We start from the raw sequence: 55379 nt of genomic DNA, 5'->3' as shown, positions 1-55379 counted from the left end.
GGGGCGAATTATAGACCTCTGGAATCTGCCGTCAACCGTTAATTTCGCTTTTCTTTCAAATCAGCAAAAACGCTTTCTATATATAGACGCGCCCTCATCCAATGCGCAGTATATTGCCCACTACCACAACAATACTGTATTTTTGCCTTGGATGCTGCCGCGCAATGAATGATCAACCTCGCTCCCTTGCTTCCACATTGTTTCCGGTTTGCCTGCTCATGATAGCCATGGCGTCCATCCAGTCGGGCGCTTCTCTGGCCAAAAGCATGTTCCCCATTATCGGCGCACAAGGAACAACCACTCTTCGCTTGATCTTTGCCAGCGTGATCATGCTGCTGATACTGCGCCCATGGCGTGCAAAGCTGACCTCCAAGTCTCTTCGTACCGTCATCGTCTACGGAATGGCATTGGGTGGAATGAACTTCCTCTTTTATATGTCGCTGCGCACAGTGCCGCTGGGCATCGCCGTTGCGCTGGAATTCACCGGCCCTCTGGCTGTAGCTATATATGCCTCTCGCCGCGCCATCGATTTTGTATGGATTGCGCTTGCTGCGGCCGGCTTGCTTCTATTGATACCTACCGGGGCAACCACTGCCGGCATTGATCTGGTCGGAGCGGGTTATGCGCTGGGCGCCGGAGTGTGCTGGGCGCTGTACATTCTGTTCGGGCAAAAGGCCGGCGCCGACAACGGGGTGACGACGGCAGCCCTCGGCGTGATGATCGCCGCGCTGTTCGTGGCGCCGATCGGCATTGTTCATGCCGGCGCTGCGCTGCTTACACCATCGCTGATTCCGATCGCTATCGGCGTCGCCATTCTGTCCACCGCCCTTCCCTATACCCTGGAGATGGTCGCCCTGACGCGTATGCCCGCGCGCACCTTCGGCACGCTCATGAGTATCGAACCGGCCTTCGGAGCACTATCAGGTCTGCTTTTTCTCCAGGAATACCTTTCATTGTCACAATGGCTGGCCATCCTGTGCATTATTCTGGCGTCAGTGGGCGCAACCATGACCATGGGCAGCGGAGCAAAGCCTGCTGTCGCTGCCGACTGAAGCGTAATAGAAAGTGGGGTCTGGTAATTGGCGCTCATTTAGGCCATGTTTAGCTTCGTAACCCATCGCCAGGCATGGATTTTTTTGCAAAGGACGGCACAACGCTGCAAACGCGAGCGAATACAGGCAGACCCGAGCACCAGACTCGTGGCCGCTATTAAGGATGGTAATGAAACGAATTTTGCTATTGATCGCCCTGCTGGCGATCGCGAGTTGCGCAGCGACCTCGGAAACCCAGGTCAAACGCGGCAAGAAGGGGCTGCACATCAACTGTTCCGGACTTTCATCCTCATGGGACAAGTGCTACACCAGCGCCGCCAACTCCTGCGCCCCCAAGGGTTACAAGGTGATCGCCAAATCCGGGGACACCGTCGAAGAACCTGGCGATTATCCGTTCGGCTTGAACCCCGCCGGTTATACCAGCCGCAGCATGATCGTCATCTGCAAATAACTACTCGGCTCGCGGCAAAGCGAGCTGACGTGTAATTTCCTCGTGACTCGAGCGCAACACCGTACGCTGCACGTCTGGTGTTGCCAGCATCCGCGCGACCACCAATGCGCCCACGCATTGCGACAGCACCGACCAGGCCAGACTCTCGCTTTCCAGTATCTCGGCCCAGCCCCGCTGAAGACGGCAGATCCAGTTTTCAGCCTGCTCACGCACCTGTACATCGGCACGGGCAATCTCCGCGCCCAATGTCGGCAGCGCGCAACCGGCCTCGGGTTGCTCGACGTGGGCCATGCTCAGGTACTGCTTCAGACAACGCTCCAGCCGCTGCCGATCTGCACCGCCCTGGCCACCAAGGCGCTCAAGACTTTCACTCAACTCTCGCTCGACGATGGCAGCGAACAACGCATCCTTGGATGAAAAGTGGCTGTAGAACGCGGCGCCACTCAAACCGATGGCTTTCATCAGGCCATCCACGCCCACCGTGGAAAACCCCGATTTCTTTGCCGACAGCGCGCTGCTTTGCAGCAATCGTTCGCGGGTTTCCGATTTGTGTCCGGCCGAATAACGCATGTCATCTCCTGAAGTAGATCGCCTTGACGCTGCCCGAATCCTAGCATAACGTTCGTTAACTAAACGATCGTTAACCCAAAGGGATTCACCCATGAATAACAAGAAGGTCGTGTTGGTTGTCGGGGCCGGTGATGCCACGGGCGGGGACATTGCCAAGCGCTTTGCCAGTGAGGGATTTATAGCCTGTGTGACCCGGCGCAGCGCCGACAAATTGCAGCCTCTGGTTGACGCAATCATCGCTGATGGCGGTGAGGCCCATGGTTTTGCCTGCGATGCGCGCAAGGAAGATGACGTCATCGCCTTGATCGAAGACATCGAAACCCGCGTCGGCCCGATCGAGGCCTTTGTCTTCAACATCGGCGCCAACGTGCCCTGCAGCATTCTCGAAGAAACCGCGCGCAAATATTTCAAGATCTGGGAGATGGCCTGCTTCTCCGGTTTTCTCAATGCCCGTGAAGTGGCCAAGCGCATGGTCACTCGGCAGCGCGGCACGATTCTATTCACTGGTGCCACGGCCGGGCTGCGCGGTGCTTCTGGATTTGCCGCTTTCGCTGGAGCCAAACATGGCATCCGCGCACTGGCGCAAAGCATGGCGAGAGAGTTGGGGCCGATGAACATTCATGTCGCCCACGTCGTAGTTGATGGTGCGATCGATACCGACTTCATCCGCAACAGCTTTCCCGAGAAATATGCGACCAAGGATCAGGACGGCATTCTCGATCCAGAGCACATCGCCGAAAACTATTGGTATCTGCACAGTCAGCCACGGGATGCCTGGACCTTTGAGCTGGACCTGCGCCCATGGAACGAACGCTGGTAAGCCCTCCCCCCCTCATTACAACAATAAGAGAGCGATTTGATCATGACGAAAACCGTGGAATTCTATTTCGACCTCGGCAGCCCCACCACCTATCTGGCGCACACCCAGCTAGCGAAAATCTGCGCCGATACCCAGAGCGAACTGATCTACATCCCGATGCTGTTGGGTGGCGTGTTCAAAGCCACCGGCAACGCTTCGCCGGCAATGATTCCGGCCAAGGGCCGCTACATGTTTCAGGACCTCGATCGCTTCGCCAAACGCTACGGCGTACAGCTCAGATTCAATCCGCACTTTCCAATCAACACGCTGATATTGATGCGTGCCGTCACTGGCATGCAGATGCGCCAGCCGCAGCGTTTCGCCGAATTCGTCGATTGCCTGTTCAGGGCGCTTTGGGTTGAAGGCCGTAACCTCAACGATCCGCAAGCCATTGCCGCCGTGTTGACTGAAAACGGCTTCGACCCCCAAGAGATAATGGCGCTGACCAATGATGAATCAGTAAAAGCCGCACTCAAGGAAAACACCGAAGCCGCCATCAAGCGCGGCGTTTTCGGTGCCCCAAGCATGTTCATTGGCGATCAGTTGTTCTTCGGTCAGGATCGACTCGACTTCCTGGAAGAGGCATTGCGCCCGGATTGAAGCCGAGACCCAAGGCACCGCGAGCGGCGCCTTGGGTAAATCGATCAAATGGCCACGGTGCGCTCGTTCAGCCAGCTCAGCGCCGCGCCATCCAGCAACGGGCTCAGACGCTCGCGTACTTCACTGTGATAAGCATTGAGCCACTGCTTTTCTTCCTGAGTCAGCAGGTCAGCAATCAGGCAGCGAGTATCGATCGGGCACAGCGTCAGGGTTTCGAACTTGAGGAAGTCGCCGAATTCGCTGCTGCCGGCCTCGCGATTCATCGCCAGGTTCTCGATGCGCACGCCCCAGCGGCCCGGGCGATAAGTGCCGGGTTCGATCGAGGTAATCATCCCCGGCTGCATCGCCGTCTGCGGTGCCGGTGCCGCTTGATAAGCGATCACTTGCGGACCTTCGTGAACGTTGAGGAAATAGCCAACGCCATGACCGGTGCCGTGACCGTAGTCGACGTTGTCAGCCCAGATCGGCGCACGAGCGATGGCGTCGAGCAGCGGCGACAGGATGCCTTTCGGGAATCGTGCCCGCGACAGCGCAATCACGCCTTTCAACACGCGCGTGCAGTCCTGTTTCTGCTCCTGCGTCGGCGTACCCACCGGGACCATGCGCGTGATGTCTGTGGTACCGCCAAGGTATTGGCCACCGGAGTCGATGAGCAACAGACCATCACCCTCGATCACCGCATGCTCTTCTTCGGTAGCGTGATAGTGCGGCATCGCGCCATTGGCGTTGAATGCGGCAATGGTGTTGAAGCTCAGCGAAACATAATCGGGGCGACGTTCACGGGCAGCGGTAAGTTTCTCGTCGATGGTCAGTTCGGTGATGCGCTCGCGCCCCCATGCCGATTCCAGCCAGGCAAAGAATTCGCACAACGCCGCGCCATCCTGCTCCATGGCTTTACGGATGTGCTGAGCGTCGGCCTCGCTTTTCTGCGATTTGGCCAGCGTGGTCGGGTTGAGGCCCTCGACCAGTTTCACGCCACTGTCCAGATGATCCAGCAAACCTGTGGTCACTCGTGCCGGGTCGACCAGCAGGCTCTCGCCACTCGGCACCGCACGTAATGCATCGGCCACTTCGCTGTAGTCACGCAGCGTCACGCCATTCTGCTCGAGCACGGCGCGCAGATCGGCATCGACCTTGCTCAGCGCCACGAACAGCGTGGCTTGCTGCTGATTGATCAAGGCGAACGAAACAAACACCGGGTTGAACGAGACGTCACCACCGCGCAGGTTGAACAGCCAGGCAATGTCATCCAGGGTGGCGATGAAATGCCAGTCAGCACCGCGCTCTTGCAAGGTTTCGCGCAGTTTCGCCAGTTTCTCGCCACGGCTGACGGTCGCTTGCGGCGGCAGATGCTGATAGATCGGCGCGTTCGGCAGGCTCGGGCGATCACGCCAGACTTCCTCCAACAGGTCGGTATCGGTGCGCAGGCGAGCGCCGCGTACTTCAAGTTTGCTGCTCAGCGTGCGCGCCGAAGCCACCGCCATTACCGCGCCATCCACCGCAACCACGCCGCCCTCGGGGGTATGCTCGGCCAGCCAGTCCAGCGGGCTCGGTTGCCCCGGTTGCAGCTTGACCAGTTCGATGCCGCTGCCGTTGAGCTCTTTCGTCGCCTGTTCCCAGTAACGACTGTCGGCCCACACGCCGGCGAAATCCGCAGTGACGATCAGCGTACCGACCGAACCGTGGAAACCCGACAGCCATTGCCGGCCCTGCCAGTAACCCGGCAGGTATTCCGAAAGATGCGGGTCGGCGGAAGGCACCAGCAGCGCATGGATGCCTTCGCGGCGCATCAGTTCACGGGTATGCGCCAGGCGCTGAGGCACCGATCCTTCGGTCAAGGTGTGGGAACTCATCATGTCTCCTGCTAATCGCGTCATCGTAATTGTTCGTAGCCTTCGCGGCCATGGAAAGCATCTGCTGTTTAGAGCCCTGCCGCCCAGAATGCCGGGGCACTGGCACAGGCGGTGGTGATCAGGTCAACGGCCTTGTCGACATCCTCGACGGTGGTAAACCGCCCGAGGCTCAAGCGAATGGTGCGCCCCGCCAGCCGCGCATCGTGTCCGAGCGCGAGCAGCACGTGGGACGGCGCATTACTTGCGGAATTACACGCCGACGTCGCGGAAAACGCGATCGAATGGCTCAATGCGGCGCTGTTGAACTCGCCCTCGCTGAAGGTCAGGCTCAGGGTGTGCGGAATACGTTGCGAGGCACTGCCATTAAGGCGCACGCCGGGCAACTTCAAAAGCTGTTCGAGCAAGCGTTCGCGCAAAGCGATGATGGATTTTTTCTCTTCATCGAATGCGTCGGCGGCCAAAGCGAAAGCAGCGCCCATCCCGGCAATCTGATGAGTCGCCAGGGTTCCGGAGCGCAGGCCACCTTCATGACCGCCGCCGTGGATCTGTGCCTGCAAGCGTTGCTGCGCCTGCGGGCCGACATACAAGGCGCCGATGCCCTTGGGGCCGTAGAGTTTGTGTGCGGAAAACGACATCAGATCCACCGGCCAGCGGCTCAGCTCGATCGCGACTTTGCCCGCGCCTTGCGCCGCATCAACATGAAACAACGCCTGCCGACTGCCCACCACTTCGCCAATCGCCTCGACATCGTTGACCGTGCCCAACTCGTTGTTGACCAGCATCAGCGAGACCAGAAAGGTGTCGTCACGCATCGCTTCGCTGACCGCTTGCGGCGTGATCAAGCCTTGGGCGTCCGGCACCAGATAGGTCACGGCAATGCCCGAGTCCTGCAATTGCCGCGCGGTGTCGAGAATGGCCTTGTGTTCGATCTTACTGGTAATGATATGGCCGCCGGGAATGCCACGGGCCTGAGCGACGCCTTTGAGGGCGAGGTTGTTGGATTCGGTGGCCCCGGAGGTCCAGACAATCTGCTCAGGCTGCGCGCCGACCAGATCGGCAACTTGCCGGCGCGCCTGCTCGACCGTCTGCCGGGCCTGCTGGCCGAAAGCGTGGGAGCTGGACGCCGGGTTACCAAAGTTACCGTGAAAACCCAGACATTCGATCATCACCTGGATGACCCGCTCGTCCACCGGGGTGGTGGCGGCGTAATCGAAATACAACGGACGTGTGTTCATAAAGGACTCGCAGAGCGTGTTCCGGGATCAGGAGGCTCGTGTCTGCAAACGACAATGCACAGCCTCGTGAGCTGTGCATGGGTTCGAGAGCGTCATCAATACCTGATCGGATGCCGTTAAAGAAGTAGGGCTTCATTTAAAAGTGCGTAGGAACGCTCCTGAAACCGAGCTTAACAGGCATCGGGCCGGCGATTGAAGCAATGCGTCAGTGAAAGCTTTCCAGAAGTAACGGATACAGCGAGATCACCAACAGCGCCGCCATGCCCCAATTGAACACGCGCAACCAGCGCGGATCTTTCAGCACATTGCGCAACAGCGTGCCGCACGCCGCCCACAGGCCGACACTGGGCAGATTGATGATGGCGAACACCGCCGCGATGATCACGACGTTATAGAAGTAACCCTGCATCGGCGTGTACGTGCTGATGGCACCGATGGCCATGATCCACGCCTTGGGATTGACCCATTGGAACGCCGCGGCGCCCAGATAGCTGATCGGTTTCGCCTCGCCGTGGGCACTGTCGCCGACCGGGCCGGAGTGGGCGATTTTCCACGCCAGATACAACAAATACGCCGCGCCGACATAACGCAGCACCGTATACAGAATCGGATAGGCCTGAAACACGGCGCCAAGGCCGAAGCCCACCGCTACCACCAACAGGAAGAAGCCGCAGCTGATGCCGAGCATGTGCGGAATGGTGCGGTTGAAACCGAAATTCACTCCGGACGCCAGCAACATGGTGTTGTTCGGCCCCGGTGTGATAGAGGTGACAAGGGCAAACAGGGCAAAGCCCAACAGCAGATCAAGCGAGAGGTTCATCGAGGCAGTCCATCCAGGGTCATTCAGCTGTTGACCCTATCCCACACGGCCCGGCAAACCCACGGACAGTTAGGGAAAACTTCAAGCAGTACAGTTTGCTTTCAGCTTGGACGACCGTGCAGCTGTATGGCACGTTCGGCGCTCATCTCACCCTGTTGGTCGAAGCCGAAAGTCTTCTGCGGCTGGCCGAGCAATTGGGCTTTTTTCGCGTGGTATTCGTCGAACGACAAGCCGCTGCGGTTCAGCGCTTCCAGCGCCAGTTCGCGGGATTCTTCAGCGGTGTATGGGCGCAGCTCTGGCGAAACATGGCCGGCACAACCGGCGAGTACGGAAACAGCGAGCATCAGCGAAACAGTCAGTAAACGGTTCATGGGAGCGTCCTGGCGAGCAATGTGGGGTCGATGGAGAAAGGCTACGCCCGGGCACGCTCGCGCAGAAATCAACGCTCTCAATAGTGGCTATCAGCTTTGCGCTAATACTGGCTGACCGGCAAACGGCAGTGCAGCGCGTCGTCGTGGCTGCGGGCAATGCTGCTGTGCACCTGGAACGAATTGAAGGTCACGGTTTTCGCCCGATGGGTGCGGATCAATTGCCAGAAATCCTCCTCGCCGCTTTCGAAACTGCGAAACGCCGCCTCCCCCGCTTCGCGGCTCTGCCATTGCAAAAAGCTCAGCACGCGGCGGCCGTCGTCGCTGGCCTGCACGCTGGCGCTGAGAAACCCGTCGTAACGCTGGGCCAGCCCCTCGGTCTGCGTGGCCAACGCCGAGACCAGCGCCGCTTGCTGACGGGGTTCGATTTCGAATTCGATCAATTGGGTAAAGCTGCGATTGCTCATGGAAAGCCCCCACTTATGTTGAAGCGAGCCTTGCGACCCGAAGAGCTGCAGGGTAAAACCTCTAGTTAAGTCAAGGTCAAGAGTATTTTCCGCATGATCAGCAAGGAGCGGGTGCACAAGCCTCTCACCGTGGGCGAGGTTGCGGCGCGCAGTGGCGTCGCGGTCACCGCGCTGCATTTTTATGAAGCCAAAGGTTTGATCAAGAGTGAGCGCAATGCCGGCAACCAGCGCCGCTATCCGCGCGCCGTCCTGCGCCGGGTGGCGTTGATCAAAGTCGCGCAACGGCTGGGGATACCGCTGGCGGAAATCGGCGAAGCGCTGAAGATCCTGCCGCAGGATCGCGCGCCGTCGGCGGCGGACTGGAAAATGCTGTCTGAACAATGGCAGCGCGAGCTCGATGAACGGATCAGGCAACTTACGCTGATGCGCGATCAGCTCACCGGGTGCATCGGCTGCGGCTGTCTGTCCATGGAGGCGTGTCCGTTACGCAATAAAGGCGACATGCTCGGTGACCGAGGGCCAGGCCCGCACTTTCGCGATGAGTGATGATTGCTGCTCGTCGGCGGAAAATCTGTGCAGTAAGGACGGTTCTATAGTGATTGCTCCGGGTAAATCCGGTGTAACCACATCTGTTGAAAACAAAAACAGGGAGAACGTCATGAGCGTCAAACCCATTCCCGAGGGGTATCACAGCATTACCCCGTATCTCGGCATCCAACAGGCTGCCGAGGCCATCGAGTTCTACAAGAAAGCCTTCAACGCCAGCGAAGTGATGCGCCTGACCATGCCCGACGGCACCATCGGCCATGCCGAGCTGCGCATTGGCGACAGCGCGATCATGCTTGGCACGCCTTGCGATCAGGGGCCGCTGAGCAATCCGCAGCAGGCAGTGTCGATCGGCTTGCACCTGTATGTCACCGATGTCGACCAAGCCTTTCAACAGGCGCTGGATGCAGGGGCGCAAAGCGTCTCCGAGATCAAAGACCAGTTTTACGGTGATCGCAGCGGCACGCTGAGAGATCCGTTCGGCCATCTGTGGTTTCTCGCCACGCACAAGGAGGATCTGAGCGAAGAGCAGATTCGCCAGCGTGCGATGGAGATGTTCAGCCAACGCTGAGGGCTTTTTGCTTGGGATCAACCGGCAAAAAGGCACTGCCGATGTAATTGCGAAACATTTACTTTCATATCCGCTTTCGGGATTTTCTTCGCTCATCCGTCTTATAGGAATGCAGGCCGTTCGCGTAGGCAAAAGCCACGAACGGCCTCCCGGGGAGTTCCGTGCTGCGAAGCCCGTAGCCCGGCCCCTTCCACCGCAATCAAGACGCGCAATCATGTCGAAGAAATCCCGTTCCAAACTGTGGTTCCTGGTGCATAGCTGGCTGGCGTTGCCGATCTGGTTCTTTGTATTGATCGTCTGTGTCACCGGCACGCTGGCAGTGGTCAGCCAGGAGATTGTCTGGCTGGCCAACCCGCAAATGCGCGCCAGTCAGCCGTCGGACGATGCGCCGCGACTTAGCTACGACCAGATTCTCGCCGCGATCAAACAAGCCGAGCCGCAAACCCTCGTGCAGAGCATCAATCGTCCGGACGAGTCGCACTTTGCCCTCGATGTCGAAGTCAGCTACCCCGACGGGCGCTCGTTGACGGTCTACGTCAATCCGTACACCGGGGTCATTCAGGGCACCGCGCCGGCCTTCGATTTCAAGGCGTTCACCCGCGCCCTGCATGGCTGGTGGCTGGTGCCGTTCACCAATGGCTACAGCTGGGGCTGGTATCTGGTGTCGCTGCTCGGCGTGCCGATGCTGGTGTCGCTGATTACCGGGCTGGTGGTGTACAAGCGCTTCTGGAAAGGTTTCCTGCGCCCTACACTGCGCGTGCGCCACGGCGCGCGGATTTTCTGGGGCGACTTTCATCGCCTGTGCGGCATCTGGTCAATCTGGTTCATCGCGGTGATTTCCATCACCGGCATCTGGTTCCTGATCAAGGCGATCCTGTTCGATAACCAGATTTCCATTTCCAGCGAACCGATCATTCCGGCGATGTCCCGCGAAAGTGTGCCGATCTCGGCCGCCGGCACCCCGCCGCCGCGTATCAGCCTGGATCGCGCCATCGAAATCGCCCAGCAGAAGATTCCGGGCCTGGAAGCCAGCTACGTCAACCTGCCGGGCAATGCCTACTCGCACATGAGCGTCAGCGGCCGTGGCTGGTATCCGCTGATGTATCAGACCGCGACTCTCAACCCGTACAACGGCGAAATGGCCTCCTCACGGTTGCTGTCCGATCGGTCCTCGCTGGAATTCGTCACCGAATCCATGCGCCCGCTGCACACCGGCGACTTCGGCGGCATCTGGATCAAATTGATCTGGTTCTTCTTCGGTCTGTTGCTGAGCATGATGATTCTCAGCGGCCTGCTGATCTGGACCAAGCGCACCGCCTTGGCCACCGCCAATGCGCTGAAACGCGAGGACAAGAAAAACCGCGTCACCGCTCAACCGGCGCTGCGCCGTGAACCTTCGGAGGCGAGCCTGTGAACAAAGCCATCTCGGTCACACCGCCCTCGCGCCTGTCGCGTTTCTGGCACAAGTGGCGTTTCCACATCAATGTCCTGCTGTTGCTGATCCCGCTGGGCTTCATGCCGAAATACTTTGCCGATGCTTCGCTGTTTCGCGGCGACAGTGGCCTGGGCCAGCGTGAAATAGGCACCGTTGAGGTTGGCCCGTGGAGCCTGCGCCTGGCCGAACTGCGTGACGAGGCGCCGCACCTGAGCGGTCCGGCCGGCTATATGAAGGATTTCACTGCCGCCGTTTGTGATACCTGCGTCGAACAGGTCAAGGCTACTTACCTGCGCATCGGCAAGCCGCGCAGTCTGCGCGCCGCTGGCACGATCTTCTTCGGTACGCCTTATCGCATGGGCACGCAAATGCCGATCCCGGCAAAGACCAAACCTGACGCCGAGCTGTGGATCACCATGGAAGGCTGGGACGGCAGCATGCACCAGGCAGCGATTCCCCTGAGCCAAGCCTCCCCCGCTACGGTTGCGTGGCTGAACAAACAAGGAGCCAAACCATGACTCGCTCACCCCTTCAGACCCGTTTGCTCGCCAGCGCCGCGCTGCTGCTGAGCGCCGGTTTCAGCGCCAGCGCCCTGGCGCACAACCCGATGTGCGAATGCAAAGCCATCGATGCCGAACAGATCAAATGCACCGGCGGTTTTTCCGACGGCAGCGGCGCGCCGGGGGTGACCCTCGACGTGATCGGCTACGACGAAACCATTCTGGTGCCGGGCAAATTGGGTGATGACTCGACGCTGACGTTCAAGAAACCCGGCAGCGAGTTCTATGTGCTATTCGATGCCGGCCCAGGCCACGTTGTGGAAATCGACCAGGCGGATATCGAAGCCCCATGAGTAGCCCGACGACGCAAGTGGTACGCCCGGCCGGCGCCGGTCATGAAACCCTCAATGTGCTGCTGTTGTGCCTGCTGATCCTCGCGGTCGCCGGATCGGTGGTGGCGTGGCGCGGGGTTTCCCATGAACCGGAGCCGGTCGCGAGCAACCAGTACGACGCCCGCCGCGATCTCAGCGCCGCCGAGCAAGGCATTTATGCCGACCTGCGCGTGACCCTCGACGAAATCCGCTTGTTGCGCGAAGAGCAAAAAGCCCTGCCGACGCCACAAATGCTCGCCGACGAAGGCTTTGCGCCGTTCGCGCAGGACGCCAGTTCGGTCAGCCGTGGCGGTCACGCATGGCAGATGCTCGCCGAACGCGCCTATTTCGGCCGTAGTGCGACGCCTGATGTCGCCGGTTCATTTCTGATGCGTGTCGGCACTGACGCCAACGCGGCGCCGGACATCTGGCTCAAGCGCAGCGCCGATCCCGCGCCTGCTGAAGATCTGTCTGACGCCGCGCTGTCCGCCGCTGGCTGGAAACAGATCGTCGCGCAATTCGATGCCGGGGTTACCCGCGAACATCGCCATTGATTCCTCGCCTTTATCCGAGAGAAGACTGCTTGCCCATGTCCATTTCATCTCCTCGCCGTCCCTTGTTACGCCTGTTTCTGCTTGGCCTGTGCGCCTGCCTGCTGAGCCCGTTGGCCAGCGCCGAGCAAGGCAAACGCCTGCGTATCGGCATCACTCTGCATCCGTATTACAGCTACGTCGCCAACATCGTCGGCGACAAGGCCGAAGTGGTGCCGCTGATTCCTGCGGGCTTCAATCCGCACGCCTACGAACCGCGCGCCGAAGACATCAAGCGCATCAGCGGACTGGACGTGATCGTGCTCAACGGCGTCGGTCATGACGACTTCGCCGACCGGATGATCGCCGCCAGCGAAACACCCAACGTCAAAACCATCGAAGCCAACGAGAACGTGCCATTGCTGGCGGCCACCGGTGTCGCTGCGCGCGGCGCCGGCAAAGTGGTCAATCCGCACACGTTCCTGTCGATCAGCGCCTCCATCGCCCAAGTCAACAATATCGCCCGCGAGCTGGGCAAGATCGATCCGGACAACGCCAAGATCTACACGCAAAACGCGCGCGCCTATGGCAAACGCCTGCGGCAGATGCGCGCCGACGCTTTGGCCAAACTGACCCAGGCACCGAACGCCGAACTGCGCGTGGCCACAGTGCATGCGGCTTACGACTATCTTTTGCGCGAATTCGGTCTGGAAGTGACGGCCGTGGTCGAGCCGGCCCACGGCATCGAGCCAAGCCCGAGTCAGCTGAAAAAGACCATCGACCAGTTGCGTGAACTCGACGTCAAAGTGATCTTCTCGGAGATGGATTTCCCCTCCAGCTACGTCGACACCATTCAGCGCGAATCCGGGGTGAAGCTGTACCCGCTGTCGCACATTTCCTACGGCGAATACACCGCCGACAAGTACGAAAAGGAAATGACCGGCAACCTCAACACCGTGGTTCGGGCGATTCAGGAGTCGGGGGCATGACGTCGAAAGAAACCCTGATCCCTGACAGCACCAATAACCCGGTGGGAGCGAGCCTGCTCGCGAAGGCGCCGGATCAGCCAACATCTTCGTTAAATGACACATCGCATTCGCGAGCAGGCTCGCTCCCACAGGGAAAAAACGGGCCGGCGCTGGAGTTTGCGGATATCAGCCTGACCTTGGGGCGCACGACGATTCTCGACAAGGTCAGCTTTCAGGTGCAGCCCGGCAGCGTGCATGCGCTGGTCGGCCCCAACGGCGGTGGCAAGAGTTCGCTGATCAAGACCCTGCTCGGGCAGATGCCGCATCAGGGCCAGCTCAGCCTGCACTGGCCCGGCGAGCCCGGCACCATTGGTTACGTCCCGCAGGCGCTGGAGTTCGATCGCGGCTTGCCGATGACCGTCGACGATTTCATGGCCGCCATGTGTCAACGCCGTCCGGCCTTTCTCGGTTTGAGCAAACACTACGCCGGCGCCATCGGCGAGGCACTGGAGCGCGTCGGCATGCAGGACAAGCGCAAGCGGCGCATGGGCGCGCTGTCCGGCGGCGAGCGGCAGCGGGTGCTGCTCGCGCAGGGTTTGATTCCGGCGCCGCAACTGCTGGTGCTCGACGAGCCGATGTCGGCCCTCGATGAGGCCGGGATCCAGGTGTTCGAACGCCTGCTGACTGACTGGCGCGCGGCGGGCATCACGGTGTTGTGGATCGAACATGACCTGGAAGCGGTAGGTCGGCTGGCCGATCGGGTTACCGGTCTCAACCGCCGCGTGCTGTTCGATGCCACACCGCAACAGGCGCTGACTCCGGAACGTCTGCTGACGCTGTTTTCCACCCATCCACGGAGCGCGGTCTGATGAGCTACGAAGCCTTTCGTTTGATGGTCCAGGGTTGGGCATCGTCAGGTTATCTGCCCGAGGCGCTGGCCTACGGCTTTGTCGTCAACGCCCTGCTCGCCGGCCTGCTGATCGGCCCGGTGCTGGGCGGGCTCGGCACGCTGGTGGTGGTCAAGCGCTTCGCGTTCTTTTCCGAAGCAGTCGGCCATGCCGCGTTGACCGGTGTCGCCATCGGCATCCTGCTCGGCGAACCCTACACCGGCCCGTACGGCAGCCTGTTCGGTTACTGCTTGCTGTTCGGCATCCTGCTCAATTACCTGCGCAACCGCACCGGACTGGCACCGGATACGCTGATCGGCGTGTTTCTCTCGGTGTCACTGGCACTGGGCGCGAGCCTGCTGCTGATTCTCGCCGGCAAGATCAACGTGCACATTCTGGAAAACGTGCTGTTCGGTTCGGTATTGACCGTCAACGGCAATGATCTGGCGGTGCTGGCCATCGTCGGTTCGCTGGTCATGGCCCTCGCCCTGCCGCTGTACAACCGCATCATGCTCGCCAGTTTCAATCCGCAACTGGCGGCGGTGCGTGGCGTAGCGGTGAAGACCCTGGATTACCTGTTCGTGATCCTGGTGACCTTGATCACCGTCGCGGCAGTGAAGGTGATTGGCGCGATTCTGGTCGGTGCCTTGCTGGTGATTCCTGCGGCAGCGGCGCGCTTGCTCAGTCAGTCACTGAAAGGGTTTTTCTGGTGCTCGGTGCTGATCGCTACCGTCAGCACCCTGTGCGGGATTCTTGCGCCAATCGTGTTCGACCTGCCGATCCCGTCCGGCGCTGCGATCATTCTGGTCGCCGGCATCGCTTTCGCCCTCGCCGCCATTGCGCGCGGCGTCGTCCCCAGCCTGAAAGGGAACCTTGGATAAATGGCTTTTTCATTGCGTAACCTGACTCTGGCCATGGCCCTGTGTGGCGTGGTCTGCACTCCGTTGATGGCGGCTGAAACTGCGAAACCGTTACGCGTTCTGGCCTCGTTACCGATCACCTATGGATTGGGCGAAGCATTGCTCAAGGGTACCGACGTCAAACTTGAACGTGCGGCGCCGGCCAACCTGCCCGGCAGCCGCCAGACCGCGTATTTCACCGGCCGTGGCGCTCCGGCGCTGAGCAAACTGGCCACCGACGCGGACGCGGTAATCGGTCTGCGTTCGCTGTGGGCCGATGATCCGCTGTACCCGATCGCGCGCCGTAGCAACATCCGTATCGTCGAAGTCGACGCTGCGCGCCCGGTCGACGGCGCCCTGCCCGGCATCGCCGTGCAGCCGGGCCTGCAGGTTGATGGCCTGAACAGTCAGCCATGGCTGGCGAGCAACAACATGGGGCGCATGGCCGATGTGATGGCCGCAGACCTGGTGCGCCTGGCACCGAGCGCCAAGCCTGCAATCGAAGCCAACCTGGCGGCGTTGAAACAGCGTTTGCTGAAACTCAGCGCGGACACCGAAGCGCGTCTGGCCGAAGCGGACAACCTGAGCGTGATGAGCCTGAGCGATCACTTCGGCTATCTGATTGGCAGCCTCAACCTTGAACTGGCCGGACAGGATGCGCGTCCCGATGCCGATTGGACCCCAGAGGAGTTGAAGAAGCTGACAGCGACGCTCAAGGACAATGACGTGGCGGTGGTGCTGCACCATCGCCAGCCCGCGGAGCCGGTGAAAGCGGCGATTGCCGGATCCGGCAGCCGCCTGGTGGTGTTGAGTACCGATGCGGCGGATCCGCTGGCGGAGCTGGAGGGGAATGTGGATTTGTTGCTCAAGGGGTTGAGCGGAGCGTAGTTTTAGTAAGTCCGCGTTATCGTTCTTCGCGAGCAGGCTCGCTCCCACAGGGGATCGCATTTCAATTGTGGGAGCGAGCCTGCTCGCGAAGAGGCCCGCACCCACAACGTCACTCTCCAGACATGAAAAAACCCGCTGACCATCACTGGTCCAGCGGGTTTCTTTTGCCCGGTCGCTTATTGCGCCGCGACTTGCGCATCCATCTTCTGGCGCAGGCTCAATGGGCGCATGTCGGTCCAGACTTCTTCGATATAGGCCAGGCATTCCTTTTTCAGGCCGCTCTTGCCCACGGTGCGCCAGCCTTGCGGCACAGCTTTGTAATCGGGCCAGATCGAATATTGCTCTTCGTGGTTGACCACGACCTGAAAGAGGATGTCCTCGCGGTCGAATACTGACGTCATGCTGGTTCTCCATCGTTGTAAGGGCGGCTGCACAAAGAATGCAGCCGGGTATGTAGAAAGAACGTTCGCCGCGCGGAAAAATTTACAGCGCGGTGGTGGCAGCGGCCAATGCGCGACCGAAGATCTCGGCCACCCGGTCGATTTCCGCGGCAGTGATCACCAGCGGCGGCAGGAAGCGCACCACTGCGCCATGGCGACCGCCCAGCTCCAGAATCAGGCCACGCTTGAGGCATTCACGCTGGACCAGCGGCGCCAGACGCGCAAACGCTGGCGGATGACCGAGCGCGTCGGGCGCGCCGTTCGGGTCGACCAGTTCAACGCCGAGCATCAGGCCACGCCCACGAATATCGCCCAGCTGCGGGAAGTCGCGTTGCAGGATGTGCAGATGCTCGCTGAGTCGATCACCCATGGCGGCTGCGTGCTCGCAAACCTTGTGCTCCACCAGATAGCGCATCACCGCTGAACCGGCGGCCATGGCCATCTGATTGCCGCGGAACGTGCCGGCATGGGCGCCCGGTTGCCAAGTGTCGAGCCAGTCGCGGTACACCACCACCGCCAACGGCAGGCTGCCACCGATAGCTTTGGACAGTACAACCACATCCGGAACGATATCCGCGTGTTCAAAGGCAAACATCTTGCCGGTACGGGCGAAACCGCTCTGGATCTCATCAACGATCAACGCCACACCGGCCTTCTCGGTAATCCGGCGCAAGCCGCGCAACCACTCGATGTCCGCCGGTATCACGCCGCCCTCGCCCTGCACCGCCTCGACAATGACCGCCGCCGGCAATTGCACCCCGGCCTCGGGATCGTTGAGCAGGCTTTCCAGATAACTCAGATTGGCGTTGACGCCCGCTGCGCCGCCGAGACCGAACGGGCAGCGGTAGTCGTAGGGAAAGGGCATGAACTGCACGCCGTTGCTGAGCAAGGCACCCAGTGGTTTTTTCGGCCCCAGGCTGCCCATCAGGCTCAACGCCCCCTGACTCATGCCGTGGTAACCGCCGGAAAATGACAGCACGGTGCTGCGCCCGGTTGCGGTGCGCACCAGTTTCAGCGCTGCTTCCACGGCGTCGGTGCCGGTCGGGCCGCAGAACTGGATCTTCGCTTGCGCCGCCAGCTCTGTCGGCAGCAGCCCGAACAGGTCCTGGACGAATTGATCCTTGACCGGCGTAGTCAGGTCGAGGGTGTGCAGCGGCAACTCATCGGCCAGCACTTGCTGGATCGCCTCGATCACCACCGGGTGGTTATGCCCCAGCGCCAGCGTGCCGGCTCCAGCCAGGCAGTCGATGAATGTACGTCCTTCAACATCCTCGACATACAAGCCCTTGGCACGCTTGAGCGCCAAGGGAATACGCCGAGGGTAACTGCGCGCGTTGGACTCCTGCCGGCTCTGCCGCGCCAACAACGGTGATTCGTTGAATTCGAACAACGTTTCCGCCGGCGCCGAGGCGACCCGGGCCGACGACGCTTCGATAAGACTGGTGGCGACTGACATCTCTCGACCCCTCAATTCGCTATGGATAGTGACCAGAACAGCACACCGACAGGTGCGCGTTCCGGTCGCGGGGCGCACTTGCAGGTTTTCCTGTTCTGGAAACGCTTCAGCGCGGTTCGGATTTACACCCTTGATCGAGTTGTCCGGCCGGTGAGGACAAAGGTTTGCGCAGCGGCACGGTTTGCAAGCCGTTGGAAAGACCGGGTGGCGCTGCCTGTTGGTAACCCAGGTGCCGATAGAACCCCTCGGCGGTGCGGGTGCTGTTGAGGTGAGCATTGCGCACACCGCGAACCCGCAACCAGCCTTCGACATTCTGCATCAGCGCCCGGCCGACGCCTCGGCGGAAGGATTCCGGCTGGACGTAACACAGCAGGATTTCGCCACTGACCCGGGCCATGCCGACACCGACCGGTTTGTCATCAAGCAAAGCGACGCAGAGATAGAAATGTGGGTCGGCGAGCCGGCTACTGATGAAATCGGCGGAGGAGCGGTTGAGCCAGTGGTTGACCAGAAGCGGATGGTTGCGGTGATCGAGTGCACATCCGATGCGGATCGAGCGCTCGACTATACGGTTGATGATGCCGGTGTCGGCCAGGGTGGCCGAACGTACGCAGACGGGTGCTTCCATGGCGCAGTTCCCTCAATCCATTGAGTCAAAGCTGGGTTGACCTTAGCCCCAACCCTGGCGGATAGCGAACGCCGAGAAGTTACATTTGATGTGCCAGAACATGGTTTTTTGTGGGAGCGAGCCTGCTTGCGAAAGCGTCGGACCAGTCAACGTCGATGTTGAGTGAGTTACCGCATTCGTGAGCAGGCTCGCTCCCACAGGGGTCTGAGGTGAGATCAGAGGGTTTGCAACGGCATGGTCAGTTCGACCCGCAAGCCATCCGGGCGGCTGTCGAAATGCAGGGCGCAGTCACAGCGCTGAACAATCGCCTGGACAATCGCCAGACCCAGCCCGCAGCCGGTGCTCTGCCCGTTGCGCCAGAAGCGTTGGGTCAGATGCTGCAAATCATCCGGCGCAATGCCCGGGCCATGGTCACGCACGACAAAACGCACGCGATTGCCGATGTTTTCCAGATGGACCTCGACCGCGCAATCTTCAGGCGTATGGCGCAGGGCGTTGTCGAGCAGGTTACGCAGTGCAGCAATCGCCAGCACAGCAGGCATTTGCAGCGGTGCGGCGGACAGGTCGTCCGGCACGTGCAGTTTGATCCGCAGCCGTTCACCGCCAGTGGCGTCCTGAATCGCCAGTCGGGCCACTTGCTCGGCGCTGCATTGCGAGCCGTCATCGAACGACAGGCTGCCTTCGACCCGCGCCAGCAACAGCAACTGTTCAAGGGTGCGGTGCAAGCGATCGGCGCCCTCCTCGGCGCGGGCCAGCGACTGATCGCGGGCACTGCCATCGGTCATGCGCGCGACTTGCAGGTGGGTCTTGATCGCCGTCAGCGGACTGCGCAGTTCATGCGCGGCGTCACCGGTCAGGCGACGTTCACGCTCGATGGTCTTGCCGATGCGCTGGAACAATTGATTCTGGGTTTCCAGCAACGGCTTCAATTCGCTGGGAAACGCCTGCAACTGCAATGGCTCAAGGGAATCGGCATTGCGCCGCATCAGCGCCTCGCGCAGACGATTGAGTGGTGCAAGACCCTGACCGATGCCCAGCCACAGCAGGCACAGGCAACCCAGCAAGGCCACACCGACCGGCACCGAAGCGGCGAGCAGAATCGACATGTTCAAGGCTTCGCGTTCGATCTGCCGATCCGCCGTAGTGATGCGCACATCGCCCCGGGCCAGGGTGAAACTGCGCCACGGTGCGCCGTCGATCATTTGATCGTGGAAGCCCATTTTCTCGGCTTCCAGCGCTTGCTCGGGGTTGTTGTGGCTTCGCGCGAGAATCTCGCCGCGCAATGAGCTGACCTGACAGGCCATGCCGCCGGGAATGTTCAGCTGTTCAGCACTGAAGTGGGTGCCCTCGCCCTTGCTCGGCAGCGTCGGCAATTGCTCAAGCAAACCGGCGACCATGCGCGCCGAAGCGACCAGTCGCTGGTCGAGGGAGAACATCATCTGATTGCGCAGATCGCTTAGCATCCACGCCGCCGCCAGCGCCCAGATCAGCGCGAAGGCAGCGCCGAGCGTCAGACTCAGGCGCAGGCGCAGACTCATCACTTGCCTTGCTCTCCGCCATCGGCAGGCCCGAGGCGATAGCCCAGACCACGCACGGTTTCGACGATGCCTTTGCCAAGCTTGCTGCGCAGATGATGGATATGCACGTTCAGTGCGTTGCTTTCCAGTTCGTCGTTGAAGCCGTAGACGCTGTCCTTCAGTTGCTCGGTGGACAGCACCCGGCCGCGATTGTGCAGCAATGCCTGCAACAGCGACTGCTCGCGGCGCGACAGGTCCACCGGTTGCCCGGCGAGGCGGGTTTCGCGGCTGCTCGGGTCGTAAGTAAGCGCGCCATGCTCGATCAGATTGACACTGCGCCCGGCCACTCGGCGCAACAGGGTTTGCAGGCGAGCGAACAGTTCGCGCAGGTCGAAAGGCTTGAGCAGGTAGTCGTCAGCGCCGGCCTGCAGACCGTCGACACGATCGGTCACCGAGTCACGGGCAGTGAGGATGAGAACCGGGATTTCCAGGCCGCTCTGCCGCAATTGCTGGAGCAACTTTAGGCCATCTTCGTCGGGCAACCCGAGATCGAGAACCATCACGTCGAATTCGGCGACCTTGAGCATCGCCCGCGCCTTGGACGCGGTGTTGACGTGCTCGACGGTCAGGCCCTGTGCCTTGAGCCCGGCGACGATGCCGCTGGCGATCAGCTCATCGTCTTCGCAAACCAGTACGTGCATAGGGGCTCCGGAAATAAAAAGGCGAGTGAAGCAGGCAAGGATTAAGGGGCAATTATGGCGGCACACGGCGACTTCGCAAAGCTGCACGAAAATACGGTCAGGTTGTCGCATCCCAGCAACCGACGCGAGCCTGCCATGCAAACTTTATTATCCCGTTACCCATCCGGAAACAATTCCAGCCTTTATCGCCAACGCAACTTCATCTAGCTTCAACTGGCAACTTCAACCCCGCACTTAAATGGACTTTCAAACATGACCAACTTGAATAACTTTGTTGCCATAGACTGGCGTTCCGGCCCTGATCGAATTTATTTTTTCTTCAAGGACACCGATACCTATTCGCGCTTTGATCTTGGCGACAATAGTATCCCGTCCAATTATCCAACCGCCACGGCAGGCAACTGGGACAACTTCGCCCCGTATACCAAAGATCTGCGCTTTGGCTTGACTACCACTTCCTTCGGCTGGAACGCCGGAAGTGACGAGGATATTGCCTGGCTTTTCTTCTATGACGGAACAACTCCGATGGTCTGCAAATACGATCAGGACAGCGATAAAGTTGCCGCCTTCTACAAGGTAGCCGACTCGGTATGGAAGCCGATTCTTCCATATTTTGACAAGATCATCGCCGGCACCTGGTTTCAACTGACCGGCCACCCTTTCCTGTTTCGATTCATCCTCGATGACGGCCACTACTTGTCTTTCGACTACAAGGCCAAGACCGTCAAGTACAACCGTTTCGGCGAATATCAGCTGGGCGCGCTGAAACCTTACAAGGACCGGATAATCACCGCGGCGCAGAATGACCGGACATTTGCAGACAGTTACTGGTATATCTTCCTGACCAACAATCAGTACCTCACTTACAACATTCAGTCCGACCGACTCGTTGCCGGCCCCAGAACCATTGATGACGGTAATTGGCCCGGCCTGCTGCGTGGCTGATTGGTCAATCCCGGCGAGCCTAGTAGGATAGGGTTAATTATCGGTTAATCGCCGCCGCCCATCCTGCACCCCACTTGCACAGGGACAAGGCTCCTCCATGCGTCATTTTTTTCTTCTGTTTGCTCTACTGGTTTCCGGTCTGGCTCAGGCCGGAAACAATCCGTTCGAGTCCAAGCCGGACTTTTTACCCGTCGACAGGGCATTCGTACTCACCTCCGAGCGTCTGGACTCGGGCGAAACCCAGCTGTTCTGGCAGATCACCGACGGTTACTACCTGTATCAGAAACGTTTGAAATTCGACGGACTGGCCGCCGATCAGCAGCCGGTGTTGCCTGAAGGCGAATCCCACAGCGATGAGTTTTTCGGCGAGCAGCCGGTGTACCGCCAAGGCCTGGAAGTGAAAATCCCGGCAGCGGCCAGCGGTCAGATCAAGGTCAGTTATCAGGGCTGCGCCGATGCCGGTCTGTGCTATCCACCGCAAACCCGGGTGATTGACCTGGCTGGCAAAGCCGCAGCAACAACAGGCGCTGAAGCCCCGGATCAGGCTTTGGCCAGCAGTCTGCAACAACGGGCGCTGGGCTGGAGTCTGCTGGTGTTCTTCGGACTCGGCCTGCTGTTGGCGTTTACCCCGTGTTCGCTGCCGATGCTGCCGATTCTCGCCGGGATGATCGTCGGCAGTGGCGCCACACCACGGCGCGGGTTTGCCTTGGCCAGCAGCTACGTGATCTGCATGGCACTGGTGTATGCGGCGATGGGCGTGATTGCTGCGCTGCTCGGTGCGAACCTGCAGGCGTGGTTGCAGAATCCTTGGTTGCTCGGTGCGTTTGCCGCCATTTTCGTGGTGCTGGCATTGCCGATGTTCGGCTTCTTCGAGCTGCAACTGCCGGTGGCCCTGCGTGATCGTCTTGAACATGCGTCGCGCAGCCGCAGCGGCGGCAGCCTGATCGGCGCCGGCGTGCTGGGCGCATTGTCCGGTCTGTTGGTCGGGCCGTGCATGACCGCGCCACTGGCCGGCGCGCTGCTGTACATCGCGCAGAGCGGTAACGCGTTGCACGGCGGTCTGATTCTGTTTGCACTGGGCATCGGCATCGGTGTGCCGCTGTTGCTGCTGGTCACCGTGGGCAACCGCTTCCTGCCAAAACCCGGGGCGTGGATGAATCTGCTCAAGGGCATATTCGGCTTCCTCTTTCTTGCCACTGCATTGTTGATGCTGCGCCCGGTACTGGACCCGTCGTTGTGGTTGGGGCTGTGTGGTGCACTGCTGTTGATCGCCGCTTACAGCGCCTGGAAACAATCCGCAGGGTTTGGCCGCGTCGCGCAGATGTTTGGCGCCCTGTCCTTGTTGCTCGGTTTGTGGGGCAGCTTGTTGGTGATCGGTGCGGCGGGCGGCAGCGAAGATCCGTATCAGCCATTGCAGGTCTACAGCGCCGGCCCTGTCGCCAGCGCGGCGCCGACGGGTCACGATGCCTTCAGCACAATCAAGGAACCGGCGGCACTGCAACGCGAACTCGACGCGGCCAAGGCTCAAGGCCAGTGGGTACTGCTCGATTACTACGCCGACTGGTGCGTGTCGTGCAAGGTCATGGAGAAGAAGGTGTTCGGTGAGGCCAAAGTCATGCAGGCCCTGAGCGATGTGCGCCTGCTGCGCCTGGATGTGACCGCCGACAACGCTGCCAGCCGTGAGCTGCTCAGTCGCTATAAAGTGCCGGGGCCGCCGACGTTCATCTGGATCGGCGCTGACGGCGAAGAACGCCGCAGCCAGCGCATCACCGGCGAGGTCGATGCCGACACCTTCCTGCAACGCTGGTCCGCCACCCGAGATGCCAACTGATGCTGACGTTCACCCTCGGCACCTTCGCCATCGCGCTCAACCACCTGCTGCTGATCAGTGCTCTGGCGCTGGCGACATTTGTCGGCTGGCGGGTGGCCAAGCGCGGCGGCGATAACCCCGAGTCGGCGCTGTTCAGCCTGTTTTTGCTGGGCATGCTCGCGGCGCGCGTTGCGTTTGTCGCGCTGTACTGGTCGCACTATCGCAATGACCCGTGGCAGATCATCGATCTGCGCGACGGCGGTTTCCTCGCTTGGCCCGGAGTGATCGTGCTGCTGCTGGCGGCGTTGTATCGCGGCTGGCGCCGGCCCGCTTTGCGTCGACCGTTGGGTTTCGGCGTGGTCAGTGGCGTGGCGTTCTGGCTGCTTGCCAGCCTGTCGCTGAATATCTACGAACAGGGTACGCGGCTGCCGGATATATCCCTGCGCAACGCCGCTGGCGAAACCATCAAGCTCAGTGAGTATCAGGGCGGGCCGCTGGTGATCAACCTGTGGGCGACCTGGTGCCCGCCGTGCCGGCGAGAAATGCCGGTGCTGGAGAATGCCCAGCAACAGCGCCCTGACCTGACATTTCTGTTCGTCAATCAGGCCGAAAGCATGCAAAGCGTGGCGACGTTCCTGGAAACCCAGGGCCTGAGCCTGAACAACGTGCTGTTCGACCCCCGCGGCCGTCTCGGTCAGGCCGTGGGTTCCATGGCGTTACCGACTACGCTGTTCTATAGCCCGGACGGTCGCTTGCTGACCAGTCACCTCGGTGAACTGTCGAACGCCAGCCTCGCCCGCGCCCTGGAAACCTTCGACACTTCGCCTTCAAGCCCGAATCAGGCCGTTGCCCCGGCCAACTCTGCAAGGAAACTGCCATGCCCCGCCTCCGCCACCTGCTGACGCTGACCCTGGGCACTGCCCTGCTGCACTTGCCGTCGGTACAGGCTGCTGAAGAACTGCCTGCGGCGATCAAAAAGATCGAAGCCAAGGGCGCGAAAATCGTCGGCCAGTTCGACGCCCCCGACGGCCTGCGCGGGTACGCCGCGCAATATCAGAATCGCGGCATGGCGCTGTACCTGACCCCGGACGGCAAGCATGTCGTGGTGGGTAACCTGTACGACGCCGACGGCAAGGACCTGAGCAGCGAGCCTTTGCAGAAACTGGTCTACGCGCCGATGTCCAAGGAAGTCTGGGCCAAGTTCGAGGCGAGCAACTGGATTCAGGACGGCAACAAGGATGCACCGCGCACGGTGTACCTGTTCAGCGATCCGAACTGCCCGTACTGCAACATGTTCTGGGAACAGGCGCGGCCATGGGTCAAGGCCGGCAAAGTGCAGTTGCGCCACATCATGGTCGGCATCATCCGCGAAGACAGCCCGGGCAAATCAGCCGCGCTGCTGGCGGCGAAAGACCCGGCCAAGGCCCTGCAAGATCATGAGAGCGCCGGTAAGGGCAGCGCCCTCAAGGCGTTGAAAGACATTCCGGTCGCCGTGCAAACCAAACTCGCGGCGAACATGCAGTTGATGGAAGACCTCGAACTGCAAGCCACCCCGGCGATTTTCTATATGGATGACAAAGGCGAACTGCAACAACAGCAAGGCGCGCCTTCGCCGGACAAGCTGGTGAAGATTCTCGGGCCTAAGTAGTTTTTTCATCGCTTGGACCGGCCCTTTCGCGAGCAGGCTCGCTCCCGCAGTTGACTCCATTCCCTCAGCCAGAATGCGATTAACTGTGGGAGCGAGCCTGCTCGCGAAGCAAGCTCACTCGGTGTGTCAGTTGCGCTCGGCCAGAAACGCCAGCAGTGCCTCAGTGACAAACTCGGGATTCTCCAGATTGGAGATATGCCCCGCCTCCGGTACCAGCACGCACGGGCAACCAATCAATTCAGCCATTTCCCGGGCTTCCGAGGGTGGCCGTGGTTTGTCCTGATCGCCGCACAGCACCAGTGTCGTCTCCGAGTTCAGCTCGCCCAGGCGTGGCAACAGGTCGTCGCGGCCAAACGTGATGCGGCCCATCGGCACGATGCTTTCGCGCAAACGCTCGGGCGAGTAGCCCTGCAGTTTTGCGCGGAAGCCCTGATACAGCGCCGACTGCGGGTCGATGCCCGGGCGGAAGAAGATTGGCACAACGATGTCGAGCAATTGTTCGGAGATGGTGCCGCTGTCTTCGATCTGCTTGAACAACGAGAAGTAATACTGCCGGGTCGGTTCCGGCTCGACGCCGACGTAGGTGTCCATCAGCACCAGACCGTTGAGACGTTGCGGTGCGGACAGTGCCAGGCGCACGCCCCACATGCCGCCGACCGAAAGCCCGACGAGGGTGACGTGGTCGATGTCCAGATGATCAAGCAAGGCCTGCGCCTGTCGGGCGATGTCATCCAGCGATGTCGTGCCTTCAGGTAACTTGCCGGACTCGCCATGGCCCCACAGATCCAGGGCGATGACGCGATAGTGCGGGGTCAGCGCGGCGATCTGCGGCGCCCACATCGCTTGATCCCAGAGATAACTGCCGGCCAGCAACACGGCGGGGCCGGTGCCTTGATCAATGTAGTGCAGTGCTTGTCCGTCAACCGTGAAAAAGGGCATCGACCACCTCCGCGAGAAAAAACAGAACCGGCAGACTGAGCTGCCGGTTAATGATCGTCAAGGATGGAAATGTACAGTCATGTACTGGTGATTTGTGTTGAGTTCACCGACGCCATCGCTGGCAAGCCAGCTCCCACAAGGTTCAACGTCGTTCACAAGTTTCGTGCTCACCGCAAAAACTGTGGGAGCTGGCTTGCCAGCGAAGAGGCCGGCCCAGGCGCCGGAGGACTACAACCCCTCCAGCTCCGCCATCAGATCATTCAACCGATCAACCTTCTCCTCGGTAATATCACTGGCCGCCAGTCCATCGATGTATTCGGCGAGTTCCTCCACCGTGCTGCATTCGAACATCGCGCGCAGCGGCACGTTGCGTTGCAGGGCTTTTTGTACCCGCGATGCAATTTGCGTAGCCAGCAGCGAATGCCCGCCCAGTTCGAAGAAATTGTCGCGCACGCCGACCTTTTCCACTTTCAGCACCTCAGCCCAGATATCAGCCAGGGTCTGCTCCAGCTCGTTGCGCGGGGCCAGATAATCCGCACTCTGCAACTGACCGATCTCCAGCGTTGGCAAGGCTTTGCGGTCGAGTTTGCCGTTGGCATTGAGGGGCATCTGCTCCAGCCATAGCCAGTGCAGCGGCACCATGTATTCCGGCAGTTCGGCGCGCAGGCGCTGCTTGATCCGCTCCAGGCGTTCGCCCGGATTGAGCGCTGCATCGGCCGCGACCAGGTAGCCCACCAGATGCTTGCCGTTGACGCCTTCCTGCACACCCACCGCCGCGTCGCGCACTTCCGGTTGTTCATGCAGGCGCGCTTCGATTTCACCGAGCTCGATGCGGTAACCGCGAATCTTCACTTGATGATCGACGCGGCCGACGTATTCCAGCACGCCGTCCGCGCGGCGCCGCGCCAAGTCACCGGTGCGGTACAGGCGTTCGCCCGGCGCGCCGAACGGATTCGGCACAAACACCGGCGCGGTGCGCAGCGGATCGCTGACGTAGCCGCGACCGACGCCGGTCCCGGCAACACACAACTCACCCACCGCGCCCAATGGCACCAGTTCCAGCGCGCCATCGACCAGGTACAGCAAGTTGTTATCGGTCGGCGTGCCGATCGGCAAGTAACTGCCGCGCGTTGAAGCCATGTCGACACGGAAGAACGCCACATCATCCGAGCATTCCGCCGGGCCGTAAGCATTGACCAGACCAATGTCGGGGTAACGCAGCAGCCATTGATGGGCCAGTTCCGGCGGCATCGCTTCACCGGTCGGCAGCATCCAGCGCAAACCATCGAGGCTCAGACGCTCGGAGCCGAGCATGCCCTGAATCAGCGATGGCACACTTTCCAGCACGGTGATGCCCTGCGCCTGTACATGCGCCAGCAGACCTTGCGGATCGTGGGCAATCGCATTCGGTACGATGTCGACCCGTGCGCCGAACAACGGCGCGGCAAGGAACTGCCAGACGGAAATATCGAAGCTTTGCGAGGCGGTCTGCGCGATCACATCGGCCTCGCTCAAGTAGAGGTACGGGCGTTTGCTCAACTGGTTGTTGAGCATGCCGCGCTGCTCGACCATCACGCCTTTTGGCAGACCGGTCGAACCCGAGGTGTAGATCACATAGGCGAGATTGTCCGGGCCGCTGTGAATGCCGAGATTGTGCGTCGCTGCGGCCGACGCCTGGACCTCTTCCCACACCAGCAGGCGCGGGCGATTCGAACAGCCAAACTCTTCGAGCAAGGTCTGCGCCTGCTCTAGGCAGGCTGCGCTGCACACCAGCAACGGCGTGCGGCTCAGCTCGATGATGCGGCTCAGGCGCTGGCTCGGCAGACCCGGGTCCAGCGGCAGGTAACCGGCACCGGCCTTGAAGCTGCCGATGATCATGCCGAGCAGGTCGAGATTACGCTCGGCCAGCAGCGCCACCGGTTGATCCATGCGCACACCGGCAGCGACCAGGGCATGGCCGAGACGGTTGGCGTTGTGATTCAGTTCGGCATAGCTCAATTGCTGATCGAGGCAACTGGCGGCAACGCGCTGCGGATGCGCCGCGACCTGCGCCTCGAACAACGCCACGTAGCTTTGCTCCAGCGGGTAGTCGTGGCCGCTCTGGTTGCAACCGTGCAGCAGGAAGTCGCGCTCTTCGTCGCCCAGCAGCGGCAAATCGGCCATGTCGCCATGGAAGCCGTCGACCAGCGCCAGCAGCAGGCGCTTGAACTCACTGAGCATGCGCTCGACCGTCGCCTCGTCGAAGTAACGCTGGTCATAGGACAGGTGCAGGCCAAGGTCATCGCCCGGGTAACATACCGCCGTCAGCGGGAAGTTGGTGTGGGTACGGCCGGAATCCGAGGTCGCATTCAGGCTCTGTGCACGATCAAGCACCGAGACTTCCACCGGGGCGTTTTCGAAGACGAACAGGCTGTCGAACAACGGCTGGCCTTTGGGCAATTCGCTCTGTTCCTGGATATTCACCAGCGGCAGGTATTCGTACTCGCGCAGTTGCATGTTGCTGTCGAGCAAAGCGCTGAGCCATTGACGCACGCTGCTGCGCTGATCGTCCGCCGGCATCTTCACCCGCAGGGCGATGCTGTTGATGAACAGGCCGACGGTGCGCTGCATTTCCGGCATGTCTACCGGCCGACCAGCGACGGTGACGCCGAAGAGCACGTCGCGATCGCCGCTCAGGCGTCGCAGTACTAATGCCCACGCAGCCTGGGCGAAGGTGTTGACGGTCAGTTGATGGGCCTGCGCCAGTTCCCGCAACCGTGCTCCGTCTTCAACATTGAGGCGGGTGTAACGGTCGCCGACGATCATGCCGCCGCTTTCACCGGCGTGTTCGCGCAGGAACGGGCGGTCGCTCGGGATCGGCGTGGTGCGCTCGAAGCCTTGCAGATTCTGCCGCCACCACTGCCGCGCCTCGGCCAGGCTCTGGCGTTGCAGCCAACCGATGTAATCGCGATAACGCGGCGGCACGCTCAACTGCGCTTCACGACCTTCACCGAGGGCGGTGTAGATCTCGAAGAAGTCGTTCATCAGCAGCGAACGGCACCAGGCGTCGATGAGGATGTGGTGGTTGCTCATCATGAACCAGTAGCGCGCCGCGCCGACCTTGATCAGGCGCAGGTGAAACGGCGCCTGATTGAGCAGATCGAACCCGGCTTCGCGCTCGCTTTTCAGCAGCGCTTGCAGCTGTGGTTCCTGCTCGGTTTCGGCGACGGCGCTCCAGTCCAGATACTCGATCGGCGTGCGCCCCGGCATGTGAATCACTTGCAGCATGTCTTCGCCAACGTTCCAGCAGAACGAAGCGCGCAATGCTTCATGGCGAGCGACCACCGCTTGCCAGGCCTGGGCGAAACGCTCGGGGTCGAGCTCGCTGTTGATGCGATATCGATCCTGCATGTAGTACAGACCGGTGCCCGGCTCGAGCAAGGTGTGCAGCAACATACCTTCCTGCATCGGCGTCAGCGGGTAGACATCTTCGATGTGCGCGGCCGGCACCGGCAGCGCATCGAGTTGCGCCTGAGTCAGTTTCGCCAGTGGGAAGTCCGATGGTGTCAGGCCGCCGGCCTCGCCTTGCAGACAATGGGCGATCAGGCTTTGCAACTCACCGAGGTAGGCGGCGGCCAGATCGTTAATGGTTTGCGCCTCGTAACGCTCGGCACTGAAAGTCCAGCGCAGCAGCAGTTCTCCACCGTAAACCTGACTGTCGACACTCAGCTCGTTGGGCAACGGCGCCTGCGGATCGTGGGCTGCACCGATTGGCTCATCGAGAGGACGGAACAGCGCATCGCTGCCGAAGCTCTGGTCGAACTGGCCGAGATAGTTGAAGGTGACCTGCGCCTGCGGCAGCGCGGCCATGCTCTGCCGGCAGCCGTCATCGGCCAGATAACGCAACACGCCATAACCGAGACCTTTATGCGGAACGGCGCGCAGTTGTTCTTTGATCGCCTTGATCGAAGCACCCTGCCCGGCGGCCTCTTCGATATTTTGCGGAGTCAGGCGCAGCGGATAAGCGCTGGTGAACCAACCGACGGTGCGGGTCAGGTCGATCTCGTCGAACAGGGTTTCGCGACCGTGTCCTTCCAGTTGAATCAGTGCCGAGGGCTGGCCGCTCCAGCGGCACAGCACACGGGCCAGCGCGGTCAGCAGCAGGTCGTTGACCTGAGTGCGATAAGCGCTCGGTGCCTGTTGCAGCAATTGTCGGGTGCGCTCGGCATCGAGGCGCACGCTGACGGTTTGCGCATGACGATTCTGCCTGCCGCCCTGCGGGTTTTCGCAAGGCAGATCAGCGCTCGGCCCGGCCAGTTGCGCTTGCCACCAACCGAGTTCTTCACGCAGGGATTCGCTGCCGGCGTAAGCCTGCAAACGCGCGGCCCAGTCCTTGAAGGCGCTGGTTTTCGCCGGCAGTTTCAGCGGCTGCGCAGCGTCGAGTTGGCGATAGGCGGTTTGCAGATCATCCAGCAACACGCGCCAGGAAACGCCGTCGACGACCAAGTGGTGGATGGCGATGAACAGACGTTGCTGATCATCCGCAACATCGACCAGCACTGCGCGCAGTAACGGGCCGTTTTGCAGATTCAGGCTGCGTTGCGCGTCGGCGAACAGGGCTTCGCACCGGTCCAGCGAATCGACGTTGAATTGCCAGAGCAGATCATCACTCGTCAGCACTTGATGCGTCGCTTGCCATGCATCATCGGTTTCAGTGAAACGCAGACGCAGCGCATCGTGCTGCTCGGTCACGGCCAGCAAAGCTTGCTGCAATCGTTGCGGCTCGAGGCGCACAGTCGGTTCCAGCAACAGCGCCTGATTCCAGTGCTGGCGCTGGGGAATGTCCGTATCGAAGAACCAGTGCTGAATCGGCATCAGGCGCGATTCGCCGACCACCAGGCCTTGCTCGGCCGTCACTTGCTGGGTGCGACTGGCAACGGCGGCGAGCGTCTGCACGGTCTGGTGCTGGAACAGGTCGCGCGGGCTGAAGTGAATGCCCTGCTGACGCGCGCGGCTGACCACTTGAATCGACAGAATCGAGTCGCCGCCGAGTTCGAAGAAGTTATCGTTGAGGCCGACCTGCCTGACGTTGAGCACGTCGCACCAGATCTGCGCCAGGGTCTGCTCCAGCTCGTTACTTGGCGCAACGTAGTCCTGACGATTCAACTCGGGATCGGGCGCCGGCAAAGCGCGGCGGTCGAGTTTGCCGTTGGCGGTCAGCGGCATGCTTGCCAGCAGCATCAGGTGGGTCGGCACCATGTAGTCCGGCAGTTGCGCCTTGAGGTGCGACTTGAGCGCTTCGCGCAGTTCCGCCTGTTGCGCTTCGCGGTGTCCGGCGACATCGGTAACGAGGTAACCCACCAACTGCTTGCCACTCGGCGCATCCAGCGCCAGCACCACCGCTTCGCGGATCGAAGGGTGATCGAGCAGGCGCGTTTCGATTTCGCCCAGCTCGATACGGAAACCGCGGATTTTCACTTGATGGTCGATCCGCCCCAGATACTCGACCAGACCATCGGCACGCTGGCGCACCAGGTCGCCGGTGCGGTACATGCGTCCGCCATCAGCGGCAAACGGGTCAGCGACAAAACGCTCGGCGCTGATGCCCGGACGGTCGTGATAGGCCTGGGCCAGACCGGCGCCACCGACAAACAATTCACCGGTCGCACCTTGCGGCACCAAGGCCAGATCGGCGTCGAGAATGTAGGCGACTCGCGCCCCGATCACGCTGCCGATCGGCACACTGCCGGCGCCCTCTTCCAGTACCTGCGGCGCCAGACTGGCCAGCGGCATGACCACGGTTTCGGTCGGGCCGTAAGCATTGAAGAACAGCGCTGGCTGGAACGCCGCGCGGATGCGCTGCAGATGCTCGCCAGTCAGCGCTTCACCGCCGGTGATGATCATGCGCACCGGCAGGACGTCATTCTGCGTGGCAAGGAACTGCGCCAACTGGCTGCCGTAGCTCGGCGTGAAGCCGAGGACGTTGATTCGATGCGTGCGAATCAAGCCGCAGATTTCTTCCGCGTCCCACTGCCCTTGCGCCCGCAGCACCACCTGCGCACCGCTGAGCAGCGGCACCAGCAAACGTTCGGTGGCGGCGTCGAAGTTGATCGAATAGAAATGCAGTTCACAGTCGTCCGGGCGCATGCCGAACCGTTCGATCACGGCCTGACAGTGCATGGCAATTTCGCCGTGGGAGACCACCACGCCTTTCGGTTTGCCGGTCGAGCCCGAGGTGTAAATCAAGTAGGCCTGATGCTGCGGCAGGCTGATAAACGGCAGCTCGCTGGCCGGGTAGTCGGCCAATCCCGGGCTGTCATCTTCCAGACACCAGCGCGCCACGTCTGACGGCAAGTCACCCAGGGCCTGAAACATCGCCCGATCGCTGAGCAGCAGACCGATGCGGCTGTCTTCGATCATGTAATGCAGACGGTCGAGCGGGTACTCCGGATCCAGCGGCACATAGGCGCCGCCAGCCTTGAGAATCGCCAGCAGGCCGATGACCATTTCCAGCGAACGCTCCAGCGCCAGACCGACCCGCACTTGCGGGCCGACGCCGCGCTCACGCAGCGCCCAGGCCAGACGATTGGCCCGGGCATCGAGTTCGGCGTAGCTCAGGGTCTGCCCAGCGAAAGTCAGTGCTGGTGCGTCTTTGCGCGCCAGTGCCTGTTCGGCAAACAGATGATGGATGCACTGGTCGAGACGATGTTCGCCCGGCTCGACGCCAAGGCTGTCGAGCAGGTGCTGTTGCTCGGTGTTGTCGAGCAACGGCAGTTCGCTGAGGCGTTGCTGCGGATCAGCGATCAACGCTTCAAGCAGGTTGCGCCAATGCCTGGCCATGCGTTCGATGGTCGGTTCGTCGAACAGATCGGTGCTGTAAGTCAGGCAGCAGCCGAGGCGATGGTCGAGGTCGGTGACTTCCAGATTGAGATCGAATTTGGTCGCCCGCGCATCGTTGGCCAGATACTCGACAGTCATCCCAGCGAGGGTGCGGCTCTGCTGGAATTCCCAGCGCTGCACGTTGCACATCACCTGGAACAGCGGGTTGTAAGCCGCGCTGCGTGGCGGCTGCAAGGCTTCGACCAAATGATCGAACGGCAGATCCTGATGGGACTGGCCTTCGATCACGGTGTGGCGCACCTGCTCGAACAGTTCGCCGACCGACATCTGCCCGTCGAGCTGGCAACGCAGCACCTGGGTGTTGAGAAACGCACCGATCAGCCCTTCGCTTTCCGGGCGGATGCGGTTGGCCACCGGCGCACCGATGCGCAGGTCGGTCTGGCCGCTGTAGCGGTAGAGCAGCGTGGCGAGTGCGGCGGTCATGGTCATGAACAGGGTCAGACCGTTTTGCGCATTGAACGCCCGCACCCGCGCAGCGAGATCGTCGCTCAGATCGAAACGGAACAGCTCGCCCTGATGGCTCTGTACCGGTGGACGGGGACGGTCGCCGGGCAGTTCCAGCAGCGGATGTTCGCGACCGAGCTGCGCGGTCCAGTAATCGAGCTGGCGCTGGCGCTCGCCGGACTCCAGCCACTGACGCTGCCAGACGCTGTAGTCGAGGTATTGCACCGGCAGCGGCTCGAGCGGCGAGGCGCGCTCATCGACGAACGCTTCATACAGCGCGCTGAGTTCGCGGGCAAAGATGTCCATCGCCCAGCCTTCGGTGACGATGTGGTGCAAGGTCAGGACGAAGTAATGCTCGTGCTCGGCAGTCTTGACCAGGCAGGCGCGCAGCAGCGGGCCGGTTTCCAGATCGAACGGCTGGTGCGCTTCTGCATCAGCCAGTTGCTGGACTTGTAGCTCCCGGACTTCTGCCGGCAGACTGGAGAAATCCTTCCAGCCCATACGCACGCCGGTCTCGGCATGCACCTGTTGGCGGGCGACGCCATCGACACTGGGGAAAGTGGTGCGCAGGGTTTCGTGGCGCAGGATCAGCGCCTGCAACGCTGCCTCGAAATGCTCGACATGCAGCACGCCGCGCAAGCGCGCCATGCCGCCGACGTTGTACGCCGGGCTGTCCGGTTCCATCTGCCAGAGGAACCACATGCGCTGCTGCGAATAGGACAGCGGCACCGCTTGGCTGCGGTCGATTTTTGCAATCGGCAACTGTTGATTGGTGCGGCCGCTGGCCTGGATCAGGCGAATCTGTTCGGCGTAATCGCCCAGTTCGCTGTGCTCGAACAAGGTGCGCAGCGGCAGTTCGACGTCACAGGCCTGACGTGTGCGCGAAATGATTTGCGTGGCCAGCAGCGAGTGACCGCCGAGGGCGAAGAAATCATCACGCAGGCCAACCTGCTTCAGACCCAGCACTTCGCGCCAGATCGCGGCGATTTGTTGCTCCAGTTCGCTGACCGGCTCGATATGTTCACGCACCTGCCATTGCGGCTCGGGCAAGGCGCGGCGGTCGAGTTTGCCGCTGGGACTCAACGGCATCGCATCAACGCGCAAAAGTTGCGCCGGGACCATGTATTCCGGCAGCTCAGCGACCAAGGCGTTGTTCAGTCGAGCGATTTGTTGGTCGGCATTTTCCTGCGGATCGCTCGCCGTGAAGTAGCCGATCAGTTGCGCGCCGGCAGCGGTTTCGCGCACCAGCACCACGGCCTGGGCCACGCCATTTTGCGCCAGCAGTCGCGCCTGGATTTCTTCCGGTTCCACGCGAAAGCCGCGCAGCTTGACCTGCTGATCGAGACGGCCAAGGTATTCGATCACGCCGGCGGACGTCCAGCGCGCACGGTCGCCGGTGCGGTACAAGCGGGCGCCCTGCTCGCCCAGTGCATCGACGACAAAACGCTCAGCGGTCAACGCCGGCCGGCCGAGATAACCACGGGCCAGACCGATGCCGCTGATGCACAGCTCGCCCGGCACGCCCGCCGGTACTGGATTGAGATCGGCATCGAGAATGCGGCAGATCACATTGCCCAGCGGCCGGCCAATCGGCGAGCGCTCGCCATCGACAGTTGTGCAGTGCCAATGAGTGACATTGATTGCGGTTTCAGTCGGCCCGTAACGGTTGTGCAATTGCACCGCCGGCAATTGCGCCAGTACCCGGTAGCGCAACTCGGCGGGCAAGGCTTCACCGCCGGAAAACACCCGGCGCAGGCTCGTACACTCGGCACTCAGCGGCTCGTCGATGAACAGCGCCAGCAGCGGCGGGACGAAGTGCAGCGTGGTCACGCCGTATTGCTGGACCAGTTGCGCGATGCGATGCGGGTCGCGGTGCTCGCCGGGGGCGGCAAGCAGCAGACGCGCGCCGCTGATCAGCGGCCAGAAGCATTCCCACACCGAGACGTCGAAACTGATCGGCGCTTTTTGCATCAGCACGTCGGCTTGGTCGAGACGGTAAGTGTCCTGCATCCATTGCAGGCGCTCGGCCAGCGCGGCGTGGGTGTTGCCGACGCCTTTCGGTTGCCCGGTGGAACCCGAGGTGTAAATCACGTAGGCGAGGTTGTCGCCGTGCAGTCGCAGGCCCGGTGCCTGGCTCGGCCATTTATCCAGGTGCAGCGCATCCATGGCGATCACGCTGACGCCATCGCTGGCCGGCAGACGCTCGAGCAATTGCGTCTGGGTCAGGAGCAGTGCGACGCCGCTGTCGCGGAGCATGTACGCGAGGCGTTCGGCCGGATAATCCGGATCAAGCGGCACATAGGCGCCGCCGGCCTTGATGATCGCCAGCAGACCGATCAGCAGTTGCGGCGAACGCTCGGCGGCGATGGCCACGCACACGTCCGGGCCAACGCCTTTGTCGCGCAGGTAATGGGCGAGCCGGTTGGCTTGCGCGTGCAGCTCGGAAAAATCCAGACTACCGCCGTCCCACACCAGTGCGGTGCGTTGCGGTTTTTTGCGCAATTGTTGCTCGAGCAGTTCCGGCAGCCATTCTTGCGCCGGGGTGCACGGAGCGACGCTCCAGTCCTTCTGCTGATTCTGCTCGCTGGCGGTCAGCAAGCGCAGATCGCCAATGGCCTGCTGAGGCCGTTCGCAGACCTCGCTGAGCAGATTATGGAAATGCTCGGCCAGACGCTCGATGGTCGCAGCATCGAACAGTTCGCTGGCGTAGTCGAACGCCAAGCTCAGACGACCGTTGCGATCCTCTTCGCTGTGCAATTGCAGATCGAACTTGGCCTCGCGGCTGTGCCACGGCAGTTCTTCGGCGAGCAGACCGGGCAGGCGCTTGAGTGCACTGAGGTCGCGCTGCTGATGGTTGAACATGACCTGGAACAGTCCCTGTTCGCGGGCCTGCGGGAAAGCTTCGAGCAGTTGTTCGAAGGGCAGATCCTGATGGGCCTGGGCGCCGAGTGCGGCTTGGCGGGTCTGGTTCAGCAACTCGGCAAATGTCAGGCGCGAATCGATTTGCGCACGCAACACCTGGGTATTGATGAAGAAGCCGATCAGGCTTTGGGTTTCCAGGCGCGGACGGTTGGCGTTGGGCACGCCGATGCGAATGTCGCGCTGACCGCTGTAGCGGTGCAGCAAACTTTGCAAGGCAGCGAGCAGAAGCATGAACGGCGTGGCTTCGTGGGCCTGCGCAGTCTGGCGAATCGCCTCGCTGAGTTTGCTACTCAAGCGCACGCTGTGGCGCGCGGCGCTGTGGTTGTGTCTGGCCGAGCGCGGGTGATCGGTGGCCAGTTCCAATGGCGGATGTTCTTCGCCCAACTGCGCTTTCCAGTACGCCAGTTGCCGCTCGCCCTCGCCTTGCGCCAGCCATTGCCGCTGCCAGTTGCCGTAGTCGGCGTATTGCGTGGGCAGCGCGGCCAGTGTCGCCGGCGCACCTTGGGTTGCCGCCGCGTAGAGACGCGAGAATTCGTCGAGCAGGATATTCAGCGACCAGCCGTCAGCGATGATGTGGTGCAGGGTCACCAGCAGTTGATGTTCTTCGTCATCGAGACGCACCAGTGTCACCGCCAGCAACGGGCCTTTTTCCAGATCGAACCGAGTGCGCGCCTCGTCTTCGCGAATCTGCTCGGCACGGGCTTCACGCTCGGCCATTGGCAGGTCGCTGATGTCGATCAGTTGCAGGTTGAATTCGGCAGCGGCGAGCACTTGCTGCAATGCCACGCCGTCGCGTTCGAAGAAACGTGTGCGCAGTGATTCATGGCGTTCGATCAGTTGCTGGAAGCTGCTGCGCACGGCGTCTTCGTCCAGCTCGCCACGCAGGCGCAGGCCGCCGGGAATGTTGTAGGCGCTGCTCTGTGGATCGAGTTGCCAAGTGATCCACAAACGGTTTTGTGCCAGCGACTGCGGCATCGGCTCACTGCGCGACAACGTGCTGATTGCATCTTGGGCGCTGCCGCCAGTCGGTTGTTGCTGCGCCACGGCGGCGGCGAAGGCAGACAGGGTTGGCGCTTCGAACAGCAGGCGCAGGCTCAGCTCGACACCGAGTGCTTCGCGAACCCGCGCGACCACTTGCGTGGCGGCGATCGAGTTGCCGCCGAGCAGGAAGAAATGGTCGTCGCCACTGACCTGCTTGACGTTGAGTTGCTCGGCCCATATTTGCCCGATCAACGCTTCAAGATCCGAAGTGCTGCTGGTCGCGTTTTCCGTTGCGGCTGTGATCGAAGGGAACAGCGCGTAACTGTCGAGGCTGCCATCAGCCAGACGATTGCGGCACGCCGAGCGCTGCAGTTTGCCGCTGGAGGTTTTCGGCAACGCGCCCGGATTGAGCAGCACCACCACGCTTGGCGCCTCCTGATATGCCTCGGCCACGGCTTGGCGAATGGCTTTGATCAGCGCATCTGGCGCAAGGATTTTCTGCACGCTGCGGCTGATTTCCGCAGCGATGCCGATGCCCTCTTCGCCGTTGTGAGTGACCGCGAACGCCGCCACGCGGCCCTTGCGCACCACTTCGACTTCGCGCTCGACAGTCTGCTCGATGTCCTGCGGATAAAGGTTGTGTCCGCGGACGATGAGCATGTCTTTCAGGCGCCCGGTGACGAACAACTCGCCCGCACGGATAAAACCCAGGTCGCCGGTGCGCAACCAGGTGCGGCCGGCGTGCTGGACAAAAGTCTTGGCGCTGGCTTCGGGGTTGCGCCAATAACCGTGGGCGATGCTCGGGCCGGCGGCCCAGACTTCGCCGACGGCGTTGTCGGCGAGTTCTTCGAGGGTATTCGGTTCGACGATCAGCACCGCGTGCTCAGGCTGGCTGATGCCGCAACTCATGACCGCGCTGCCGTCGCCCGGCTCGGCGCGGTTTTGCGCCAGCGCCTGATCGTCCACGCGCAACGCCGGGATGCCGGTGCCACGCGGCGTGCCGGCGACAAACAGGGTCGCCTCGGCCAGACCGTACGAAGCCATGAAGCTGTTGTCGCTGAAACCGCAAGCAGCGAATTTTTCCGCGAAGCGCTCGAGGGTATCGAGACGGATCGGCTCGGAACCGGAATAGGCCACGCGCCAGCGGCTCAGATCGAGGCGCTCAAGGGCCGATTCGCTGACCCGCTCACTGCACAAACGGTAGGCAAAATCCGGGCCGCCGCTGATGGTGCCGCCGTATTCGGCGATCGCTTCCAGCCAGCGCAACGGCCGGCCGAGGAAGTAGGCCGGCGACATCAGAATGCACGGCACGCCGCTGAAAATCGGTTGCAGCAGGCCGCCGATCAGCCCCATGTCGTGGTACAGCGGCAACCAGCTGACGATGACGTCGTCCGGGTTGACGTCGATGCCGAAACCGTGACGGATCAGCAGTTCGTTGGCGACCAGATTGCCATGGCTGACCTGCACGCCCTTGGGCAGCGCGGTGGAGCCGGAAGTGTATTGCAGAAAGGCGATGTGCTCGGCTGGCAGGCTCGGTTCAACCCACTGTTCGGCCAGTGCGCTGTCGAGGGTGTCGACACACAACAGCGGCGGCGCGCCGTCGATTTGTTGCAAGGCATCGCGCAGGTCGGCGCTGGTCAGCAACAGCGTGGGCTCGGCGTCGGCGATGATCGACAGCAAACGCTCCTGATGATGACGACGGGTGGATTCCGGCGGATAGGCCGGCACCGCAATCACACCGGCATACAGGCAGCCGAAAAACGCCGCGACGTAATCCGCGCCACTGGGAAACAGCAGCACCGCACGCTCACCGAATCCAGCCTGAGCCTGCAACGCAGCGGCGATGGTGCGCGCGCGTTGATCCAGTTCGCGATAGCTGAGCACCACGGTCTGTTCCGGGTTTTCGGCGAGAAAACGCAAGGCCAGTCGGTCCGGCGTCAGGGCCGCGCGACGCTTGAGGGCATGGACCAGGGTGCTGGGGAGTTCGAACGCGTCGGTCATGAGGTTTCCTGCCTGAATTCGGCTTGCAAGTGGAATCGGGTGGCTGCGTCACACCTGTCGAGAGGCGTGCGGGGCGCGGTCTGTGCCGACCGCGCAAGGCATCGGAATGCGCTGAGGCCGGGGATCTACACCCGGGCCATTCACCAATGAGAACGGATGGAGTGGGGAAATAATTAGTCGGCAGGCGCGACGTCCAGCGGGGCCGGGGTGCGACGGCGTGTCGCAGTTGGCAAAACACATCGCCTTACAGCAATACCTCTCTTTCTCATTTGACAATCATTATCATTCAACATAATTTGTCGCTCGATGTGTAGGACGGCGCCGTCCCCCGAGGCCCTCCCACTAACCTATTGGCAGCAAGGTGATTTCCATGACGGAACAAGTATCCACAAGCAGGTGCGATTCACCGCTACTTCAGGCATTCGTCGACAATCGACTGATTCTGGTCAAGATTGCAGCCCGCATTACCGGTTGCAGGTCTCGTGCCGAAGATGTGGTTCAGGATGCGTTTTTCCGACTGCAATCGGCGCCGCCGATCACGTCGTCGATCAAGGCTCAGCTGAGCTACCTGTTCCAGATCGTGCGCAACCTCGCCATCGATCACTACCGCAAGCAGGCGCTCGAACAGAAATACTCAGGCCCGGAAGAGGAAGGCTTGAACGTGGTGATTCAGGGCGCTTCGCCGGAAACTTCGCACATCAACTTCTCGACCCTCGAACACATCGCCGATGCGCTGACCGAACTGCCCAGCCGCACCCGTTATGCCTTCGAGATGTACCGCTTGCACGGCGTGCCGCAGAAAGACATCGCCAAGGAACTGGGCGTATCGCCCACTCTGGTCAACTTCATGATTCGTGATGCGCTGGTGCACTGCCGCAAGGTCTCGGGCAGTCGGCGGGATGCGGTGATTGCGGGGCGCCGTTAGGATCCGGATTTTGCGTCAAGCCATTCGCGAGCAGGCTCGCTCCCACACTGGATTTGTGTCGTTCATCAAACCCTGTGGGAGCGAGCCTGCTCGCGAAAGCGACCTCAGTTTCAAACGAAACCCGAGGCCGAACGCATCAGGCCAGGCTGCACCGATCAAAAAACCGCTCCCGCCCCAGAATCATCAATGCCGCACGCTTGTGCGGGAAATCGAATTCCTTCTCGCAGTGAAAGCATTGGTTGTGCATATGCCCGATCATCTTCGCGTTGTCGGCACGCGGTTCGGCGACCACGCGCTGGGTCCGTGGATCATCGAGAAACAGGTAATGCACCAGCGCCGATAACCAACTCGCCACTTTATGCGGGCCGCGATGACTTTCCTCGCCGACCAGCATGTGAATGCCACGGTCGTAATCGCCGGCATCGTAGAACGGCGCGATGCGATCTTCCTTGGCCCAGTAGGCTTCGAAATAAGCGAACGGCTGATCATCGAAACAGCCGATCAGCGTCAGCGTGTGCGGATCGGCATCGAGCTTGTTGAGATAGTCGCGATGCTGCTCAAGGCTGCCCTCCTCCTGCCAGAAACTCGCCACGCGCGGGCTGTTCTGCCAGCGATTGAAGCGCGACAGATCTTCCTCGATTTCCAGCGTTCGCAAGGAAATCCAAGCGCCGAGCCGCGCATCGAAACGCCGATAGACTTCACCACGCGGCTTCACCGGTCGCAGCGGATGGCGCTTGCCATGGCTGATGACCATTTGCTGCGGATAGCTGCCGGTCAGTGAAGTGCCCAGCCACGGCTGCGGCAGTTGCCAGAACAGCGTGCGCTCGCAGCGATACTCACCGGCGACTTCGGTATTGATCAGCAGACCACTGCGCAAGGCTTCGGTCGGTGGCTGATCGAGTTGCCAGGTCAATTGCTGGCACGCCGGGTCACGGGCGAACAACCAATAACAGGCGGCCCACAAGGCTTGCCCGGGCGGCAGGGAAAAACGTTCATCAAGCTGAATCGGGCCATTGGCCTCGCGGTCCAGGCGCAGCCGAATCAGCGGTTGCCCGTCCAGGCTCAGGCTCAAGCGGCTCTCGGTAGCATCAGCGATCAAGCGACTGCCCGAGGGCAACGCCAGGGCAGTCAGGTCATTCAGATTGGACATGGGTAGGGCTCACGTAATCGTCGACAGTTCAACGAAGTGACGTGAGCCGGGAAGGGAAATTTAAGCGCGGGACGAAAACAGCGCTTCAGTGATGCGGCACGGGCACTACGGCAATCTTGTAAGGCTCGAAAATCTTCAGCAATTCGCCATTGTCACGCAGACGCTGCAACAGATTGCCGAAGGCGTCGCCGGTGATCGGAGCGCTTGGCCGCAGAATCGCGTAATGGTGATAGATCTGATCGGTACGCTGCGACGCCAACAGCTCATCGCGGACCTTCTCGTTGCGCAGCAGGTAATCGAACAGATAGGAACGGGTCACCAGGGCAATGTCGGCGCGCCCGCGCAGGACCATCAGCAGGTTGCTGTCGTGGGAATAGGTCAGCGTGGCGTTGTAGTTGTGCGCGAGGTATTTCGGGTCGGCGTTGAAGTTGGCAAATTCGTAGTGATAACCGCTGAACAGCGCCAGACGTTTGCCTGACAGGCTCGAGAAGTAGTTTTGCTGGCGGCCGTCCTCGCGTTGCGCGACGAAAATCTCGGCGTCTTCCAGGCCCATGTCGACGTCGTCGTGGGGAATGTCCTTCCAGCCCCACTCGGGGTTCTCGAAGATCGCCATATCGATGCGGCCCTGCTTGAAATCACCGAAGCGGCGCGGGATCGACGTCGGCACCAGGACGAACTGATAGTCGCTCTGCGAGCGGTTCAACGCCTCGATCAATTGCGGCAACAGGCCGGTGTCGGCGCCGTTTTCCGGGCGAATCGTGTAGGGCGGGAAATGCGCGGCGCCGACCCGGACCAATTGCGCTGACTGAACGGGCAATACCCATAACGCAGCCAGCGCAGCGAGCATCAGCCCGGCGGCTGTCCGAATTGGCGAAGACTTCAAAACACCCCACTCCCCGAAAAAAATAGCGATCAATGCATTCAAGCTAGGCGGTTTCGCCGACTTAGCCAGTTTGTCGGCCGGTCCGACAACCGTTCAACGCGCTTCGAGGACCAGAATCAGCGCTTCATCGGCGAGCTGATCGAGGCTCAAACTGCCGCCGGCACGGAACCAGGTGGTGGTCCAGGACAGTGCGCCGGTAAGGAAACGTCGGGTAATAAAAACGTCGCCGCGAATATAGCCGGCGTCCTTGGCTTCGCCCAGAACCTGCAGCCAGATGTCTTCATAAACATCACGCAAAGCGAGGACTTTAGCCTGGCCGTCTTCGGACAATGAGCGCCATTCGTACACCAGCACCGCCATCGCCTCGCCACTGCCGCCCATGATCGACTGCAATTCGCAGCGAATCAGCGCCAGCACTTTCTCGCGCACGTCACCGGCTTCGGCCAGGGCTGCGCGCATCAGCGCGGTGTTGTAGCGGATGGTTTCCTCCATCACCGCGCGGAGAATTTCATCCTTGCTTTTGAAGTGATGAAAAATACTGCCCGACTGGATGCCCACAGCGCTGGCCAGATCACGCACCGTGGTGCGCTCGTAGCCTTTGTTGCGAAACAGGTGAGCCGCCACTTGCAGCAACTTGCCGCGGGCGCTGTCCGGGTCGGTCAACTGGCCTTGGTCGACCAGTTCGCGCATGACCCGCAGGGCTTTTTGCTCGTCCACCCGTTCTCTCCTACAGTCGATCAGTGTGTTGCCCCCTGTAACCGCAGGGTTGCGCGCAATTTAAGCCGCGCGCGGGCACCAAGCAAGCGCTTGGGCAGAAGAATGTTTCGCCTGTTTACAAACCAAGCGCTTGCTTGGTAGCCTCCAGACACTTCTGTCGCAGGTCCCTGAGTCGGAGATAAAAATGCCAACCACCGTGCGAATCGGCTGCGCCAGTGCTTTTTGGGGCGACACTTCCACTGCTGCCGCCCAGCTTGTCTCCGGCGGAAACCTGGATTATCTGGTGTTCGATTATCTGGCCGAGATCACCATGTCGCTGATGGCCGGCGCGCGCCTGAAAGACCCGCAGGCCGGGTTCGCGGGTGACTTCGTTGAAGTGCTGGCGCCGCTGCTGACGCAACTGGCCGAACAGAACATCCGCGTGATCAGCAATGCCGGCGGGGTCAATCCGCAGGCTTGCGCGGCGGCCCTGCAAGCGGCCTGTGACCAGGCTGGGGTCCAGCTGAAGATCGCCGTGTTGCTCGGCGACGACTTGCAAGGACAGCTCAAAAACCCCGCCGATATCCGCGAAATGTTCAGCGGCGCGCCGCTTCCGCGCATGTGCGTGTCGACCAACGCCTACCTCGGCGCGCCGGGAATTGTCGAAGCGTTGCGCCTGGGTGCCGACATTGTCATCACCGGCCGGGTGGTCGACAGCGCCGTAGTCAGCGCGGCGCTGGTCCACGAATTTGGCTGGTCTTGGCATGACTACGACAAACTCGCCCAGGCCGCGCTGGCCGGGCACATCATCGAATGCGGCGCGCAGTGCACCGGCGGTAATTTCACCGACTGGCGCGAGGTGCCGGATTACGAGCACATCGGTTTTCCGATCGTCGAGGTCAGCGCCGATGGCCAGTTCCTCGTCAGCAAATCCGAAGGCTCCGGCGGCTTGGTCACGCCGCTGACCGTCGGCGAGCAGATGCTCTACGAAATCGGCGATCCGCAGGCCTATCTGTTACCCGATGTGATCTGCGATTTCACTCAGGTCAAACTTCAGCAACAAGGCAAAAACGTCGTGCAGGTGCACGGTGCCAAAGGCCTGCCGCCCAGCGACAAATACAAGGTCAGCGCCACGTACCCGGACGGTTTTCGCTGCACCGCCAGTTGCCTGATGGCCGGCATCGACGCGGTGGACAAGGCGCGGCGGGTCAGTCAGGCGATCATCGACAAGACCGCCGAGATGTTCAGCCTGCGCGGCTGGGCGCCGTACAGCGAAATCCATGTCGAACTGCTCGGCAGCGAAGCCACCTACGGCCCACACGGCCAACGCCGCGACAGCCGTGAAGTGGTGATCAAAATCGCCGTACGCCATCCTGACAAACGCGCGCTGGTGCTGTTTTCCAAAGAGATCGCCCAGGCCGCGACCGGTATGGCGCCCGGTTTGACCGGCATCGTCGGCGGACGTCCGACCGTGTACCCAGTCATCCGCTTGTTCTCGTTCCTCGTCGATAAAAGCGCCTGCGACCTGCAAGTCGACATCGCAGGCGAACGTCATCCGTGCGCCCTCCCCGACCCAGTGGCCCTCGACAGCGCCGATTTGCCGCTCGCTCATCAGCCACCCAGACCCCAGGGCCGCGCCGATGCCAGTGTGCCGCTGGTGAAACTGGCGGTGGCGCGCTCCGGCGACAAGGGCAACCACAGCAATATCGGCGTGATGCCGCGCCATCCCGATTACCTGCCATGGATCGCCGAAGCGCTGACCCCCTCGGTGGTGGTCGACTGGATGCGCCACGTCCTCGATCCGGTGCTCGGGCGTGTCGAACGCTGGTATCTGCCCGGCACCCACAGCCTCAACTTTCTTTTGGAAAACGCCCTCGGCGGTGGCGGTGTCGCCAGTCTGCGCATCGACCCGCAAGGCAAAGCTTTCGCCCAGCAACTATTGGAAATCCAGATCCCGGTGCCGCAGAGCATCGCCGAACAGCTCGACTAGAGGATGGTGTGCATGGCTTACGCGTCGATTTTTCGCGCCGATCTGTTCAGCGGCCAGAACCTGATTGTCACCGGTGGCGGCAGCGGCATCGGTCGCTGCACCGCCCATGAACTGGCGGCCCTCGGCGCCAATGTGCTGCTGGTCGGGCGCAAGCCGGAAAAGCTCGAAAAAGTCGCCGCCGAAATCGCCGAGGACGGCGGCCGCGCGCACTGGAAGGCCTGCGATATCCGCGATGAAGAAGCGGTCAAGCAACTGGTCAAAGAGCTGATCGCCGAACACGGGCCGATCCACGGCCTGGTCAATAATGCCGGCGGCCAATACCCGTCGCCCTTGGCCTCGATCAATCAGAAGGGCTTCGAAACCGTGCTGCGGACCAATCTGGTCGGCGGTTTTCTGATGGCCCGGGAAGTGTTCAACCAGTCGATGAGCAAACACGGCGGCAGCATCGTCAACATGCTTGCCGATATGTGGGGCGGCATGCCCGGCATGGGCCACTCGGGCGCCGCGCGTTCAGGCATGGACAACTTCACCAAGACTGCTGCGTTCGAGTGGGGTTACGCCGGGGTCCGGGTCAACGCGGTGGCGCCGGGCTGGATCGCCTCCAGCGGCATGGACACTTACGAGGGCGCATTCAAAGCGGTGATTCCGACCCTGCGCGAGCATGTGCCGCTCAAGCGTATCGGCACCGAATCGGAAGTCAGTGCGGCAATCGTGTTCCTGCTCAGCCCGGCGGCGGCATTCATCAGCGGCACTACGGTGAAAATCGACGGCGCCGCCAGCCTCGGCAGTCGCGCCTGGCCGCTGCACAAGGCCAGCCACAGCGAATCGTTCAATGGTTTTCACCGCGCGTATTTACCAGAAGTGTTGCGTCCCGACATGCTCAAGGACAAGGAATAAGCCATGGCGCAGATTCAGTCGCAACTCGATCCGCACAGCGAAGCGTTCGCGCGCAACCGCGCGGCCCTGCTCGCCGCCATCGAGCAGGTGCAGCAGCTCGAACAGAACCTGTTGAACAAGGCCGCCGAAGCCAAAGACAAATTCAGCAAACGCGGGCAACTGTTGCCCCGCGAGCGCCTGAACCTGCTGCTCGACCCCGGCGCGCCGTTCCTCGAACTGGCCAGCCTCGCCGGCTATAAATTGCACGACGACAAGGACGGCAGTTCGGCCGGTGGCGGGCTGATTGCCGGCATCGGTTACGTCTGCGGCATCCGCGCGATGGTGGTCGCCAACAACAGCGCGATCAAGGGCGGCACGATCTCGCCGAGCGGCCTGAAAAAATCCCTGCGCCTGCAACAGATCGCGCGGGAAAACAAACTTCCGATGATCACCCTCGCCGAAAGCGGCGGTGCCAATCTCAACTACGCGGCGGAGATTTTTGTCGAAGGCGCGCGCAGTTTCGCCAATCAGGCGCGCATGTCAGCGATGGGTTTGCCGCAGATCACCGTGGTACACGGCTCGGCCACCGCAGGCGGCGCCTATCAACCGGGGTTATCGGATTACGTGGTGGTGGTGCGCGGCAAGGCCAAGCTGTTTCTCGCCGGCCCGCCATTGCTCAAAGCGGCGACCGGCGAAGTGGCCACCGATGAAGAACTCGGTGGCGCCGAAATGCACGCGCAGGTCGCGGGCACTGCCGAATATCTCGCCGAAAACGACGCTGACGGCATACGCCAGGTCCGCGAGATCATGCGCATGCTGCCCTGGAACGAGCAGTTGCCCTGGCTGCCGCAGCCGCAATTCAAAGAACCGCTCTACCCCATCGACGAACTGCTCGGGCTGATTCCGGACGATGCAAAAAAGCCCTACGACGTGCGCGAAATCATCGCGCGGATTGCTGACGAGTCGGACTTTCTCGAATTCAAAGGCGAGTTCGATCAGCAAACCCTTTGCGGCCAACTGAAAATCCAGGGCCGCGCCTGCGGCTTCATCGGCAACAACGGCCCGATCACCCCGCAAGGTGCGAGCAAGGCGGCGCAGTTCATCCAGTTGTGCGACCAGAGCCAGACGCCGCTGCTGTTTTTCCACAACACCACGGGTTTCATGGTCGGCACCGAATCGGAACAGCAAGGGGTGATCAAGCACGGCTCGAAACTGATTCAAGCGGTGGCCAACGCACGGGTGCCTAAACTGACCATCGTCGTCGGCGGTTCTTACGGCGCCGGCAACTACGCCATGTGTGGGCGCGGGCTCGATCCGCGCTTCATCTTCGCCTGGCCCAACAGCCGCACGGCAGTGATGGGCGGCGCACAGGCCGGCAAGGTCTTGCGCATCGTTACCGAAGCCAAACAGCTCAAGGACGGCATCGAGCCCGATCCGAAAATGCTCGACATGCTCGAACAGATGACCGCGCAGAAACTCGACAGCCAGTCCACCGCACTGTACGGCAGCGCCAACCTGTGGGACGACGGCCTGATCGACCCGCGCGACACCCGCACCCTGCTTGGCTACTTGCTGGATATTTGCCACGAAGCCGACAGGCGTACGCTGCAACCCAACAGCTTCGGCGTCAGCCGCTTCTGACCGCCACGGATCCTACGGAGAACAACAACAATGATCTTCACCCCGGAACACGAAGCCCTGCGCCGTACCGTCCGCCAGTTCGTCACGCACGAGATCAACCCGCACGTCGAAGAGTGGGAAAAGGCCGGACGTTTTCCCATCCATGAGATTTTCCGCAAGGCCGGTGAGCTGGGCCTGCTGGGCATTTCCAAGCCGGAAAAATTCGGCGGCATGGGCCTCGACTACAGCTATTCGATCGTCGCCGCCGAAGAGTTCGGCACCATTCATTGCGGCGGGATTCCGATGTCGATCGGCGTGCAGACCGACATGTGCACACCCGCCCTCGCCCGCTTCGGCTCCGATGAATTGCGCGAAGAATTCCTCCGGCCGGCCATCACGGGCGAACAGGTCGGCTGCATCGGCGTTTCCGAAGTCGGCGCCGGCTCCGATGTCGCCGGACTGAAAACCACGGCACGCAAGGACGGCGATGACTACGTGATCAACGGCAGCAAAATGTGGATCACCAACTCGCCGAGCGCCGATTTCATCTGCCTGCTGGCCAACACTTCGGACGACAAGCCGCACATCAATAAGTCGCTGATCATGGTGCCGATGATCACCCCGGGGATCAGCCTCAGTTCACACCTGGACAAGCTCGGCATGCGCAGCTCGGAAACCGCGCAGGTGTTCTTCGACAACGTGCGCGTGCCCCAGCGCAATCGCATCGGCCATGAAGGCGCCGGGTTCATGATGCAGATGCTGCAGTTCCAGGAAGAACGCCTGTTCGGCGCGGCAAACATGATCAAGGGCCTGGAATATTGCATCGACAGCACCATCGAGTACTGCAAGGAGCGCAAGACCTTCGGTAATGCGCTGATCGATAACCAAGTGATCCACTTCCGCCTCGCCGAATTGCAGACCGAAATCGAATGCCTGCGCGCCCTGGTCTATCAGGCCACCGAGCAGTACATCAAAGGCCAGGACGTCACGCGCCTGGCGTCGATGGCCAAGCTCAAGGCCGGACGCCTCGGCCGTGAAGTCAGCGACAGCTGCCTGCAATATTGGGGCGGCATGGGCTTCATGTGGGACAACCCAGTGGCCCGCGCCTATCGCGATGTGCGCCTGGTGTCGATTGGCGGCGGCGCCGACGAAATCATGCTGGGGATCATCTGCAAACTGATGGGCATCCTGCCGGGGAAAAAGAAATGAGCCGCCTGCCCGATTGCCAGACGCTGTTGCTGGAACTGCATGGCGGCGTGCTGCACATCACCCTCAACCGCCCGGACAGCCGCAACGCGATGAGCCTGCAAATGGTCGACGAACTGCGCGCGGTGCTGACGGCGGTGCACGATGACCGCACAGTGCGGGCCTTAGTGCTCAGCGGTGCCGGCGGGCACTTCTGCGCCGGTGGCGACATCAAGGACATGGCCAGCGCACGGGTTCGAGGGGCGGACGCTTACCGCGAGTTGAACCGGGCGTTCGGTGCGTTGCTGGAACAAGCCCAACACACGCCGCAAGTGCTGATCACTGTGCTGCAAGGCGCCGTGCTTGGCGGCGGCTTCGGCTTGGCTTGCGTCAGCGATGTTGCGATTAGCGATCACAAGGCGCAGTTCGGCTTGCCGGAAACCAGCCTCGGCCTGATCCCGGCGCAAATCGCACCATTTGTGGTGCAACGGATCGGCTTGACCGAAACCCGGCGACTGGCGCTGACGGCGGCGCGTTTCGATGGCGCCGAGGCGCAGCGATTGGGCCTGGTGCATTTCGTTGAACAGGATGCGCAGGCGTTGGCCGAGCGACTGGATGAGGTTTTGCAACAGGTGCTGCGCTGCGCGCCGGAAGCGAATGCGATGACCAAGAAATTGCTGTTGGCGAGTGCCGGGCAGCCGTCGAGTGAGTTGCTTGATGAGGCGGCGCAGTGGTTCGGCGCGGCAGTGACCGGAGAGGAAGGAATCGAGGGGACTATGGCTTTTATGCAGAAACGCAAACCTCGGTGGGTCAGCTAAAAGCTTCGCGAGCAGGCTCGCTCCCACAGGTTGAAATGCATTCCAAATGTGGGAGCGAGCCTGCTCGCGATGAGGCCATCCCATTCACCGCTATCATTTCAGGAACCCCACCATGCCCACCCTCCACAAAATCCTGATCGCCAACCGCGGTGAAATCGCCTGCCGCATCCAGCGCACGGCCCAGGGGCTGGGTTATCGCACCGTTGCCGTTTTCAGCGACGCCGACGCCGATGCGCTACACGTGCAAATGGCCGACCAAGCCGTGCGTATCGGCCCGGCGCCGGTGCAGCAGTCCTACCTCAACATTGCGGCGATCCTCGACGCCGCCCGCCGCAGCGGCGCCGACGCGATTCACCCGGGCTACGGCTTCCTCTCGGAAAACGCCGATTTCGCTCGCGCCTGCGCCGAAGCCGGGCTGATTTTCATCGGCCCCAGCGCCGAAGCGATCGAACTGATGGGCAGCAAACGCCTGTCGAAAATCGCCATGCTCGACGCGGGCGTGCCGTGCATTGCCGGCTATCAAGGCGCAGCGCAGGACGACGCGACGCTGCTGGCCGAAGCCGAGCGCATCGGCTATCCGCTGATGATCAAGGCCAGCGCCGGCGGCGGTGGACGTGGCATGCGCCTGGTGCACGAGGCCAGCGAACTGGCGGCGCAACTGCGCACCGCGCGGTCCGAAGCAATGAACGGTTTCGGCAGCGACGAGTTGATTCTCGAACAGGCATTGATCGAACCGCGCCACGTCGAAGTGCAGCTATTCGGCGACCAGCAGGGCAATCTGGTCTACCTCGGCGAACGCGATTGCTCGATCCAGCGCCGCCATCAGAAAGTCATCGAAGAAGCGCCGTGCCCGGTGATGACCGCCGAGCTGCGCCAAGCCATGGGCGAAGCGGCGCTCAAGGCAGGGCGCGCGGTGGATTATGTCGGCGCCGGCACCGTAGAGTTCCTCCTCGACGCGCGCGGCCAGTTCTACTTTCTGGAGATGAACACCCGTCTGCAGGTCGAGCATCCGGTGACGGAATTGATCACCGGGCTGGATCTGGTCGCATGGCAGTTGCTGGTTGCCGAGGGCCAGCCGCTACCGCTGACGCAGGAGCAGATCCGTCTCGACGGTCACGCCATGGAAGTGCGCCTCTACGCTGAAGATCCCGCTGCGGATTTTCTTCCGCTAACCGGCCGAATTGCCGCATGGCAACCGGCTTCGGATCACGGTGCGCGCATCGACCACGGTCTGCTTGAAGGTCAGTCGGTCAGCCCGTTCTACGACCCGCTGCTGGGCAAACTGATCGCCCACGGCGCAACCCGCGAAGAGGCGCGGCGCAAATTGTTGCGGGCGGTGCAGGACACGGTGCTGCTTGGCGTGCAAAGCAACCAACGCTTGCTCGAAGGCCTGCTGCAACATCCGCAGTTCATCAGTGGCGATTTCAGCACCGCCTTCATCCAAGAACATTTTTCCAGCCATGCCAGCCTCATCACTTATGTGCCGACAACGGCGCAACTGGCGATTGCCGTGGTGTTGTTCTATCAGGCCAGCGCCCTGCCCCATCGCGCCCCATTGAATGGCTGGCGCAACAACGCCAGCGTGCCGTTGCACTATCGACTGGGCAGTGACGAGCAGGACTGGACGCTGGCGGTGCTGGCGCGCAAACCCGGCGAGTTGGTCGTGCAGGCTGGCGAAAGCACTGTGGCGGTGAAAATCATTGAGCACGCCGCGCAATCGATCACCATCGAAGTCGACGGTCTGCGCCAATGTCACGCCTATCGTCTGCACGATCGGCAGCTGTGGCTGTTCACCCATCCGGGCAGCCTGCGCCTGGAGGATCGAACTCATGCGCCGATCGACAGTCAGACCAGCGTCGCCTCCGGCATCCTGAAAGCCCCGATGGACGGTGCCATTGTCGACGTGCTGGTCAGCGAGGGCAGTACGGTCAGCAAGGGTCAATTGCTGGTGGTACTGGAGGCAATGAAAATGGAGCATCCGTTGAAGGCCGGCATCGATGGCGTGCTCAAACGGGTGCAAGTGAAGGTCGGCGATCAGGTAAAAAATCGTCAGGTTCTGTTGCAGGTCGAGTAGTCGCCCGGGCACAAGCGCGGGGTTTGACTACGCTCTGATAAATCAGAACGCGGAAATCAGGAACCCTGCGATGCCCCATTGGCTGGTCATAGATCTGGAAGCCACCACAGACGAGGGTGGCTGGCCGGTCACGGAAATGGAAATTATCGAGATCGGTGCGACCCTGGTCGACCGCGCCGGGCGCGAGCAGGATCACTTCCAGCGCTTCGTCAAACCGACCCGCCGGCCATTGCTGACGCCATTCTGTCGGGAGCTGACACACATCACTCAGGCCAACATCGATTCGGCGCAACCGCTGAGCGAAGTCTGGCCGGCCTTTGAGCGTTGGCTGGCGCAGCATCAGGCTCGCCTTGAAGGCTGGGCCAGTTGGGGCGGTTACGATCGCCAGCAGTTGCTCCAGGAGTGGCAGCGCCTGAACATCGACAGCGGCCTGAGCAAAGTCCCGCACATGAACCTCAAACAGCGCTTCGCCAAGGCTCGGCGCCTGGAACGACCGCTGGGGCTCAACGGCGCGTTGCAACTGGCGGGCATGCAGTTCAACGGCCAACAACATCGCGCGCTGGAAGATGCCCGCAATACTGCACGGTTATTGCCGCTGGTCCTGCCGCTTTAGACGCGTGACGGCGCGAAAAGCCTTGTGCATACTGGCCGCCCCCTTTTAAGCCCTTTTCGAGGAATCCGCCCATGTTTAAAGTCAACGAGTACTTCGACGGCACCGTCAAGTCGATCGCCTTTGGCACCGCTGAAGGTCCGGCGACCATTGGCGTCATGGCCCCGGGCGAATACGAATTCGGCACCAGCCAGCGCGAGATCATGCATGTGGTTTCCGGCGCGCTGAGCGTAAAACTGCCAGACAGCAGCGACTGGGAAACCTTCGCCGCCGGCAGCCAGTTCAACGTTCCGGCCAACAGCAAGTTCCAACTGAAAGTCGAAGTGGATACCGCTTACCTGTGCGAATACCGCGGCTGATCCCGCCGGTTTCACCGCGCAAAAAAATGCCCGCGTCCAAAAGACCCGGGCATTTTTCGTTTCAGGGAAAGTCTATTCGAGAATTTCCACCGGCATGCCGACTTCCAGGCGGCCGTTGCCGTCATTGACCAGATTCTGCCCGAACATTGCGCCATCGGCGGTGCTGCGGTGTTTCTGCAACGTCGCGAACGGCTCACGATCGGTGCTGCGCTCACCGGTTTGCGGGTCGACGGTGGTCATGATGCAACGCGCACATGGCTTGACCACGCGGAATTCGATATCGCCGATGCGAATGCGTTTCCATTGGTCCTCGGCGTAAGGCGCGCTGCCTTCGATGACCAGATTCGGACGGAAGCGCAGCATCTCCAGCTCTCGCCCTACCGTTTCCGAGAGCGCCAGCCGCGAGGCTTCGCCGATCAGCAGCAATGGATAACCGTCGGCGAACGCCACTTGATCGTCATCCTTGCCGAAACCCGACTGCGTGGTGCGTGCCCGCTCGAGCGGCATTTGCACCAGACGTGTCGGCTTGCCGAGGAAGTCGCTGACAAACCGCGCGGCTTGATCACCGGCGTCCGGCACCCGCAGGGTGTCACGCCAGATCGTCACACCGCGCAGCTCGGCGTCGGCAGCGGGCAGCGCGACTTCGATAGATCCCTGCTCGGGAGCGCTGAGGGTCAGACCGCCGCTGGCATTCCACAAAGCAGACAACTGACTCATCTTCGCTTCGGCACGCTGGGTCAGAAAGCGCCCGCTGGCCTCGTCCACCAGCATCCAGCGTCGGTCGCCCGCCAGCCCGAGCTTGTCCAGCTCGATGCTTTGCAGGATTTCGCCCTTGCCGGATTTCAACGGGTAACGATAAAGCGCGCTCAGACGCAGCATGGCCAGCTTCCTTGGAGGAAAAACGCCACCCTATACGAGCTTCAATACCGAATCAAAGCCGTCATTAATGTAAATACACTTCTGTGGGAGCGAGCCTGCTCGCGAAGAGGCCGGCACATTCACCATCAATGTGTCCGACCCTGCGCTTTCGCGAGCAGGCTCGCTCCCACAGGAAGCAAGATGTGCGTGTTTCAGGCCGGCACGGCGTCGAGCATCAGACGCTGGCGTACCACATCAACCAGTTTGTCCGGCTGGAATTTGGAGAGGAAGTTGTCGCAACCGACCTTCTTCACCATCGAGTCGTTGAAACTGCCGGATAGCGAGGTGTGCAGTACGACGTACAGGCCACGCAGGCGAGGGTCGTTGCGAATTTCAGTGGTCAGGCGATAGCCGTCCATTTCCGGCATTTCCGCATCGGTGAAGATCATCAGTAGTTTGTCGGTCATGTGCACGCCGGTATCGGCCCAGGCCTTGAGCATGTTCAAGGCTTTCAGACCGTCGCTGGCAATGTGCATCTTCACCCCGAGCTGGCCGAGGGTATCGCGCAATTGCGATAGCGCTACGTTGGAGTCGTCCACCAGCAACACTTCGCGGCCACGGGCGCGCTCCAGTACCGGGTCGTCGAGTTTCTCGCGCGAGACCTTGGCGTTGTACGGGACGATTTCAGCGAGGACTTTCTCGACGTCGATGATCTCCACCAGTTGATCGTCGACCTTGCTGATCGCGGTCAGATAATGCTGGCGGCCAGCACTGGTCGGCGGCGGCAGAATGGCTTCCCAGTTCATGTTGACGATGCGGTCGACACCGCCGACGAGGAAGGCCTGCACCGAACGGTTGTATTCGGTGACGATGATCGTGCTGTTCGGGCCCGGCACCAGTGGGCGCATACCGATTGCCTGGGACAGGTCGATCACCGGCAGGGTCTGCCCGCGCAGATTGACCACGCCGCAGACGAAAGGATGACGCTGCGGCATCAGGGTCAGCTTGGGCAGTTGCAGCACTTCCTGAACCTTGAACACGTTGATCGCGAACAGCTGGCGTCCGGCCAGGCGAAACATGAGGATTTCCAGGCGATTCTCACCCACCAGTTGCGTGCGTTGGTCTACCGTGTCGAGAATGCCGGCCATCAATGACTCCTGGGCTTGTTCTGATGAATTCACTATGGGGGTTTATCGGCTGCATTCAGCTAATCTTGATTGCTGTAAAGCGCGCCGCTAAAAATGCCATAAACGGCCATTGATGTCACACTGACATCATGCTTTACTGGCAATCGTGATTTCATCTGCTAGATTCATTGCGGCGCGACCTCGGTTTGCACGTTAGGTTCCCGCGCCTAAGGGATTCCCCTAGGATCAATCAGGCCCAACCTGATATTCGCCATTTCCAATAGCCATTACTGTGACGCCATTCTCATTGCATGAACGGAGTCAGGCTATTGTGTGCGATCGCAATTCAGTGGCAACCCACCCTCTGGAACCCCTCGGTCAGTGCACCTGCACCGCCGGGCGCGATCTGCCGACGATTCACGATCGTCGCCACACACGGCCATCCGTCAACCAACACGACGTGGTGGAGATGAACATGCCAATCGACCGTAAAGACTGGGCGCAACGCTTCCCCGAATTTCTGGTCGAGGCCGAAACGCTTCTCGCCAAGTCCGAAGAATGCCTGAGCCATCTGCAACTGATCAGCAATGACAAGGATGCCATCGACTGCATGCTCGGCACTCTGCTGAAGCTTGCTGGCCGCGCCGAAGCCTTGGCACTGGAAGCAATCTCCGAGTTTTCCCTGCACATCTACAGTCTGCTGAATCTGACCCAGGATCGCGTCGACCTGCACGAACAGGCCCTCGATGCCTTGCGAGACTGTTTCACCCTGATGGCATGGCAGCTTGAGCTGGTCGATCATAAAACCGGACAACTGAGCCTTGATGGCAGCGAGCAGACAGCCCTGCTTGAGGCCTTCGCGGCACAAATGGGCCAGGACACGTTCGAACCGAAGATGATGAGCAAACGTTTGCTCTCTGGGTCTCTGATAGCTCACCAGGCTTGAGAAAACCGGCCGCGAAACTGTCGTAATTGAATAGTGCATACCTGCCAGCGACAATCCGGGGCAAATAATCTGCCCGACCAA

General features: G+C 61.3%; 46 protein-coding genes. 28 read left to right on the top strand and 18 right to left on the bottom strand.

Translation table 11 applies throughout. From position 1 onward, the window contains the following. Nucleotides 1–164 precede the first annotated feature (164 nt). Both rhtA and D8U61_RS20550 read left to right on the top strand, forming a co-directional pair. Nucleotides 165–1052 carry a threonine/homoserine exporter RhtA gene (rhtA, locus tag D8U61_RS20555; protein ID WP_024013655.1) on the top strand — a complete coding sequence of 296 codons (888 nt, stop codon included), beginning with the start codon at nt 165–167 and terminating at the stop codon, nt 1050–1052. Nucleotides 1053–1221: 169 nt separating this feature from the next. Beyond that, the gene (locus D8U61_RS20550; protein ID WP_016770791.1) at nt 1222–1503 is read left to right on the top strand and encodes a hypothetical protein; all 282 of its coding nucleotides are present in this window, start codon (nt 1222–1224) and stop codon (nt 1501–1503) included. On the opposite strand, the gene D8U61_RS20545 is transcribed toward D8U61_RS20550, so the two are convergent. Next, complete coding sequence (locus D8U61_RS20545) at nt 1504–2073, bottom strand: TetR/AcrR family transcriptional regulator (RefSeq protein WP_130927548.1); 570 nt, start codon at nt 2071–2073, stop codon at nt 1504–1506. A gap of 91 nt (nt 2074–2164) precedes the next feature. Between D8U61_RS20545 and D8U61_RS20540 the strand changes: the two genes are divergently transcribed. Beyond that, nucleotides 2165–2893 carry an SDR family oxidoreductase gene (locus D8U61_RS20540; RefSeq protein ID WP_130927547.1) on the top strand — a complete coding sequence of 243 codons (729 nt, stop codon included), beginning with the start codon at nt 2165–2167 and terminating at the stop codon, nt 2891–2893. A gap of 42 nt (nt 2894–2935) precedes the next feature. Further along, a complete protein-coding gene (locus D8U61_RS20535; RefSeq protein ID WP_130927546.1) occupies nt 2936–3532 on the top strand; it encodes a 2-hydroxychromene-2-carboxylate isomerase in 597 nt (198 codons plus the stop codon). Nucleotides 3533–3576: 44 nt separating this feature from the next. Here D8U61_RS20535 and D8U61_RS20530 read toward each other — a convergent pair whose 3' ends face one another. From D8U61_RS20530 to D8U61_RS20510, 5 genes are all read right to left on the bottom strand, one after another. Beyond that, the gene (locus D8U61_RS20530) at nt 3577–5385 is read right to left on the bottom strand and encodes an aminopeptidase P family protein (RefSeq protein WP_130927545.1); all 1809 of its coding nucleotides are present in this window, start codon (nt 5383–5385) and stop codon (nt 3577–3579) included. A gap of 68 nt (nt 5386–5453) precedes the next feature. Further along, nucleotides 5454–6620, bottom strand: coding sequence for an aminotransferase class V-fold PLP-dependent enzyme (locus tag D8U61_RS20525; protein ID WP_130927544.1), 1167 nt, complete (start codon nt 6618–6620; stop codon nt 5454–5456). 205 nt (nt 6621–6825) lie between these two features. Then, entirely contained in the window at nt 6826–7440 is a 615-nt protein-coding gene (locus D8U61_RS20520) for a LysE family translocator (RefSeq protein ID WP_024013660.1), read from the bottom strand. Nucleotides 7441–7541: 101 nt separating this feature from the next. Further along, complete coding sequence (locus D8U61_RS20515; RefSeq protein ID WP_016770723.1) at nt 7542–7811, bottom strand: hypothetical protein; 270 nt, start codon at nt 7809–7811, stop codon at nt 7542–7544. A gap of 101 nt (nt 7812–7912) precedes the next feature. Continuing rightward, nucleotides 7913–8275 (bottom strand): antibiotic biosynthesis monooxygenase, encoded by a 363-nt coding sequence (locus tag D8U61_RS20510; RefSeq protein WP_016770724.1) that lies wholly within the window; start codon nt 8273–8275, stop codon nt 7913–7915. A gap of 93 nt (nt 8276–8368) precedes the next feature. Here D8U61_RS20510 and soxR point away from each other — a divergent pair, with 93 nt between their 5' ends. The 10 genes from soxR (at nt 8369) to D8U61_RS20460 (ending at nt 15870) form a co-directional block, all read left to right on the top strand. Then, nucleotides 8369–8821 carry a redox-sensitive transcriptional activator SoxR gene (gene soxR / locus D8U61_RS20505; RefSeq protein ID WP_071173076.1) on the top strand — a complete coding sequence of 151 codons (453 nt, stop codon included), beginning with the start codon at nt 8369–8371 and terminating at the stop codon, nt 8819–8821. Between the two features lie 112 nt (nt 8822–8933). Further along, nucleotides 8934–9392, top strand: a complete 459-nt coding sequence (locus tag D8U61_RS20500) for a VOC family protein (protein WP_130927543.1) — start codon at nt 8934–8936, stop codon at nt 9390–9392. Nucleotides 9393–9606: 214 nt separating this feature from the next. Continuing rightward, nucleotides 9607–10806, top strand: coding sequence for a PepSY domain-containing protein (locus tag D8U61_RS20495; protein ID WP_016770800.1), 1200 nt, complete (start codon nt 9607–9609; stop codon nt 10804–10806). Continuing rightward, entirely contained in the window at nt 10803–11345 is a 543-nt protein-coding gene (locus tag D8U61_RS20490; RefSeq protein ID WP_125926313.1) for a thiamine pyrophosphate-binding protein, read from the top strand. The genes D8U61_RS20495 and D8U61_RS20490 overlap by 4 nt, the downstream gene beginning before the upstream one ends. Next, nucleotides 11342–11680 carry a hypothetical protein gene (locus tag D8U61_RS20485; protein ID WP_016770802.1) on the top strand — a complete coding sequence of 113 codons (339 nt, stop codon included), beginning with the start codon at nt 11342–11344 and terminating at the stop codon, nt 11678–11680. Before D8U61_RS20490 ends, D8U61_RS20485 begins: the two co-directional genes overlap by 4 nt. Next, a complete protein-coding gene (locus D8U61_RS20480; RefSeq protein WP_016770803.1) occupies nt 11677–12252 on the top strand; it encodes a DUF6162 family protein in 576 nt (191 codons plus the stop codon). Before D8U61_RS20485 ends, D8U61_RS20480 begins: the two co-directional genes overlap by 4 nt. A 35-nt stretch (nt 12253–12287) precedes the next feature. Continuing rightward, entirely contained in the window at nt 12288–13217 is a 930-nt protein-coding gene (locus D8U61_RS20475; RefSeq protein WP_016770804.1) for a metal ABC transporter substrate-binding protein, read from the top strand. Continuing rightward, nucleotides 13214–14065 carry a metal ABC transporter ATP-binding protein gene (locus tag D8U61_RS20470; protein WP_130927542.1) on the top strand — a complete coding sequence of 284 codons (852 nt, stop codon included), beginning with the start codon at nt 13214–13216 and terminating at the stop codon, nt 14063–14065. The genes D8U61_RS20475 and D8U61_RS20470 overlap by 4 nt, the downstream gene beginning before the upstream one ends. Next, entirely contained in the window at nt 14065–14964 is a 900-nt protein-coding gene (locus tag D8U61_RS20465; protein WP_007917717.1) for a metal ABC transporter permease, read from the top strand. Before D8U61_RS20470 ends, D8U61_RS20465 begins: the two co-directional genes overlap by 1 nt. Then, the gene (locus tag D8U61_RS20460; protein ID WP_130927541.1) at nt 14965–15870 is read left to right on the top strand and encodes a zinc ABC transporter substrate-binding protein; all 906 of its coding nucleotides are present in this window, start codon (nt 14965–14967) and stop codon (nt 15868–15870) included. A 176-nt stretch (nt 15871–16046) separates the two neighbouring features. Here D8U61_RS20460 and D8U61_RS20455 read toward each other — a convergent pair whose 3' ends face one another. The 5 genes from D8U61_RS20455 to D8U61_RS20430 all read right to left on the bottom strand — a co-directional run bounded on the left by D8U61_RS20455 (nt 16047) and on the right by D8U61_RS20430 (nt 20612). Further along, a complete protein-coding gene (locus D8U61_RS20455; protein ID WP_016770808.1) occupies nt 16047–16271 on the bottom strand; it encodes an MbtH family protein in 225 nt (74 codons plus the stop codon). Nucleotides 16272–16353: 82 nt separating this feature from the next. Continuing rightward, nucleotides 16354–17766: an aspartate aminotransferase family protein gene (locus D8U61_RS20450; protein ID WP_125926317.1), complete on the bottom strand. Its 1413-nt coding sequence runs from the start codon at nt 17764–17766 to the stop codon at nt 16354–16356. Nucleotides 17767–17872: 106 nt separating this feature from the next. Further along, complete coding sequence (locus D8U61_RS20445) at nt 17873–18394, bottom strand: GNAT family N-acetyltransferase (protein WP_123443498.1); 522 nt, start codon at nt 18392–18394, stop codon at nt 17873–17875. A gap of 215 nt (nt 18395–18609) precedes the next feature. Beyond that, a complete protein-coding gene (locus tag D8U61_RS20435; protein WP_038860405.1) occupies nt 18610–19932 on the bottom strand; it encodes an ATP-binding protein in 1323 nt (440 codons plus the stop codon). Further along, nucleotides 19932–20612 carry a response regulator gene (locus tag D8U61_RS20430; protein ID WP_016770812.1) on the bottom strand — a complete coding sequence of 227 codons (681 nt, stop codon included), beginning with the start codon at nt 20610–20612 and terminating at the stop codon, nt 19932–19934. Before D8U61_RS20430 ends, D8U61_RS20435 begins: the two co-directional genes overlap by 1 nt. Before the next feature lie 252 nt (nt 20613–20864). On the opposite strand from D8U61_RS20430, the gene D8U61_RS20425 reads away from it, so the two are divergent. The 4 genes from D8U61_RS20425 (at nt 20865) to dsbG (ending at nt 25015) form a co-directional block, all read left to right on the top strand. Beyond that, nucleotides 20865–21557, top strand: a complete 693-nt coding sequence (locus D8U61_RS20425) for a hypothetical protein (protein WP_130927540.1) — start codon at nt 20865–20867, stop codon at nt 21555–21557. Between the two features lie 97 nt (nt 21558–21654). Continuing rightward, complete coding sequence (gene dsbD / locus D8U61_RS20420) at nt 21655–23388, top strand: protein-disulfide reductase DsbD (RefSeq protein ID WP_130927539.1); 1734 nt, start codon at nt 21655–21657, stop codon at nt 23386–23388. Beyond that, the gene (locus D8U61_RS20415; protein ID WP_130927538.1) at nt 23388–24269 is read left to right on the top strand and encodes a TlpA disulfide reductase family protein; all 882 of its coding nucleotides are present in this window, start codon (nt 23388–23390) and stop codon (nt 24267–24269) included. Before dsbD ends, D8U61_RS20415 begins: the two co-directional genes overlap by 1 nt. Beyond that, nucleotides 24245–25015 carry a thiol:disulfide interchange protein DsbG gene (gene dsbG / locus D8U61_RS20410; protein ID WP_130927537.1) on the top strand — a complete coding sequence of 257 codons (771 nt, stop codon included), beginning with the start codon at nt 24245–24247 and terminating at the stop codon, nt 25013–25015. The genes D8U61_RS20415 and dsbG overlap by 25 nt, the downstream gene beginning before the upstream one ends. Before the next feature lie 126 nt (nt 25016–25141). On the opposite strand, the gene D8U61_RS20405 is transcribed toward dsbG, so the two are convergent. Then, on the bottom strand, nt 25142–25954 hold the full coding sequence (locus D8U61_RS20405) for an alpha/beta fold hydrolase (protein ID WP_130927536.1): 813 nt from the start codon (nt 25952–25954) through the stop codon (nt 25142–25144). Nucleotides 25955–26182: 228 nt separating this feature from the next. Beyond that, the gene (locus tag D8U61_RS20400; RefSeq protein ID WP_130927535.1) at nt 26183–39181 is read right to left on the bottom strand and encodes a non-ribosomal peptide synthetase; all 12999 of its coding nucleotides are present in this window, start codon (nt 39179–39181) and stop codon (nt 26183–26185) included. Between the two features lie 370 nt (nt 39182–39551). Here D8U61_RS20400 and D8U61_RS20395 point away from each other — a divergent pair, with 370 nt between their 5' ends. Next, nucleotides 39552–40106 carry an RNA polymerase factor sigma-70 gene (locus D8U61_RS20395; RefSeq protein ID WP_008088195.1) on the top strand — a complete coding sequence of 185 codons (555 nt, stop codon included), beginning with the start codon at nt 39552–39554 and terminating at the stop codon, nt 40104–40106. 136 nt (nt 40107–40242) lie between these two features. On the opposite strand, the gene D8U61_RS20390 is transcribed toward D8U61_RS20395, so the two are convergent. The 3 genes from D8U61_RS20390 to D8U61_RS20380 form a co-directional block, all read right to left on the bottom strand. Then, a complete protein-coding gene (locus D8U61_RS20390; protein ID WP_123443506.1) occupies nt 40243–41256 on the bottom strand; it encodes a GNAT family N-acetyltransferase in 1014 nt (337 codons plus the stop codon). 85 nt (nt 41257–41341) lie between these two features. After that, nucleotides 41342–42139, bottom strand: coding sequence for a transporter substrate-binding domain-containing protein (locus D8U61_RS20385; protein ID WP_130927534.1), 798 nt, complete (start codon nt 42137–42139; stop codon nt 41342–41344). A 93-nt stretch (nt 42140–42232) separates the two neighbouring features. Then, nucleotides 42233–42856 carry a TetR/AcrR family transcriptional regulator gene (locus tag D8U61_RS20380; RefSeq protein ID WP_016770820.1) on the bottom strand — a complete coding sequence of 208 codons (624 nt, stop codon included), beginning with the start codon at nt 42854–42856 and terminating at the stop codon, nt 42233–42235. Between the two features lie 184 nt (nt 42857–43040). Between D8U61_RS20380 and D8U61_RS20375 the strand changes: the two genes are divergently transcribed. From D8U61_RS20375 to D8U61_RS20340, 8 genes are all read left to right on the top strand, one after another. After that, on the top strand, nt 43041–44825 hold the full coding sequence (locus tag D8U61_RS20375; RefSeq protein WP_130927533.1) for an acyclic terpene utilization AtuA family protein: 1785 nt from the start codon (nt 43041–43043) through the stop codon (nt 44823–44825). Between the two features lie 12 nt (nt 44826–44837). Next, nucleotides 44838–45722 carry an SDR family oxidoreductase gene (locus D8U61_RS20370; RefSeq protein WP_130927532.1) on the top strand — a complete coding sequence of 295 codons (885 nt, stop codon included), beginning with the start codon at nt 44838–44840 and terminating at the stop codon, nt 45720–45722. A 3-nt stretch (nt 45723–45725) separates the two neighbouring features. After that, a complete protein-coding gene (gene atuC / locus D8U61_RS20365; protein ID WP_130927531.1) occupies nt 45726–47342 on the top strand; it encodes a geranyl-CoA carboxylase subunit beta in 1617 nt (538 codons plus the stop codon). 30 nt (nt 47343–47372) lie between these two features. Beyond that, nucleotides 47373–48530, top strand: a complete 1158-nt coding sequence (gene atuD / locus D8U61_RS20360; protein WP_130927530.1) for a citronellyl-CoA dehydrogenase — start codon at nt 47373–47375, stop codon at nt 48528–48530. Then, nucleotides 48527–49324 carry an enoyl-CoA hydratase-related protein gene (locus D8U61_RS20355; protein WP_130887924.1) on the top strand — a complete coding sequence of 266 codons (798 nt, stop codon included), beginning with the start codon at nt 48527–48529 and terminating at the stop codon, nt 49322–49324. The genes atuD and D8U61_RS20355 overlap by 4 nt, the downstream gene beginning before the upstream one ends. Nucleotides 49325–49436: 112 nt before the next feature. Then, a complete protein-coding gene (locus D8U61_RS20350; protein WP_130887923.1) occupies nt 49437–51398 on the top strand; it encodes an acetyl/propionyl/methylcrotonyl-CoA carboxylase subunit alpha in 1962 nt (653 codons plus the stop codon). Between the two features lie 70 nt (nt 51399–51468). After that, nucleotides 51469–52011, top strand: a complete 543-nt coding sequence (locus D8U61_RS20345) for an exonuclease domain-containing protein (protein WP_024013686.1) — start codon at nt 51469–51471, stop codon at nt 52009–52011. Between the two features lie 71 nt (nt 52012–52082). After that, nucleotides 52083–52367 (top strand): pyrimidine/purine nucleoside phosphorylase, encoded by a 285-nt coding sequence (locus D8U61_RS20340; protein ID WP_024013687.1) that lies wholly within the window; start codon nt 52083–52085, stop codon nt 52365–52367. A gap of 72 nt (nt 52368–52439) precedes the next feature. On the opposite strand, the gene D8U61_RS20335 is transcribed toward D8U61_RS20340, so the two are convergent. Together D8U61_RS20335 and D8U61_RS20330 are read right to left on the bottom strand one after the other, a co-directional pair. Then, nucleotides 52440–53246, bottom strand: a complete 807-nt coding sequence (locus D8U61_RS20335) for an MOSC domain-containing protein (protein ID WP_125926329.1) — start codon at nt 53244–53246, stop codon at nt 52440–52442. A gap of 191 nt (nt 53247–53437) precedes the next feature. Beyond that, entirely contained in the window at nt 53438–54373 is a 936-nt protein-coding gene (locus tag D8U61_RS20330; protein WP_016770829.1) for a chemotaxis protein CheV, read from the bottom strand. 454 nt (nt 54374–54827) lie between these two features. Between D8U61_RS20330 and D8U61_RS20325 the strand changes: the two genes are divergently transcribed. After that, nucleotides 54828–55298, top strand: a complete 471-nt coding sequence (locus tag D8U61_RS20325) for a hypothetical protein (protein WP_110601741.1) — start codon at nt 54828–54830, stop codon at nt 55296–55298. Nucleotides 55299–55379: the final 81 nt, after the last annotated feature.

The sequence above is a fragment of the Pseudomonas sp. Sample_14 genome (assembly GCF_004307515.1).
GTDB lineage: Bacteria > Pseudomonadota > Gammaproteobacteria > Pseudomonadales > Pseudomonadaceae > Aquipseudomonas > Aquipseudomonas atacamensis.
Note: the sequence above shows the minus strand (reverse complement) of the source record. Positions and strands in the feature narration are given on the sequence as shown.

Excerpts from the sequence above, each read along its gene's own strand:
- dsbG (WP_130927537.1), top strand. The coding sequence starts at position 24,245 with ATGCCCCGCCTCCGCCACCTGCTGACGCTGACCCTGGGCACTGCCCTG.
- D8U61_RS20520 (WP_024013660.1), bottom strand. The coding sequence starts at position 7,440 with ATGAACCTCTCGCTTGATCTGCTGTTGGGCTTTGCCCTGTTTGCCCTT.
- D8U61_RS20510 (WP_016770724.1), bottom strand. The coding sequence starts at position 8,275 with ATGAGCAATCGCAGCTTTACCCAATTGATCGAATTCGAAATCGAACCC.
- D8U61_RS20435 (WP_038860405.1), bottom strand. The coding sequence starts at position 19,932 with ATGAGTCTGCGCCTGCGCCTGAGTCTGACGCTCGGCGCTGCCTTCGCG.
- D8U61_RS20340 (WP_024013687.1), top strand. The coding sequence starts at position 52,083 with ATGTTTAAAGTCAACGAGTACTTCGACGGCACCGTCAAGTCGATCGCC.
- D8U61_RS20470 (WP_130927542.1), top strand. The coding sequence starts at position 13,214 with ATGACGTCGAAAGAAACCCTGATCCCTGACAGCACCAATAACCCGGTG.
- D8U61_RS20400 (WP_130927535.1), bottom strand. The coding sequence starts at position 39,181 with ATGACCGACGCGTTCGAACTCCCCAGCACCCTGGTCCATGCCCTCAAG.
- D8U61_RS20355 (WP_130887924.1), top strand. The coding sequence starts at position 48,527 with ATGAGCCGCCTGCCCGATTGCCAGACGCTGTTGCTGGAACTGCATGGC.
- atuD (WP_130927530.1), top strand. The coding sequence starts at position 47,373 with ATGATCTTCACCCCGGAACACGAAGCCCTGCGCCGTACCGTCCGCCAG.
- D8U61_RS20425 (WP_130927540.1), top strand. The coding sequence starts at position 20,865 with ATGACCAACTTGAATAACTTTGTTGCCATAGACTGGCGTTCCGGCCCT.
- D8U61_RS20495 (WP_016770800.1), top strand. The coding sequence starts at position 9,607 with ATGTCGAAGAAATCCCGTTCCAAACTGTGGTTCCTGGTGCATAGCTGG.
- D8U61_RS20535 (WP_130927546.1), top strand. The coding sequence starts at position 2,936 with ATGACGAAAACCGTGGAATTCTATTTCGACCTCGGCAGCCCCACCACC.
- D8U61_RS20455 (WP_016770808.1), bottom strand. The coding sequence starts at position 16,271 with ATGACGTCAGTATTCGACCGCGAGGACATCCTCTTTCAGGTCGTGGTC.
- D8U61_RS20405 (WP_130927536.1), bottom strand. The coding sequence starts at position 25,954 with ATGCCCTTTTTCACGGTTGACGGACAAGCACTGCACTACATTGATCAA.
- D8U61_RS20465 (WP_007917717.1), top strand. The coding sequence starts at position 14,065 with ATGAGCTACGAAGCCTTTCGTTTGATGGTCCAGGGTTGGGCATCGTCA.
- D8U61_RS20525 (WP_130927544.1), bottom strand. The coding sequence starts at position 6,620 with ATGAACACACGTCCGTTGTATTTCGATTACGCCGCCACCACCCCGGTG.
- atuC (WP_130927531.1), top strand. The coding sequence starts at position 45,726 with ATGGCGCAGATTCAGTCGCAACTCGATCCGCACAGCGAAGCGTTCGCG.
- D8U61_RS20540 (WP_130927547.1), top strand. The coding sequence starts at position 2,165 with ATGAATAACAAGAAGGTCGTGTTGGTTGTCGGGGCCGGTGATGCCACG.
- D8U61_RS20325 (WP_110601741.1), top strand. The coding sequence starts at position 54,828 with ATGCCAATCGACCGTAAAGACTGGGCGCAACGCTTCCCCGAATTTCTG.
- D8U61_RS20395 (WP_008088195.1), top strand. The coding sequence starts at position 39,552 with ATGACGGAACAAGTATCCACAAGCAGGTGCGATTCACCGCTACTTCAG.
- D8U61_RS20480 (WP_016770803.1), top strand. The coding sequence starts at position 11,677 with ATGAGTAGCCCGACGACGCAAGTGGTACGCCCGGCCGGCGCCGGTCAT.
- D8U61_RS20335 (WP_125926329.1), bottom strand. The coding sequence starts at position 53,246 with ATGCTGCGTCTGAGCGCGCTTTATCGTTACCCGTTGAAATCCGGCAAG.
- dsbD (WP_130927539.1), top strand. The coding sequence starts at position 21,655 with ATGCGTCATTTTTTTCTTCTGTTTGCTCTACTGGTTTCCGGTCTGGCT.
- D8U61_RS20345 (WP_024013686.1), top strand. The coding sequence starts at position 51,469 with ATGCCCCATTGGCTGGTCATAGATCTGGAAGCCACCACAGACGAGGGT.
- D8U61_RS20430 (WP_016770812.1), bottom strand. The coding sequence starts at position 20,612 with ATGCACGTACTGGTTTGCGAAGACGATGAGCTGATCGCCAGCGGCATC.
- D8U61_RS20460 (WP_130927541.1), top strand. The coding sequence starts at position 14,965 with ATGGCTTTTTCATTGCGTAACCTGACTCTGGCCATGGCCCTGTGTGGC.
- soxR (WP_071173076.1), top strand. The coding sequence starts at position 8,369 with ATGATCAGCAAGGAGCGGGTGCACAAGCCTCTCACCGTGGGCGAGGTT.
- D8U61_RS20415 (WP_130927538.1), top strand. The coding sequence starts at position 23,388 with ATGCTGACGTTCACCCTCGGCACCTTCGCCATCGCGCTCAACCACCTG.
- D8U61_RS20330 (WP_016770829.1), bottom strand. The coding sequence starts at position 54,373 with ATGGCCGGCATTCTCGACACGGTAGACCAACGCACGCAACTGGTGGGT.
- D8U61_RS20390 (WP_123443506.1), bottom strand. The coding sequence starts at position 41,256 with ATGTCCAATCTGAATGACCTGACTGCCCTGGCGTTGCCCTCGGGCAGT.
- D8U61_RS20515 (WP_016770723.1), bottom strand. The coding sequence starts at position 7,811 with ATGAACCGTTTACTGACTGTTTCGCTGATGCTCGCTGTTTCCGTACTC.
- D8U61_RS20350 (WP_130887923.1), top strand. The coding sequence starts at position 49,437 with ATGCCCACCCTCCACAAAATCCTGATCGCCAACCGCGGTGAAATCGCC.
- D8U61_RS20485 (WP_016770802.1), top strand. The coding sequence starts at position 11,342 with ATGACTCGCTCACCCCTTCAGACCCGTTTGCTCGCCAGCGCCGCGCTG.
- D8U61_RS20500 (WP_130927543.1), top strand. The coding sequence starts at position 8,934 with ATGAGCGTCAAACCCATTCCCGAGGGGTATCACAGCATTACCCCGTAT.
- D8U61_RS20550 (WP_016770791.1), top strand. The coding sequence starts at position 1,222 with ATGAAACGAATTTTGCTATTGATCGCCCTGCTGGCGATCGCGAGTTGC.
- D8U61_RS20445 (WP_123443498.1), bottom strand. The coding sequence starts at position 18,394 with ATGGAAGCACCCGTCTGCGTACGTTCGGCCACCCTGGCCGACACCGGC.
- rhtA (WP_024013655.1), top strand. The coding sequence starts at position 165 with ATGAATGATCAACCTCGCTCCCTTGCTTCCACATTGTTTCCGGTTTGC.
- D8U61_RS20545 (WP_130927548.1), bottom strand. The coding sequence starts at position 2,073 with ATGCGTTATTCGGCCGGACACAAATCGGAAACCCGCGAACGATTGCTG.
- D8U61_RS20530 (WP_130927545.1), bottom strand. The coding sequence starts at position 5,385 with ATGAGTTCCCACACCTTGACCGAAGGATCGGTGCCTCAGCGCCTGGCG.
- D8U61_RS20370 (WP_130927532.1), top strand. The coding sequence starts at position 44,838 with ATGGCTTACGCGTCGATTTTTCGCGCCGATCTGTTCAGCGGCCAGAAC.
- D8U61_RS20475 (WP_016770804.1), top strand. The coding sequence starts at position 12,288 with ATGTCCATTTCATCTCCTCGCCGTCCCTTGTTACGCCTGTTTCTGCTT.
- D8U61_RS20450 (WP_125926317.1), bottom strand. The coding sequence starts at position 17,766 with ATGTCAGTCGCCACCAGTCTTATCGAAGCGTCGTCGGCCCGGGTCGCC.
- D8U61_RS20375 (WP_130927533.1), top strand. The coding sequence starts at position 43,041 with ATGCCAACCACCGTGCGAATCGGCTGCGCCAGTGCTTTTTGGGGCGAC.